This is a genomic window from Vibrio nigripulchritudo ATCC 27043, assembly GCF_000222685.1.
GTDB classification, from domain to species: Bacteria; Pseudomonadota; Gammaproteobacteria; order Enterobacterales; family Vibrionaceae; genus Vibrio; species Vibrio nigripulchritudo.
In genome coordinates, this window is the sequence record NZ_AFWJ01000168.1 from 1 (window position 1) to 46,916 (window position 46,916).

Genomic DNA, 46,916 nt, shown 5'->3' on the forward strand with positions numbered 1-46,916 from the left:
TGCCTATTTCGTGCAAGTCAATCGACACGGCAACACGTGGATCGTTCTCTATCTTATCCCAAGCGTTTCGCATCCCCGGTGACCAGTTGATGTCATCAAACACCACCATGGCTTCATCAGAAAGATAGGGGACCGCAATATTGAAGTACCGAATCACAGCGTCGTGGTCGTGGTGCCCGTCATTAAAAAGAAAATCTACCTGTTTGGCATCACCCAGAACGGCTTCAAGCGTTGTGTGAAAAGGTCCAGTGATAACCGAGGTATTATCGAGTTCCATCTGGTTTAAAGTCTGGCGGGCTATGTCAGCCACTTCCGGTGAGCCTTCAAGCGTTACTAACATGCCTTGGTTGTTTAACCTAAGGGCTGTGGCTTGATAGCTGGCGGATATGCCGACACAGGAGCCCAGTTCAACACATCGGATAGGGTGCAGGTTTTGAATCAACTTGAACAAGAAAGAACACCAGAACTCAGGTTTACTTGAACGGCAGACTTTATTGATGGTCGATGAGGACTTCACCCCCTTGTCCATTTCTTCGAGGCTACGTCGATCTGAGGGGCGACCCGCGCCATAGTCAACGACTACGATTTCTGAATGCATATTGAGCAGAGTGTTTCTCCTCTGTTCAATTCTACCCATCAATTCACACTCCTGTTCTGAAGCAACATCGTGTAATGCATCGTGAAGAGCATTTCCAACGGCTTGGACAGAAGTCAGTTTGTGAGACGTGAGGTACTGGAGCGACGATTTTGCACGATAGCGCTTCACCTGATGAACTGGGTATTTCATCCATTTTTTAACGGCTCTTGCCACTTGATTTGGCATATCTTACCTTTTTCTTTTTACAACAATGCCTACCCAAGGTTTGCAGCAAATGAGCAAGTGCAGTAGGCATAAAAAAATACAAGGTATGCGCAAGACAAGTAGAGGTAATAAACCCAGTTCCAACCTAATCTGGATTTACATTAAAATTGCAGCGCATACTTTCGGCAGATCTCCTCCCAACCATGTTCTAAACTTCACCATGCTTCCATTAGAAGTCAAACTGAGCCACGTCATAAAAATGCAAAATCTCATCCATCAGAAAAGCACATCGATTTTTCGTCTGATGATGTGGAAATGGTCGAAAAATTGAGCTGTTTTTTATATTCCATAAGTTTTGCAATACTCTAGTTTCATAGCAGCTTGTGATCATAAAATGTGCGACGGCAGACAGGAATACGTCTGAGCGACGTTTTCAGTTCTGCGACAACAAACCTGTATGCTAATCTAGGCACTAATATCCACACCGCCGACGGACTCTTTGTGTTTACTGTCTACCATTCCAACCAGATTGAATTGCTTAAATCCTTGCTGGTTGAGCTCATAAAACTGTCTCCATTAGAAAACCCATTTGAAGCAGAACAAATCCTGGTACAAAGCCCGGGTATGTCCCAATGGCTGAAAATGGAACTGGCTAAAGAGTTTGGTGTAGCAGCAAACATCGATTTTCCTCTGCCAGCGACTTTCATTTGGGAATGCTTCACGCATGTGTTGCCAGACGTGCCTTCGCGCAGTGCGTTTAACAAAGAGGCCATGACGTGGAAATTGATGGACATTCTTCCAACCTTGCTCGATAAGCCCGATTTCTCGGCGCTGAACCGTTATCTGGAAGGGGATGAAGACCACGCTAAGCTTTTCCAGCTTTCGGAAAAGATTGCCGACATTTTTGACGGCTATTTAGTGTATCGACCAGAGTGGATTGCCACATGGGAGTCCGGTGAAGCGGTAGCCGAGATTGGCGAAGAACATCCGTGGCAGCCGATTTTATGGCAAGCGCTGTACGATAAAACCGTGTCACTGGGTCAGTCGCCGTATCACAGAGCAAACCTCTACGAGCACTTTATCGACGCTCTGGCACATACAACACCAAATTTGGAGGAGCTGCCAAAGCGCCTGTTTGTATTTGGCATTTCATCACTGCCGCCGCGCTATATGGACGCACTCAAAGCACTTGGCGAACACATTGATGTCCACCTGATGTTCACTAACCCATGCCGATACTACTGGGGAGAAGTGCGAGACAGAAAGTACCTCGCCAAGCTGGCGGCTCGCCATCGTAAGCACGTGGAGTGGAAACAAGACCACTCAGAAGCACACGGAGTATCCGATCAGCTCAAAGGCGACCTGGAAGATAATGTGATTGATGAACTGCACACCGATGTGGTGGGCAACAGTTTACTGGCCTCGATGGGTAAGCTAGGTCGAGACAACATGTATTTGCTGTCTCAGCTAGAAGCCCATGAAGTGGAAGCCTTTGTCGATGTAGACCGCGACAGCATTCTGCATCAGCTTCAGGCAGACATTCTGAACCTAGAAGAACATCAGAAAGACGACGAGTTAGAGACCAGCAAGCACAAGCAAGTGGTTCAGCTAGGGGATAAATCTCTGTCTGTACACGCCTGCCATAGCCCGATGCGCGAAGTGGAAGTGTTACACGACCAACTGCTCGCGATGTTTGATGCCGATACTAACCTCAAACCTCGCGACATTATTGTCATGGTGGCGGACATCAATGCGTACAGCCCAGCCATTCAGGCGGTATTTGGTAATGCGCCGGGTGAACGTTTCATTCCCTATTCGATTTCCGACCGAACCGCGCAGGAAGAAAGCCCAGTACTCAATGCATTCATGCAATTGATGTTGCTGCCAGACAGCCGATTTCAAGCCTCTGAAATGCTGGAACTGCTTGAAGTACCAGCAATTATGGCGCGTTTCGGGTTAAACGAAGACCAGTTTGAGCGTGCCAAAATCTGGATTGAAGAAATTGGTGTTCGCTGGGGGCTGGACGAGCAAACCGCTGGGCAGTTTGAGCTGCCTCAACTGAATCAAAACACTTGGCTGTTTGGGATTCAGAGAATGCTCTTGGGTTACGCCATGCCAGAGAGTGCGGGTCTGTTCGAAGGGGAGCGTTCTATCGCTGCCTACAACGAGGTTCAGGGGATGGATGCCGAACTGGCTGGGAAGCTGGCGCATTACGTCGATACCCTGAATCAATTCCAGCGTCAGCTTAATGCCACACAAAGCGCGCAGGACTGGCATCGCATCATTAACGACATGTTAGACGCCTTCTTTAGCGTAGAGCTGGAAGGGGAAATGGCGCTGAAATCGATTCGGGATACGATGTCCCAGTTGCTTGAACAATTGAGCGATGCTGGCTACCAAGAGACGCTGTCACATACGGTATTGCAGCAATACCTGCACAACAAACTGTCGGGCACCCGAGTCAGCCAGCGTTTTCTTGCTGGGCAAGTGAACTTCTGTACCCTGATGCCGATGCGTTCTATTCCGTTTAAGTTGGTGTGTCTGCTTGGCATGAATGACGGGGCTTACCCGCGCTCTATGCCGCCGGAAGGTTTCGACTTGATGAACAACCGAGCGAGACCGGGTGACCGTTCCCGCCGTGACGACGATCGTTATCTGTTCCTCGAAGCCTTACTGTCTGCGCAGCAGTCTTTGTACATCAGCTATGTTGGGCGATCCATTCAGGACAACACAGAAAAAGTGCCTTCTGTGCTGGTTTCTGAACTGCTCGAATACTGCCACCAGAACTACTGTCTTGAAGACGATCTGTCTCTTGGGGTGGATGCCTCAGGCGACAAACTTTTAGACTCTCTCATTCATATTCACCCCATGGTGCCGTTCAGTCCAGACGCATTTAGCGGAGAAGATAAAAGTTACGCCAGAGAGTGGCTGCCCAGCGTAAATCGCCTCGGCGCAAGATCAGGGGCATTTGAGCAGCCATTGGACGACTATCTCACTGAAATGACGACGCCTTATCAGTTGGATCTCGTTGAGCTCCAACGTTTCTGGCGTCTGCCTGTTCAGTACTTCTTTAATCGTCGCCTGAAAGTTTTCTTTGAACCACCAATGGCAACAATGGAAAACGACGAACCGTTTACCTTGGGGGGATTGCAGAGCTACAAGATGCGCGACGAGCTGGTCGATACTTTGCTCCAATGCCGTTTAAACGGTGAGCCAGAAGAGCCCGTATTGCATCGCTATATGGAGCAGCAACGCGCCAAAGGTTTATTGCCAGTGGGTGCGTTTGGCGAGCTCGAGTTTGCTGCCAATCGGGAACAAACTGACGCCATGGTCAATGTGCTTTACCCGTTAACCGGAAAGCCGTTAGAAGACAGCGAAGTTCGCCTTGAACTGAGTGTAGAGGGAGAACCTTGTGAACTTACAGGCTGGCTAACTCAGCGCTATCAGTCTGGCTTACTTCGTTATCGTAGCGGAAAAATTCGTGCACAGGACTGGTTAGCTGCCTGGATTGATCACCTTTGTTTGGCAGCCATGGGGCAAAGCAGTCGAACTCATCTCATTGGCTATGACAAAAAAGAAGGTGTGGTGCATTGGGTTATTTCACCACTGGCAGGTTCAATTGAAGACAATGCCAGCCAAGCCAAAATGATGCTTCAAGAGTTGGTGAGGCTGTTTTATCAAGGAATGAATCAGCCGTTGGCATACTTCCCCAAAGCCGCATTGGCGGGTGTCCAAGCATGCATCAACAAAGCGGGTGAGTGGGTTGATGATGAAGAAGCTGCGTTCAAGAAAATGGCTGATGCTTTTAATGATGGTTATTTGTTCCCAGGTGAAGGTTCAGACCGATACATACAACGTATCTGGTCTTCATGGGATGACGATCTAGGAAAAGCGATCCGGTTAAATGCGAGTTTAGTATTACAAGCTGCAGTGTTAGCCACTCATGATGCGGAAGAAGGGTAAAACAGAAAAGAGAAAGTGTAGGGTGGTCGCCAGCAAATCGTTGTAATTTGTAGGGTGTTCGCTGTGCGACCACAGGGTCAGAGGTGACCACTAATTCTGTGGAGGGGATAGTACCCATGCGCTCTAGGCTTATCCGTGAGGAAGATCTCACCCTGTTTTATTTTGATCTTTAAAGGCAACTTATTGCTACAAAACAAGTGTTCGATCACAAATTATTAGGCGGAATCGACGAATTATGACTCATCAATCTGATACCCACTTGCAGCAAGCGATGGTTTTATCACCGATGGACTTCCCATTGCACGGGGCTAGGCTCATTGAGGCCTCTGCGGGAACCGGTAAAACTTTCACCATTGCAGGTTTGTATCTTCGTTTACTTCTTGGTCATGGCAATGGTGCCACTTCACACCCTTGTCCGTTAACCGTCGATCAAATTCTGGTAGTGACTTTTACCGAAGCGGCGACTGCTGAGCTTCGAGATCGTATTCGTGCGCGTATCCATGATGCACGTCTGGCGTTTTCCCGAGCGGATGCATCACCAGAAAATCGCAGTAGTGATCCGGTGATCGCCCCTTTGTTGGATGCCATTTCTGATCACAAAGAAGCCGCCAAGATCCTGCTTCAAGCCGAACGCCAGATGGACGAAGCCGCCATCTATACGATTCATGGCTTTTGCCAACGCATGCTGACTCAAAATGCCTTTGAATCTGGCAGTCGTTTTAATAACGAGTTTGTGACCGATGAAACCCAACTGAAATCGCAGGTGGTAGCGGATTATTGGCGAAGACAGTTCTACCCATTGCCAATTCAACTGGCAGCGGAAATCTGCAAAATCTGGGCATCCCCTGCTGCGCTGCTTGCCGATGTTTCTCGATATCTGACTGGTGCGAACATTGAGCTTACAGTTGCCCCTTTGTCGACCAACATTGCCGATCTCCATCAGCAGAATCTGGTCAGAATTGATGAGCTCAAAGCTAAGTGGATTGAATCCCAAGCGGATTTCCATGACCTGATCGCCAATTCCGACATCAACAAACGCAGCTACACCAAAAAGTCACTGCCCACCTGGCTTGAGCAGGTGAATGCCTGGGCAGCGAGCCCAACGGTTGATTACGCCTTTCCAGACAAGTTGGAGCGATTTAGCCAAGCAGCGTTGAACGAGAAAACTCCGAAAGGAACGCCACCCTGTCATCCCGTTTTTGACGCTGTAGAGGCGTTTCTTACTAATTCGGTTTCGCTGCGAGACCCTATTCTGGCGCATGCGATTTCAGAATGCCGCGTATTACTCGCCAAGGCTAAGCAAAGAAAGAATTGGCTCTCTTTCGATGACTTACTGACTCAACTTTCTGCCGCATTGGATTTAGACGAAGAGGATCTATTGGCTGAGCGCATTCGGTCGCTGTATCCCGTTGCCATGATCGACGAGTTTCAGGATACCGATCCACTGCAATACAAGATCTTTAGCCGGATTTATGTCGGGCAGCCAGAGAAAGGGCTCTTTATGATTGGAGACCCGAAGCAGGCGATCTACGGGTTTCGCGGTGCAGACATTTTCACTTACATCAAAGCCCGAAATGAAGTGACCGACCACTACACCTTGGACACCAACTGGCGTTCGAGCGCCGATGTGGTGACGTCGGTCAACCGTCTGTTTGAGTTTTGTGATGCCCCGTTTTTGTATGACGACGACATCCCTTTCAGACCAGTAAGGTTCAGCCCCAAAGCGCAAAGCAGTCACTGGGTTTTACATGGCAACCAACAAAAAGCGGTCACGTTCTGGCTTCATGAAGATGAAGCCGGCAAACCAGTGACCAAAGGGGATTACCTGTCGGTCATGTCGGAGGCAACCGCCAGCCAGATTCAGACGGTGTTAACCGCATCCGATAACCAGCAAGCGTGGTTTGAAAAAGACGGACAGGCGCATCCCGTGCAGGCAGGCGATATTGCCGTCTTGGTGAGAACGGGCGCGGAAGGTCGGCGAATCAAAGAGGCTCTGGCAAAACAAGGCATTGCCAGTGTGTATCTGTCGAACCGTGACAGCGTGTTTGACAGCCATGTCGCCGCCGATGTTCAGCGGCTACTGCAAGCCGTTCTAACCCCAGAGCAGGACAAAGCGCTGCGAGCGTGTTTGGCGTCGGCGTTGTTTGCGATGAATGCCCGAGAGTTGGACGCGCTGAATAACGACGAAATGCTGTGGGAAAACACGGTGAACGAGTTTCGGGAGTACCGCAAGCTGTGGCAACAGCGCGGTGTCATGCCCATGATTCGCTCCGTGATGGCAAAGCGAGCCATTGCCGAGAGGTTACTGGAAGAAGACGAAGGCGAGCGAGTGATCACCGATTTGTTGCACATTGGTGAGTTGTTGCAGCAGGCGAGTTTGTCTTTGGAAAGTGATCATGGATTGCTGCGCTGGCTATCAGAAACCATCAGCGATGTGCAATCTGGTTTGGCGGGTGGTAGCGATGAGCAGATTCAACGTCTCGAATCCGAAAGAAATCTGGTGCAAATCGTCACCATTCATAAATCCAAAGGTCTGGAATACGACTTGGTTTTCCTGCCATTTGTGAGCAGCTATCGCGAAGCCAGTGAAGGCAAGTATTACGATGCAGAGCAGGATAAAACAGTCCTCGATATTACCAATAATTCAGACGCCATTGCTCTGGCAGACAAAGAGCGTTTAGCTGAAGATCTTCGTCTTATCTACGTAGCCCTGACCCGCGCCGTCTATGGCTGCTTTATTGGTATGACACCGATACGCAAAGGGCGAGCCACCAAAGGACCATCGGGGTTACATTTAAGTGCGATGGGGCATTTAGTGCAAAATGGCGAGGCTAAATTACCCGAAGAGCTGGCATCTTGCCTGTCACAAGTGGTGACGGGGTTTGACTGCATGGATATAGTGACGCCGCCTGAACTTCCAGATTCTGGCTATTCAGCAGCAGCTAAGGAAACGCAAGCTCTCACCGCGAATGAACTGCAACAGCAGATTGACCGATTCTGGCGTATCAGCAGTTATTCTGGGTTAGTGAAGCAATCCGGTCACGGTTCACACGATGCGAGTTTCGAAGTGGCGGGCTTTGATATTGACTCATTTGCGGAAGAAGACGAACACCTGTTAGAAGAGCAGGAGCGCAGTATTTTTAATTTCCCACGTGGTGCCAAGCCCGGTACGTTTTTACACACTCTGTTTGAAGAGGTGGTATTTAGCGAGCCAGCAGGCAGTGACACCAACCGAGAAACCATTTCGAAGCTAATAGAAATAGAGCAACTGGAGCCGGAATGGCAGCCCGTGTTGGAGCACTTGGTGGATACAGTGCTGAATACGCCTCTGGATGGGGAATCGCTTCGCCTTTCCAGCAAGCTGCCAAGTCAACTTCTGGTGGAAATGGAATTTCTGTTGCCGATTGATGTATTGATCGCTCCTTCATTTAACCAGTTGGCGCACCAACATGATGCTCTGTCCAAACAAGCAGGAGAGTTGGGCTTTCATACCTTAAAAGGCATGCTAAAAGGCTTTATTGACTTGGTGTTTGAGCATCAGGGTAAATACTACGTATTGGACTGGAAATCGAACCACCTTGGGGATTCCGTCGGTGATTATCACGGTGAAAACCTCAATAATGCCATGGCTGATCATCGCTACGATTTGCAGTACCAGATCTACGCACTGGCTCTGCACCGCTTCTTGAAAAGCCGCCTTGCCAACTACGACTACGATCAGCATTTTGGTGGGGTCTATTACCTGTTCCTCCGCGGTGTTGACGGGCAATCCGATCACGGCATATTTTCTGCCAAGCCAACTCAAACCTTCTTAGAACAATTCGACAAGCTTATTGACGGAGAAGCGATAGATGCAGATGCTTAAACTATTACAACAACTGACCGATCAAGGCATCGTAAGGCAATTGGATTATCAGTTTGCTCAGTTTATTGCGTCTCAGCAGCCAGAAAACGGTGAGAACATCCCCTTTCTGGCGGGGCTGGTCAGCGCCGAGTTAGGCAAAGGGCACATCTGTATCCCAATGGACAAAGTCGATTTGGTGACCTGCTTGGGGCTGTATGGTGAGCAAGCGGAAGCCATTCGCAACCAGTTTTCGGGTATTGACTGGCAGTCTGAATTGCACGCTTCTTCTTTGGTGGGAAAACCGGGTGACGCGAAACCGTTAATCCTTGATGGCGCGAATCTGTATTTGCATCGCTATTGGCACTATGAGACCTCACTTAGCCAGACATTAAAAAACCTGATGAGCCCGATCTCGCTTTCTAATGATCAAATCAATCGCTTGAAAACCACTTTAGATCATCTGTTTGCGCGCAGTTACCACTACCTATTCAGTGCCGTGACAAAAGCCGATCAAAGTTCGCAGGTACAGAGGCAACAATGGGTGTGCGATCATCTGGATGTAGTGGATTCCAATTCCTTAAATTGGGAGGCGATAGATAAGGTAATTACCCAGGCGAATAAGGTTACCGACTTAGAGGCTCTGAATGATTTGGTGCCTCAGTCGGCGTGCTTGAACTGGCAGAAAGTGGCAGCAGCGGTGGCATTGACCCGTCGCTTTGCGGTGATTTCAGGTGGACCGGGTACTGGTAAAACTACAACAGTGACTAAACTTTTGGCGGCGTTGGTTCAGCAAGGTTCAGATATTGGTGAAGTGCCCACCATAAAACTGGTTGCGCCAACCGGAAAGGCGGCGGCTCGTTTGACTGAATCGATTGGTAAAGCGGTTGATGCCCTGCCGGTCGAACCAGAAATCCGAGCCCGAATTCCTACCGAGTCCAGCACCATTCACCGCTTGCTGGGGGCAGTCCCCGGGCGTGCAGAATTTCGTCATCACAGCGAGAACCCTCTTCATTTGGATATTCTGGTGGTCGATGAAGCCTCGATGGTCGACCTATCCATGATGCATAAATTGGTGCAAGCTTTGCCACCGCAGGCAAGATTGATTCTGCTAGGCGATAAAGACCAGCTCGCCTCGGTAGAGGCAGGGGCAGTTCTGGGCGACATCTGTGATTTCAGTGATCAACATATGAGCGCGAATCAAAGCCAGCAGATATCTGCACTGACTGGTTTTTCGGCGATAGCACAATATGTATCCACTCAAGCCCCAGCCATTGTCGACTGCTTGTGTATGCTGCAAAAAAGCTATCGATTCGATGCTCGTTCGGGCATTGGGCAATTGGCGAAAGCCATAAATTCGGGGCAGCCGATCCAAGTTGAAAAAGTGTGGAACCAAGGGTTTGAAGACATTGCGCATCATGACTTGGATAAAGCCGTCTACCAAACGATGCTAAATATGGCTGCCAAGGGTTATGACAGTTATCTCCAAGCTGTCACAAGACCGTTGAACCACGATGAAACGCCTTCGTTGAAAGCCAGAGAGGTTTTGAAGCTGTTTTCCCAATGTCGATTGCTTTGCGCGATACGTGAAGGGGATTTTGGTGTAACAGGGTTAAATACACGAATTGAGCAACTCTTGAGAAAGAAGGGAAAATTGCCCGCCACTGATGAGCTTTGGTATCCCGGACGCCCAGTTATGGTGACTCGGAATGATCACAGCTTAGGGTTGTATAACGGTGACATTGGCGTGTGTATGTTGGACGAGTCGGAAGAAACGCCAAGACTAAGGGTATATTTTGAGTTACCGGATGGCACGGTTAAAGGCGTACTTCCAAGCCGAGTTCCCGAACACGAAACCGCCTATGCGATGACGATTCACAAATCTCAGGGAAGTGAGTTCGAGCATACGATCATGGTGTTGCCACCCAATTACAGCCCAATTCTTACCCGCGAGTTGATTTATACCGGAATTACGCGTGCCAAGAAGCAGTTAGATCTGTTTGGTGATCGCGCGGTAATGAGTCGTGGGGTGAAAGTAAAAACGTTGAGAGCGAGTGGGTTAGCGAGTCGATTGGGTTAGGTATGTGGGATAGAGAAAGGCACCGTCCGTGGTAAGCATTTTAATTCTTAACGCGATTAGGCTTCATTCAGAGCCAGAAAGCGGAACAAATCTTTGGTGCTAACATCTTCTTCAATTTTGGTGCTAAAGACATCAGAAAAAGAAATGTTCTTAATATTACAGCGGTTTTGATACGACATAATGTAACGCTTCATACTGCTGTTTACTGGAAACACGCAGTGAACGTCTCTGCCGTCTAAAAATTGGTTATCAGCCATATCCCAAAAGCTTTGGGCTGAGTTGCAAATTATGGTTCTCATTGAGTTTATGCTCGCAAGTTGTGGACTCTCGCTTCCTAGCATTTGACCCTAAATTAGAGGGAACCTCCGTGTGGCAGTGAATGTTTCTCAATGATCTGACGTTGTACTCGTAAAGAAACACTCATCTGAATTTGAACGCTGGAAAAGGTGACCCTCTCCAGCGGCGGTGATTGTACCAGCAGTTTTGCAGATGAAAAGTCAAAATTTAACCAATTTCATCGTTAATTTAGCAACCTATTATAAATCAGTTGCTTATAAATGAAGTTTTTTAGTATGAGGTTCTATTAAACAACTCTGAGCTGTAAAATCTTCGATCTTCTTTGGTAGTTATATAAATCCTGTTTTTCACCCGGGAGCGCGTCAATGCCGACTTCGGTGAATCCTTGCTCTCTGAACCAATGGATACTTCTTGTAGTAAGCACAAATAAGTTCTCTAAGCCTAGGGTTTTAGCCTGATTATAGATGTGCTTGAGCAGATGAACTCCGCGGTTGCCATCCCGATAATCTGGGTGGATAGCAACACACGCCATTTCAGCCGTTTTAGCTTCAATATAAGGGTAAAGCGCGGCGCAACCGATGATCATTCCGTCTTTTTCTATGATAGTGAACTGGTGGATCTCTTGCTCAAGCTGTTCGCGAGAGCGACGAACCAGTATTCCCTGTTCCTCAAGTGGACGAATCAAATCCAAGATCCCGCCGATGTCATCAATGTCAGCGCTTCGAACCTGCTCCGCACTGGCCATTACGATTTGCGTTCCGATACCATCCAGCGAGAACAATTCCTGCAAAATGGCGCCATCAAGTTTATAACTGACTAAGTGGCTTCTTGGCACGCCAGCTCGGCAAGCGGCTATTGCAGCTTTCAGGAAGCGAATGGAACCACGACGCCCATTTTCGTCACCTTCTTTCGACAATCTTTGTTGAAGGATCTCTTGAGCACCTTTAGGAAACAGCTCAGCAATAACGTCGCCTTTGTCGTCGATGATGCCCTGTTCTGAGCTGAATCCGATAAGTTTGTCGGCGTTGAGTTTGATGGCAACTTGTGTGGCGACTTCTTCAGAAAGTAAGTTAAAACTTTCGCCAGTAACCGAGCAGCCGATAGGACCAAGAAGCACAATGGAACCTTGCTGCAAAGTCCGATAAATGCCTTCGGTATCGATTCGGCGAATTCGCCCGCTGTGGCAGTAATCAATACCGTCATCTACGCCAATAGGTTGAGCAACAATGAAATTTCCGCTCACAACATTAAGTTGCGTACCTGCCATTGGGGTATTGTTTAAACTCATAGAAAGTCGGGCGGTAATGGCAAGTTGAAGCTGACCTGCTGCTTGCATGGCGACACTGAGTGCATCTTCATCTGTCACCCGTATTCCTTTGTGGTATGGCGTGTGGTGATCTTGTTTGTCCAGCAAGCGGTTTATCTGAGGTCGTGCGCCATGAACCAGTACAATTTTTACCCCCAGACTATGCAGTAGGGCAATGTCACTAATTATGTTACCGAAGTTCTGATCTTCAAATGCCTCACCACCGATCATGACCACCATGATTTTGCCACGGTGGGCATTGACATAAGGCGCGGATTGCCTGAATCCTTTTACCAGTGCTGTGCTTCTTATTTTCACTATAAAATCTGTCCGTGACTAAATATGCTAATTTTATGAGTAATTATTTTTGTATATTGACTCCTATTTGAGATTTGTTCAATGAAAATTTTCGAACTGTGCCAAATAAAGTCCATATGTTGAGTAAAATATGTATGGTATGGTTTAGACTGACTAATATGTCGTCGTTGGTTGGTCTTTCTGTGAAAGTTTTTGGGCTCGCCGTGGTATCTGTACACACTGTTTAGGAAGTAGAAGTGATGAGTAGTGCAATGAGCAAGCTCTGGCAGGGAGGTCGTCAGGATATGTCTTATTATCTGAAGGCGGGATTACTCTTAGGTACGCTAGTTGTCGGGGTTGGGGTTGGCTTATATCACGTCCTTAACCAGTACAATGCGGAGCAAAAAGAGTTGCGAAAGCACATCTACGGACACTGGGTCGAACAGAATGTCGCACCCTATATGCGAGACTCATACACCATTAAACAAGAAGGGGTGTACAGAGACGGTCGCTTAATCGCATCGGACTTCAGTTTTAATGGCAATGAGCTCAAATTCAGCAGTGGCGGCTCTAAGCATGAGTTCATCATCATCTCAGAGACATTCAAAAAAATGCGCCGCATTAAACCGGAGCATTACGAGTCTATTTTCCTCAATACTAATCCGCAGCCAGTTGTGTTAAATCCAAGCAATTAGACAGAGAGTGTATTGCTGATGGCGATATATTTTGCCATGCTGATACAAACCTTTATGTCTGGATGTCTTTGTGTTTAAAAAATTTCTTTGTTTTGGTGCAGTAGCAACGTTAGTGGGTTGTGCCGCCCCAACCGAGCGAGGTCAACAATACCTCGACGGTGAATTCTCTTCTGCGCTCAATCAAACCGAGCAAATCGAATCCAACAAACCTCGAAATTATCTGGCATTTAACGCCCAGGCAGAGCAAGTTCTTGTGAAGTCGCCTTCGATGTCACGAACTTTCCAGCCTTTATACGAGCAGCTATCCGCGTGGACACTCAACAGTGGCGATCCAAAAGAACTGGCTAATTACGGTATTCAGGCAGCGCAGCTTGGTGGTGGTGACGACAAAGGTAACGTGTTGTTTACTGGATACTTCTCTCCAGTAATTGAATTGCGCCATCAGCCGAATGACACGTTCAAATACCCTGTCTACAAAATGCCTACCTGTGAAGAGCAATGCCCAACACGAGCCGAAATTAACAGTGGTGTGCTTGAAGGAATGGGGCTTGAACTTGGCTATGCGGCAAATATGATTGACCCGTTTATTATGGAAGTGCAGGGCAGTGGTTTCGTGCATTTTGAAGACGACGATACTCTGGAATACTTTGCCTATGGCGGGAAAAACGGGCATCCGTACGTCAGCATTGGTAAGGTTCTGATTGAGAGAAATCAGATTCCACGAGAAAAAATGTCGCTTAAAGCAATCAAAGAATGGGTTCTCGCGCAGGAAGAAGAAGTCGTTCGTGAACTGCTTGAGCAAAATACCTCTTATGTTTTCTTTGAACCGAGACAGGCAGCTCCAGTAACGGGTACGGCAGGCATCCCACTGCTTCCTATGGCTTCGGTCGCTGGTGACAGAAGACTCTTTCCAATGGGCACCCCCATTTTGGCAGAAGTTCCTTTGCTAAACGCCGATGGCACATTCAGTGGAGCGCATGAGTTGCGTCTTTTAATTGTTTTGGATACTGGCGGTGCAGTGAAACAAAACCACCTCGACCTTTATCACGGTATGGGGCCAAGAGCCGGAACTCAGGCAGGTCACTACAAGCATTTTGGTCGGGTTTGGAAATTAGGTTTAGAAGCATCCGCGACGCAATCACCTTGGGCACTGCCACCTGAAAAGCGCGATTAAACGTGTAGGCTAGACTTTTTGATGAAGAGTGCGTATAAATCGCACTCTTTCTTTTTGAACTCAATTTTGCACAAGGCGACATCATGCAAGACAACCTTCCTCCAGCATCCGAGCAGTACGATCAGCGATTTGGTGGTACAAGGCGTTTATATGGAAACTCCGAAGTGGAGATCCTCCGAGCGTCGCATGTGTGTGTCGTTGGAATTGGTGGTGTGGGTTCCTGGGCGGTAGAAGCATTAGCCAGAACGGGGATCGGAGAGCTGACCCTGATCGATATGGATGATGTGTGTGTCACCAATATTAATCGTCAGATCCATGCCTTGAATGGTACGGTTGGTCAAAGCAAGATTGAAGTGATGGCAGAGAGAGTAAAGCTGATTAACCCTGAATGTAAGGTTAATCTGATTGACGACTTTATCTCACCAGACAATTTGAAAGAATACATCAGCAAAGACTTTGACTATGTATTGGATGCCATCGACAGCGTCAAAGCAAAGGCTGCCTTGCTGGCGTTCTGCCGCAGCAATAAAATCAAAGTAGTAACGACAGGCGGTGCTGGTGGTCAGGTAGATCCGACGCAAATTCAGGTCGCGGACTTAACCAAAACCATTCAGGATCCGCTGGCAAAGAAAATCAAAGACACATTGCGTCGTCACCATAACTTCCCGAAGAACCCACAGCGAAAGTTTGGTATTGAATGTGTATTCTCTACTGAACAATTGAAGTACCCACAAGCAGACGGCAGTGTTTGTGCTACCAAATCGACAGCAGAAGGACCAAAACGTATGGACTGCGCCAGCGGTTTTGGTGCGGCAACGGTAGTGACCGCCACCTTTGGCTTTGTTGCCGTATCACGAGTCGTTGAGAAGCTGATTCAGCGCGGGCTGAAGAAGTCTTAAGATAATCCATCTGAAGTCGCCCGACACAAATGTTGGGCTTTTTTATGCCAGTAATCCGTGGGCAACTGGTGGTGAAAGTGGGTATAATCCCCGCCAGTTAATATTCAAAACCTAATCAGAATAATGAGCAATTTCCCTTCATCCCCATTTGGCACCGACATTTCTAGCGAGCAGATTGCTGAAACCATGCAAGGTTTTAAAAGCTGGGAAGACCGTTACCGACAGGTCATTCAGTGGGGTAAGAAACTGCCCGATATGCCGGAAGACCTGAAAGCCGATACTGTGACTATTTCTGGTTGTGAAAGCCAGGTTTGGTTTGTTGTAGAAAAGGTGGGTGAGCAGTGGCATTTTTGTGCCGACTCTGATGCCCGAATTGTACGTGGTTTGATAGCGATAGTGCTCGCTGCCTACGAAGGCAAAACCTCAGAGCAGATTCAGAGTTTTGATATCGACGCTTACTTCGAAGTGACAGGTTTGTTTACTCACCTGAGCCCCTCCCGAGGTAATGGTCTGAAAGCCATTGTTAAGCACATTCAAACCATTACTCGTTAAGCTTTTATTTTCTATCCTGAAATGGATTAGGCGTTACTTACCCATTTCGTGGAAATGAAGTTGTGGAACCGGAACCATAGGTTCAGCGACACTCCAGGCATGCGGTTTACCAGAAAGCCGAATGACGATTTCCATCGCAAATTCCAATGCGCTACCAGGTCCCTGGCTGGTAATGAGCTTGTGTATCACGTCTGTTACTACACGCTTAACTCGCCACTGTGCCTCTGGAATGTGTTTTTCAAAACTAGGGTGACAGGTCATGATGGCTTCTGGGTACAAGTCGTGTGTTTGAAGGACTAAAGCGGGAGCTGCACATATTGCCGCCATCCAACGTCTTTCATACATGTGCTGCTTGAGCATCTCGATCAGAAGCACGCTGTCGCGGAAAGTTTCTGAGCCGGGCACGCCTCCTGGTAAAGCGATCACATCAAACTGCTCATCCGCCACTTCGACTAATTTGCAGTCCGCCGTTAGAATAACACCTCGAGATGCTTTCATGGTGAGCGAGCCTTCAGGGTCGACGCTGGCAATCGTCACATCGTAGCCAGCGCGCACCATGATATCGATGATGGTAACCGCTTCCATTTCTTCGGTACCCGGTGCGATCGGGACCAGTACTTTAAAACTCATGATGAACTCCAGCTTTGTTCGATTCTTTGTATTTCATCCAGTAAAGATTGGTTTACTGGAGTCGGAATACCGTGCAGTCTGGCTTTGCTGACTACGTATCCCGTTATAAATTCTATCTCAGTCTTGCGTTGATAAAACACATCTTGTTGCATTGAAGAGTGATTTTTCGCTGTGGCATTTATGACTAAATCGACTTTGTTCCGAAGGTCGGAATAGTTCGCTTCTTGCTGCTCAGCCTTCATAACACGCGCCACTTCTTTGACTATGGCATCTAATGTTGAATGATATTTCTCCTGAGCCAGATCTCCGTTCAAACACTGCTCTATGGCGGTCAATGGATTGATGGCACAGTTGATGGCGAGCTTGTCCCACAAGGCTTGTTGAATATCAGGGTTCCAACTCACTTCTGGCATTGCGTGATTGAGGACTTCTGCTAAAAAGTCGCAGTGACAGCCTTTGGTATTAACACCACCAAGCTGGGTCATGCCGTGACCTGTGTGCTGAACCTGATTCGCTGATGGCTTGTAAGCGGCTTGCGTTGTCGTGCCAAGCACTACCGGGAAATCTTTAATACGCTCTGATATCGCGTCAACCGCCCCCATTCCATTGTGCATAAATAGCAGAATGGTGTCGGTGCTCAGTTTCGGCAGAATTGGGGCAATTGCTTCTTCTACCTGCCAGGCTTTGACAGTGATCAGGATGAGATCGGCGTTTGCCAGATCGTTATCGTCGTTGCTGCGAAACTCGATAGGAGCCTGTTTGTCTTTGGCAAGGTGCAGCGTTGAAGCAGTGCAACTGCGACTCCAAAGAGACACATTATGCCCAGCGTCGTGCAGGGACGTTGCCCACAACGCACCAACAGCCCCAGGACCAAGAATGGTAATGTTCAAACTGAAATGCCTTACAGAGAGAAAGTTGCAGCAAGGATAGCGAGAGCAGGAAAAGATGCAATATCTGGCGGGGTTTCTTTGAGTTCGAATATATATTCAAACAAAAATGGCGCTAAAAAGCGCCACTTATTAAATTACAGGACTTCGATTTAGAAGTTGTACTGTACGCGGTAGATTAGAGCATCACCGTAATCACGACCGTCGTTAAACTCGCTCTTCACGCCCAGTTTGTTCTGGAAGTAACGGTAAGTCAGAGCGGTAGAGAAGTTGTCTGTTACGTGCCAGAAAAGGATAGCTGCGCCGTTCAGACCGGTTTTGCTGCCTTGGTCTTCAGCGTAAGCTTCTGCGCGATCAAATTCGATTTCGTTCCAGTTGACCAAAGCAAAGTTCTGACCGAAAGCTTCAAAGTTGTAGCCTGCAGACCAGCCCGCCATGTAACCGTTGTTGCCGTTGTAACGGAACTCAGATCCAAAGTTAGACCAAGCGTTTACCTGATGAACACCTACCCAAGGTTTGAACCACCAGTCTTCGCCAGTCAGTTTTGTGTAACCAACACCCAGAACACGATTCTGCTCACTTTGTGCAGAGTTATCGTGGTTGTAAACTTGCGCGTAAAGACTCGCACCAGATTCACCTAGATAAACATGAGCCTGACCTTTTAGAGAGGCTTTGCGATCTTCTGCAGACTTTTCGATGCTCTCGTAATCGTAGAAACCGTATAGCTCACCCCAGCTAAAACCTGCACCACCTTCAATACCCAGAACAAACTGGTTGCGGTTTGCAGCACCTTCAATTGCCTGTGGTCCGTGATCCCAGCTTTGGTGATCAAGGTAAACGCCACCGAATCCGTATAGATATTCTGCTTGAGCTGGAACAGCAACCGCTGCTGTCGCGAGGCTAAGTGCTAAAAATGACTTGCGCATGGTTCTTCTCTCTTAGTTGAATTGAAACGATCTCAATCCATGATCTGTAAATCCGATGCAGCGCATTCTATATATTTACTTCTCATTTGGAAGTGCAAAGAAATGAAAATAGAAAACGATTGCGTGACTTTGATCACGTAATTGATCTTATTTGTTAACTTTGTCAATTAGGTGCAATATTAATCAGCGTTTTCTTAATGACAAAATTGTTAATTTGGGAAAAACGTTTTCGTTCTTACTTTCAACAGAGTTGGGAATGCAGATATTTCTTAGCTGAAACATCCGTGGTGCCTGCATTTGTGCGGTAAATGGAAAAGAGTGGTGATCGTGATATTGGAAGTTCTCGTAAACCCAAAACATAAAGATAAGGAAGCGAGCATGTCACTCATTACTAAAATATTTCCCTTGAGTTCGGTTGTTTTGCCAGAAGGCAAAATGAACTTGAGGATTTTTGAGCCCAGATATAAACGTCTGGTTAAAGAATGTTGTCAAAACGGAGAGGGGTTCGTGATTTGTTTGGTCTCAGACAGCAACGACACTTCTCCACATAACATCTCTCAGATAGGCACTCTGGTAGAAATCGTTGATTTCGAAACGCTGGACGATGGTTTACTGGGCATAACTGTGTACGGAAAGCAGCGTATCAGGGTTAAACGAGTGTGGTCAGAACATGATGGGTTGAGAGTGGGAGAAATTGAACACCTTCCAAACTGGCAGACTCACAGTTTCGGAGAGAGTTCAGAGCACGTAGCCAAGCAACTACAGGAAGTGTATCAGCAGTTTCCCCAAGTGAAAAAGCTCTACGAACAGTGCTTCTTTGATGATGCCACATGGGTGAGTCAACGCTGGCTCGAGTTGTTACCTATCAATCAATCCAAATTCGATCTGTTGGTGTCGCAAGATTCATGCATTGCCACGTTAGATTTTTTATCGGATGCCATAGACAGTAAATAAGTGATCTTTTTTTCCGCTGCATCGTATACTCACTTTAATAAGGGCAATATCCAATCAGGGATATACCCAGTTCGATGTAAGGAACGATCATGAGCAAGACGCTAGAAGCAGGCTCCGGAACACAAACCAAATCGTCAGGGTTAGATCGGGCACACTGGTCTGCCTGTATGGCTAAAATACAAAACGGCGACAAACAGGCTTACGCTGAAGTATTTCGGTTCTTTTCACCAAGACTGAAAACTTTTGTCATCAAACACGTGAGTAACGAGCACGTTGCTATCGAAATCATTCAGGATACGATGGCGATGGTTTGGCAGAAAAGCCACCTGTTTGATCCAGCAAAAAGCTCCTTGTCGACCTGGATCTACACTATCGCGAGAAACTTAAGTTTTGACCTGCTCAGAAAGCAAAAAGGCAAAGACTTACACGTTCACTCTGAAGATATTTGGGCGAGCGATTACTGTCCTCCGGATCTTGTTGACCATTACTCGCCGGAACAAAACATGTTGAAAGAACAGGTTGTCCGTTTTTTAGACGTGTTACCACAAAGCCAGAAAGACGTGGTTAAAGCTGTTTATTTAGACGAGCTGCCGCACCAGCAGGTGGCTGATATGTTTGATATACCGTTGGGGACCGTGAAGTCACGTTTGCGACTGGCGGTAGAGAAATTGCGCCATTCAATGAATGGGGAGTCGCTATGAGTTATCACCCGGATTTAGAAATGTTTAAAGCTTATGTCGATGGGACAATAGACCCATGCCACGGAATCATGGTGGCAGCTCATCTTGAAACATCCAGCGAATCCAGACAGACGGTTCAACGTCTGGAAGCGGAAGCGGCGCAAGAGATGTTCAGTGCTGACGTAGCTGAAACCGACACCGACCTTCCGGAAATGGAAGATATGTTGTCTTCAATTATGGATATGAAGCAACTTAAGCCAGACACTCAAGTTCATGAACAGCCTGCGAACCACCACATTGAGCTGAATGGTAAGAAATTTGTTCTTCCCAAAGCACTGCGAAACCACATCACTCGTATTGGTGAATGGCGAAGTTACGGTGGAAAGGTTTACAGCGCGGCTGTCGAACTGGAAGAAGAAGGTGCCAGAATGAACCTGCTTTATATAAAAGAAGGGGTTCAGGTGCCGCAACATACTCACAAAGGGATTGAAACGACTTTAGTGTTACACGGCGGATTTACAGACGAGCATGGTCACTATGATGAAGGTGACTTCATGACTCGGGATGCGTCTGTGAAACATTCACCACAGACTCCAGAAGGACAGGATTGTCTGTGCCTAACTGTGTTAACCGAGCCAATGATTTTCACACAAGGCGTAGCAAGAGTGTTCAACCTGTTTGGTCGTGGTGTATTTCCTTAATCTTTGTTTCCCTAAACATAAAAAAACAAAGTCCAAGAAAGAAAAAGAGGCTCATTCGAGCCTCTTTCTGTATCCATTGAACTGGGCGTTACTCCTGTCCTTTCGCTTTTAAGCTTTCTTCGTAGGCATCTTCTTTAGCCTTGTCCAAAAGTCTTGCGAAGTAATGCCTCAAGGAATAAAGCATTAACAGGCTTGGAATGACCATCAACGATGTAATGATAAAGAACGTCGTCCAGTCGTCCAGAAAGTCAACCAGCTCACCACTGAATGAAGCCAATGTTGTTCTGCCAAAGTTACCCAGAGACGCCAACAGCGCGTATTGAGTCGCCGAGAAGGCTTGCCCGGTCATTGCCGTCAGGAACGAAACAAAAGCGACAGTCGAAAAAGCCGTAGTGAAGTTATCTATCACGATAGTCGCAAAGAACAGCGTTTCGCTTGGACCTACTTTTGCAATCCAGGCAAACATCAGGTTACTTGCCGCCATCGCGATACCGCCGATCATCAGACCGCGGACAATACCAAACTTCACATTGACCATACTGCCCAAAATGGTGAACAGGATAGTGAAGCCCCATCCAATTAACTTGGAGTAGTAACCAATCTGCTCGTTACTAAAGCCTACCTCTTTATAGAAGGTGATGGACATGCGACCCAAGAAGGCTTCACCAATCTTGAATAGGAAAACAAACAACAGCAGGGTGACTGCAACCTGAACACCGTTACGACGGAAGAAGTCATAAAACGGCTCAACGACGGTTACAGTGAACCAGGCAGCCACAGGCGAGCCTACAAGCTGTGAATGACGCTCTTCGGCTTGTTTCTGGAGTTTTTCACGATCGGTTTTCGGTTCGCCAACCAAAATGGTAAAGAGCATAAGAATGCCGACAATCACCGCCATTCCATAAAACACACCATTCCAGCCAATACTGTCTGCATTAATAAAGGCGAGATAACCCGGTAATGAATACCCAGTCCACCAGCCAACAACTGCCATCGCAGAGGCTTGTGGAAGTTTGTTGGACTCGGATTTCGGGAAGGTATCAATACGATAAGCATCAACAGCGATATCTTGTGTCGCCGAGGCGATGGCAATACCAAAAGCGATCATTGAAGTGATCATCAGATTTTTAGCGGGGTCGACACCTGCTATGCCAAGCGTGCAGATTAAGATGACGACCTGACAAAGTAAGATCCAGCTTCGGCGCTGACCAAACAGCGCATTTAGAACGGGTAATTTTACGCGGTCGACTAAAGGTGCCCATAAAAAGTTAATTGCGTAGACAGCGAAAATAGAACCGAAGTAGCCAATGGCTGCGCGAGTTAATCCGGCATCTTTTAACCAGCCAGACATGTTGGAGCCGATAAGCACCCATGGAAAGCCGCTGGAGCAGCCTAACATAAATACCCAGAGCAAGCGTTTGTCGAAGTAACTACGGATAGTTTCAAGCCAGGTCATGTTGCTTGACATAGAACACTCCTTGTAAGAGAGAAAAGAAAACGCTGGCGAGGAGCCAGCGTTTTTTAATTATTATTTTTGTAGTGTGACTTTTTTCACCACGATTGGTTCTACAGGAATATCCTGCATGCGTCCCATGGATTTGGTTGGCTTAGTTGCCATTTTCTGAACCACTTCAAACCCTTTTGTGACCTTGCCAAAAACCGCGTAGCCAGGGTTAGCAGCAGAGTAGTTTAAGAAGTCGTTGTTTTGTAGGTTGATAAAGAACTGACGAGTTGCAGAGTCCGGATTGGATGTACGAGCCATTGCAATTGTTGCGGCGTCATTCTTAAGCCCGTTGCTTGCTTCATTCTTGATGGGAGCATAGGTTGGAAGACGCCCCATCTTGGCGTCAAAACCGCCTCCCTGAGCCATAAATCCTGCAATAACGCGATGGAACTGAGAACCTTCGTAGCTTCCATCTTCTACATAGCGAAGAAAGTTTTTCACCGTGGCAGGGGCTTTGGCTTCATCCAGCTCAACGGTAAAGGAACCCAAATTGGTTTCGAATACCACGCTTTGTGCCCAAACTGGTAATGAAAAAAGGCATACCAAAGATAAAATCAGGCTGCGCATTAGAATCTCTCCTTCATGTAATTAAGAAGTTCTTTATCGTTAGCAATTTCTGCCAGAACCAAGTCCACAACATCATTCAATACAAGTTCAATGTCTTCATTGGATGCCGATAAAGTGCCAGTCTTTTTCGCAGTGCCGTTGTAGGACTTAACCAGCTTACCGCGTGGTGTTTCAGCCGTAACCTGCAAGGTTACTTTGGCGTCCAGTTCGTTTTCCATCAGAGTATTGGATACATTGACCAGCGCTTCCTGAACTTCCAGACTTAATGTGTTGTTGCTGTTAGCGACCAGTTGAAAACCCTGAGACACCAACTGTTGATATACAGCGGTTTCAATAGCAATACGCAGGTTTTGCTTGGTATGGATTGGTTGTGTAGAGCGACGACCGCTATTCACCAGCGCAACATATTGAGAAGTACGAATGTCGCGGCTTTCTAAAGAGAAAGACTGACCATCGACCAATTTAACGCTGCTAAGGGTAGGGGTTGGCGTGAGGTTGATTTGCTCTTCTTTCTGAGGAGAAGCACATGCTGCCAACAAAATCACAGATGCAGCAAGTATCAATTTTCTCATGACTAATTCCTTTAATTAAACAATCTCGCAGGATGGTTTTCTAATTTTTAGTGGCTTGTAATATAACAAATTTACTGTTGGATGCGACGAGCTTCACCTGCGATTTTCCAAATAAACGTTCAAGTTTTATATCGTAGCCCAGGTGACGGTTGCCAATAACAAATAAATCCCCTCCGCTATTAAGAACATGCTTTGCATCACAGAACATCTGCCATGCGATGTGGTCAGTAATGGCTTGTTGTTGATGGAACGGAGGATTACATAACACTAAGTAAGTACTCTCTTTTTTAAAACCATCAAGGCAATTATTGGCGATACACTGGATATTGCGATCTTCTCCCAGGTTTTCTGTGAGATTGCGCTTGGCTGATTCCACCGCCATGTAACTTTCATCCACACAGGTAATGCGAGCCTGAGGATTAAGTTGACCCGCTTTTACAGCCAGAACGCCATTACCACATCCTAAATCGACAATATGGCGCAAATCCTTATCTTGAGGGATATGTTCCAGCATAAAGCGGGCACCCAAGTCGAGCCCTTCTCCAGAGTAAACGTTAGCAAGGTTCACCAGTTCAAAGTTCTCACCCTCGACTTTCCATCTTGTTTCTGGCTCTACCGTTGGCGGTTGCTCCGCATCTAACGTTGAAAACACCAGACGGTGCTTTTTCCATGCCAGTGATGTTGTCGTCGTCCCCAAATGCTTTTCAAATAGTTTGAGTGTCGAGGTATGAATCTCTTTTGCTTTATTGACGGCAATGACTTTGCAGTTTTTGGGAAGAGCTTCTTTTAACTGGCTAAGTTGCCACGTCAGAAACCGGTTGATTTTTGGAATCTGCATCAGAACCAGATCAACGTCGTTTGGGATGGATTCTAAGCTCGTTAAAAACTCAATCTTATTACACTGGTTACGTTGCAAGTTCTTCAAAGCACCACGGTGAGAGATGAACGAATCTGTCACCATGGTGACTTGGTATTTTTCTGAAAACCAACACGACAAAGCGCCAAAATGATCATTTAAGATCAGAATTTTACTGCCTTCTGCCAGTTGGATTTCATCCTCGACATGGTTGATTAGATATTCGTCGCCGGCATTCCATGCTTGTAGGGTTTCTTGAGCTTTTTTGGGGAAGCGATGTAAGGTCAGTTTTCGACCTCGAAGTTGTAACTCGGTGTTCATGGAATAAGGTAGGTAGTGGGCTAAGTGCGCATTGTCGCAGAAAGCGCAGTACGCGAGCAACCGGAAGTTAGCTGCTTGTCTTTGTAAGTTATTTTTCGGCTCTCTTTTATCGTGTTTTAAGAAAGCTTAATAAAAGATGTTCGGTCTGATCTAAGAGATAAGCTTGACGCCTTTAATTGCAAGAAAATCAGATCAAAGCCACTTTTTTATCGATTGCTGTGTCATATATCGCGTTTATTCCGTATACCCAAATGAATTAGATTTGAGTCAGGATCGTGGGAAAGAACATAGCGAGTAGAGTTAAGTCCGAATATAATCTTATCAATACACAATAAGGTGAACCGCTTACAGCAAGGAAAGGACATGATTCAAGAAATCATTGAGCAAAAACTGCAAAACGAATTTCAACCTAAGCATTTGGAAGTGTTGAATGAAAGCTATATGCACAATGTGCCTAAAGGTTCAGAAAGTCACTTTAAAGTGATTATTGTGAGTGAAGCATTTGAGGGGCTACGTTTAATCGGTCGTCACCGCAAAGTAAATGGTGTATTGACAGAAGAATTAGAAAATCACATACACGCTCTCTCTATTCATACCTATACTGAATCAGAATGGTTACAACAAACAGGTGGTGCTCCAGATAGCCCAATGTGTTTGGGTGGAAGCAAACTGGGATAACAAATAAAACAATAAGACTTTAGAAAACGGCTCATTTGAGTGTGTTTAAAGTGCTTTTGCGTTTTAAATGTCTGTTGAGTGAATATTTGTGAACGAAATGATTTGTTAAAAAAACTTATAAATAAAAATGAATGGGTTAGATCCAGTTATTTTTATGATTTATTAACATTTGTGCGACAGTTCAAACTTATTCACATTGACTAGCTAATCTGTAACCAACAAACGAAAAATTACAGATTAATCCGGTGCATGGTCATGGCATCACCTTCACAAAAGATGCTAGACTATCGCACCTGATAAAACTCGCATTTTTTTGTGACGAGTTATTTAAGAGGATGTTGCGATTTTGACCAGGGTGTCAGGTCAAAACCGGACACAAAATGTCGTGTCTAACTTTTACGCAATTAAAAGAATCTTTTTCCCGATAAAGTAGTGCAAGTGCGTATGATTACAATAAAGAAGGGTTTGGATATTCCAATTTCTGGAGTTCCATCCCAGGTGATAAGTGATGGCAAGTCCATCAATAAAGTCGCCTTGCTTGGCGAAGAGTACGTTGGAATGCGTCCTACGATGCATTGTCGCGTAGGCGATGTAGTGAAAAAAGGTCAAGTTCTTTTTGTCGACAAAAAGAATGAAGGCGTTAAATTCACTGCTCCAGCGAGTGGTAAAGTCATTGAAATTAACCGTGGCGCTAAGCGCGTACTTCAATCTGTAGTAATTGAAGTAGAAGGTGATGAGAAAGTGACTTTCGACAGTTACGCAGCCGATAAGCTAGTCAGTCTTGACCGTGAAACGATCAAAACTCAGCTAGTTGAATCAGGTATGTGGACTGCACTTCGTACTCGTCCGTTCAGCAAGGTTCCTGCGATCGAGTCTTCAACTCAAGCTATCTTCGTTACGGCAATGGATACCAATCCATTGGCAGCAGATGCTGGAGTTATCATCAATGAGCAAGCCGAAGCGTTTACCGCTGGTCTAGACATTATCTCTCGTCTGACTGAAGGCAAAGTTTACGTATGTAAAAATGGCAATAGTCTGCCTCGCTCATCTCAATCTAATGTTGAAGAACATGTATTTGATGGACCGCACCCTGCTGGGCTTGCTGGCACACACATGCACTTCTTATACCCTGTTAATGAAGCTGTATCTGCATGGAGCATCAACTACCAAGATGTGATTGCATTTGGTCAGCTATTCCTGACAGGTGAGCTATACACTGATCGTGTGGTTTCTCTGGCAGGTCCAGTTGTAAACAACCCACGTTTGGTTCGCACAACTGTAGGTGCAAGCCTGGAACAACTGGCTGATGGCGAGTTGATGCCTGGCGATGTACGCATTATTTCCGGTTCTGTGCTTGCTGGTACCCAAGCGAAAGGTCCTCATGCCTACCTTGGTCGTTACCACCTTCAAGTATCTGCAATTCGTGAAGGCTATGAGAAAGAGCTATTTGGCTGGGCAATGCCTGGTAAGAACAAATACTCGATTACTCGCGCATATCTTGGTCACCTGTTCTCAGGTCGTCTATTCAACATGACAACAACGACCAACGGTAGTGATCGTTCTATGGTGCCAATCGGTAACTATGAGAAGGTACTACCTCTGGATATGGAACCAACTTTGCTGCTTCGTGACCTGTGTGCCGGCGATACTGACAGTGCTCAAGCACTGGGTGCGCTAGAGCTGGACGAAGAAGATTTGGCATTGTGCACCTTTGTGTGCCCTGGCAAATATGAATACGGCGAGTTGCTTCGTGAATGTCTAGACAAGATCGAGAAGGAAGGTTAAGTCATGGCCCTGAAGAAGTTTCTTGAAGATATCGAGCACCATTTTGAGCCAGGTGGCAAACACGAGAAATGGTTTGCTCTGTACGAAGCTGTAGCAACAGTTTTCTACACACCAGGTTTGGTGACAAAACGTGGTTCTCACGTTCGTGATAGCGTTGATTTGAAACGTATCATGATCATGGTTTGGTTTGCGACTTTCCCAGCAATTTTCTGGGGTATGTACAACGCAGGTAACCAAGCAATTATGGGTCTGAATCATCTTTACCAAGGTGCAGAGCTTGCAGGCGTTGTTGCTGGCAACTGGCACTACTGGTTAACCGAGATGATTGCGGGACCACTCTCCCTGGAAGCGGGGTGGGGGACCAAGATGATTCTTGGTGCAACCTACTTCTTGCCGATCTACCTGACAGTCTTTGTTGTGGGTGGTTTCTGGGAAGTCCTTTTCTGTATGGTTCGTAAGCACGAAGTTAACGAAGGTTTCTTTGTTACCTCTATCCTGTTTGCGTTAATTGTTCCACCAACACTTCCTCTATGGCAGGCAGCGCTAGGTATTACCTTCGGTGTTGTTGTTGCGAAAGAGATCTTCGGTGGTACAGGTCGTAACTTCCTTAACCCAGCGCTTGCAGGTCGTGCTTTCCTATTCTTTGCTTACCCAGCACAAATCTCTGGTGACGTAGTTTGGACTGCGGCAGATGGTTTCTCTGGTGCAACTGCTCTAAGCCAGTGGGCTCAAGGCGGTAACGGTGCACTAGTGAACACAATCACTGGTGAAGCAATCACTTGGATGGATGCATTCCTAGGTAATATCCCTGGCTCTATTGGTGAAGTGTCAACTCTGGCACTGATGATTGGTGCCGCGTTTATTGTCTACATTGGTGTTGCCTCGTGGCGAATCATCGTTGGTGTTATGTTGGGTATGGTGGCAACGTCATTCCTGTTCAACATCATCGGTTCAGACACGAACCCACTGTTCAGCATGCCTTGGCACTGGCACCTTGTTTTGGGTGGCTTTGCATTTGGTATGTTCTTCATGGCAACCGACCCAGTATCAGCTTCCTTTACCAACAAAGGTAAATGGGCATACGGTGCATTGATTGGTGCTATGTGTGTGATGATTCGTGTAGTTAACCCAGCTTACCCTGAAGGTATGATGCTGGCGATTCTATTCGCGAACCTATTCGCACCTCTGTTCGACCACGTAGTGATCGAGAAGAACATCAAGCGGAGAAAAGCACGTTATGGCAAGTAATAACGATAGCATTAAAAAGACGCTGGGTGTTGTTGTCGGATTGAGTCTGGTTTGTTCAATCGTTGTATCAACAGCAGCCGTAGGTCTACGTAGTCAGCAGAAAGCTAATGCTGTACTCGACAAACAAAGCAAGATCGTTGAAGTTGCAGGCTATGAAGCAGGTAGTGCTGCAGAGGTTCGTTCACTGTTTGGTGAGAAAATAGAACCGCGTCTGGTTGATTTTAAATCAGGTGACTTCATTGAAAAAACAGAAGATGGCTTCACTGCGGCTGACTACGATCAGCGTAAAGCATCGAAAGATCCTTCTTCGTCAATCAAACTGACCGCTGACGACGACAAAGCGAAAATCATTCGTCGTGCCAACACGGGTATCGTTTATCTGGTTAAAGATGGCGACGCAATATCTAAAGTGATTATCCCTGTTCACGGTAATGGTCTATGGTCAATGATGTACGCTTTTGTTGCGGTTGAAACCGACGGCAACACAGTTTCGGGCATCACTTACTACGAGCAGGGTGAAACTCCTGGACTTGGTGGTGAGGTTGAAAACCCAAGCTGGCGTGCACAGTTCGTAGGCAAGAAATTGTTCGACGAAAACCATCAACCAGCAATCAAGGTTGTAAAAGGTGGAGCTCCTGAAGGTTCAGCGCACGGCGTTGACGGTCTATCAGGTGCAACACTGACTGGTAATGGTGTTCAAGGTACATTCGACTTCTGGTTAGGTGACAAGGGCTTTGGTCCGTTCCTAGCTAAAGTTCGTGACGGAGGTCTGAACTAATGTCTGGTGCACAAGATGTTAAAAAGAGCCTGTTAGCGCCTGTATTGGATAACAACCCAATCGCGCTTCAGGTACTGGGTGTGTGTTCTGCACTTGCAGTAACCACCAAACTTGAGACAGCATTCGTTATGACACTGGCGGTAGTATTCGTTACTGCATTGTCTAACTTCTTTGTTTCTCTTATTCGTAATCACATTCCTAACAGTGTGCGTATCATCGTTCAGATGGCAATCATCGCATCACTGGTAATCGTGGTAGACCAAATCCTGAAAGCATACTTGTACGACATCTCTAAGCAGTTGTCTGTATTCGTTGGCTTGATCATTACAAACTGTATTGTAATGGGTCGTGCTGAAGCATTCGCGATGAAATCGGCTCCACTGCCATCTCTAATAGATGGTATTGGTAACGGTCTGGGTTACGGCTTCGTTCTTATTACTGTTGGATTCTTCCGCGAATTGTTTGGCTCGGGCAAACTATTCAACATGGAAGTACTTCCTCTAGTGAGCAACGGTGGTTGGTATCAGCCTAACGGTCTGATGCTTCTTGCACCATCTGCATTCTTCCTGATCGGCTTCCTTATCTGGGCGATCCGTACGTTCAAACCAGAACAAGTAGAAGCGAAGGAGTAAGGGCGTCATGGAACATTATATTAGTCTGTTAGTTAAATCGATTTTCATCGAAAACTTAGCACTGTCGTTCTTCTTAGGTATGTGTACTTTCCTTGCGGTATCTAAGAAAGTTAAGACGTCATTCGGTCTTGGTGTAGCGGTTGTTTTCGTACTAACAGTTGCAGTACCAGTAAACAACCTGCTTTATAACCTGGTTCTTAAAGAGAACGCATTGGTTGAAGGTGTAGACCTAAGCTTCCTGAACTTCATTACGTTCATCGGTGTAATCGCAGCATTGGTTCAGATTCTGGAAATGATTCTAGACCGATTCTTCCCACCTCTATACAACGCACTGGGTATCTTCCTGCCGCTTATTACGGTGAACTGTGCGATCTTTGGTGGCGTATCATTCATGGTACAGCGTGATTACAACTTTGCTGAGTCTGTGGTTTACGGCTTCGGTTCTGGTGTGGGTTGGATGCTTGCAATCGTCGCATTGGCGGGTATTCGTGAGAAGATGAAGTACTCAGACGTCCCTCCGGGTCTACGTGGTCTAGGCATCACGTTTATCTCTGTTGGTCTTATGGCGCTGGGCTTCATGTCCTTCTCTGGTGTTCAACTGTAAGGTATAAGGAATAGTCAATGGACATTATTCTTGGTGTAGTGATGTTTACACTGATTGTTCTAGCCCTGGTTCTGGTAATTTTGTTTGCCAAATCCAAGCTAGTACCAACAGGTGACATTACAATTTCCGTAAACGACAACCCTGATCTGGCGATCGTGACTCAACCAGGTAGCAAGCTGCTTGGTGCTCTGGCTGGTGCAGGTGTATTCGTATCTTCTGCTTGTGGTGGCGGTGGCTCTTGTGGTCAGTGTCGCGTAAAAGTGAAATCTGGTGGTGGCGATATCCTACCTACCGAGCTTGACCACATTACTAAAGGTGAAGCGCGTGAAGGTGAGCGTCTGGCATGTCAGGTAGCAATGAAAACCGACATGGACATCGAGCTTCCAGAAGAAATCTTCGGTGTTAAAAAGTGGGAATGTACGGTTATCTCTAACGATAACAAAGCAACATTCATCAAAGAACTTAAGATTCAGATCCCTGATGGCGAATCAGTACCTTTCCGTGCTGGTGGTTACATTCAGATCGAAGCGCCAGTTCACCACGTGAAATACGCTGACTACGATATTCCTGAGGAATACCGTGAAGACTGGGACAAGTTCAACCTGTTCCGTTACGAGTCGAAAGTCAACGAAGAAACTATTCGTGCATACTCAATGGCGAACTACCCAGAAGAAGAAGGCATTATTATGCTGAACGTGCGTATCGCTACGCCGCCGCCTAATAATCCTGATGTACCACCTGGTATCATGTCTTCATACATCTGGTCTCTTAAAGAAGGCGACAAGTGTACGATTTCTGGTCCATTTGGTGAGTTCTTCGCGAAAGATACTGATGCTGAAATGGTATTCGTTGGTGGTGGTGCAGGTATGGCACCGATGCGTTCGCATATCTTCGATCAGCTTAAGCGTCTTAACTCTTCTCGTAAGATGTCGTTCTGGTACGGTGCACGTTCTAAGCGTGAAATGTTCTACGTGGAAGACTTCGACGGTCTGCAAGCTGAGAACGATAACTTCGTTTGGCACTGTGCTCTGTCTGACCCTATGCCAGAAGATAACTGGGAAGGTTACACAGGCTTCATCCACAACGTACTGTATGAAAACTATCTGAAGGATCATGATGCGCCTGAAGATTGTGAGTACTACATGTGTGGTCCACCAATGATGAACGCGGCTGTAATCGGCATGCTGAAAGATCTTGGTGTAGAAGACGAAAACATCCTATTGGATGACTTCGGTGGCTAATCTCACCTAAGTGATTGAATTATGGCTGACTCAATTGAGTCGGCCATTTATTTTTGCAGTCTCAAGTTGTTATAGAACAGCGCCTTCGGTGCAAGACTCTTTTCTTTATCAACTTTCATAATAATTATCAGGAGTGAGCAAGTGAAACTTTGGCTTGTTGCATTAACTTCCTTACTGGCACTGGTGGGATGTACCCAACCGAAAGAACAGATCCATTTATCCGGTCCTACTATGGGAACCACCTATAATATTAAATATATCGAGGTGGATGGTGCGCCAGCATCTGACGATATTCAGGTTGAAGTGGACAAATTGCTTGAATTGGTTAACGACCAGATGTCGACGTATCGTAAAGATTCTGAGCTGAGCCGTTTCAACCAGTACAAAGGTAGCGACGCATTTGAAGTCTCGCCTGAAACGGCAATTGTAGTGAAGGAAGCGATCAGGCTGAACCAGCTGACTCGTGGCGCTTTAGATGTGACTGTAGGTCCTCTTGTTAACTTGTGGGGATTTGGTCCTGAAGCTCGCCCTGAAGTGGTTCCATCAGACGAAGAGCTGAACGCTCGCAAAGCGATGACCGGTATTCAGCACCTGAGCGTTACGTCGAGTACGTTAACCAAAACGCTACCAGACTTGTATGTTGACTTGTCTACTATCGCAAAAGGCTGGGGCGTGGATGTGGTAGCGAACTACATTGAATCGCTGGGCATCAACAACTACATGGTTGAGATTGGTGGTGAGATTCGCTTAAAAGGCGTCAATCAGGAAGAGGTACCTTGGCGCATCGCGATTGAGAAGCCATCGACCACTGAGCGAGCGATTCAGGAAATCATTGAGCCGGGCAACATGGCGATTGCCACCTCAGGTGACTACCGAAACTACTTTGAAAAGGATGGTGTTCGTTATTCGCATATCATCAACCCGCAAACCGGGAAACCGATTAGCCATAAAGTGGTGTCGGTCACAGTACTTCACCCATCCAGTATGACCGCAGATGGTCTATCTACTGGTATTATGGTGTTAGGTGAAGATGCTGGTCTGGAGATCGCGAACGAAAATAACCTTGCCGTTATGATTATTGTAAAAACAGAGCAAGGGTTCGAAGAAATCTACTCAGACACTTTTAAGCAGTATTTAAATAAATAATAGGAGTCGTGAGCAATGACTGAGTTTATCGTTACATTCGGGTTTTTCTTGACGATTGTTACCGCTATGTCTGTTGGTTACATCTTCCAGAAAAAAGTGGTTAAGGGCAGTTGTGGCGGCTTGGATGCTGTAGGTATTGATAAGGTATGTAATTGCCCAGAGCCTTGCGATGCGCGTAAGAAGCGTGAAGCACGAGAAGCGATGCGTGCTGAAAAGATTGCCTCTTGGGAAAAAGACAAAATTCTTTGATTTTTCTGCTGCCAGAATGAACAAAGCTCAGCAAATTGCTGAGCTTTTTTGATCTTTGGCTTTTTGGATGTATGTGGTGTTGAAGTCAGGCGCTTGTACCAAGTTCAGACTATTTGGGACTGGTCAGAGCCACAGCGTAGCGCCACGATTCGCCCTGCTCCCCCTGAAAAGCCATGTTTGCCTCTCCACCGCGCTTGTCCAGCGAGTAGACGGGCAACTCAGTTGTCACTGGTTGTCCGTTATTTTGGCAAGTCAGGTTACTCTCTATTATTACCTGCCCGTCCGACTTAGGGGTGATTCGCCCTAAGTATTTGCATTCACCTGAAACTGCAGCTCCCCACTCATTAGACTCCAGAAACGCCTCGAAATAGTGATTCCGTGCCCCTTCATCTAAAGTGATACATAGCTTGTAGTCGAAATTGGCAAATGCGGGAAAGCACATTGTAGACAGCACCACTGCTGCAAATAGTTTTCTCATTTTTAACCCTTACTGCTTAACTGCTATTCCGCGTGAAATCGCTTCACATACATGGCTACCGTCGCTTTGTAATGGTTTTTCTACCAGCCAGCGAATCGGCGAGATAACCGGGCTGGTGGTGAAGCGTACGGATGTTTCCAAAATTGCGGAAAGTGGGACATTGAAATCAAAGTCCTCAAAACTGCCAGACACTTCTACTGGTGTCTGTAAGCTAAATATCTGCGCTGACTTAGGTCTTGGTGTCAGGTACAGGTCAAATGTGCGGTTTGGGTATGAAGCGTTAAACGAACCGTTTACCTGAATTCGTGTGGTATCGAGCAACACATCACGCTGGCTCATCTCACCATTTTGAACGTCAAACCCGCCCGCGACACAGTTAAGCACCGACTCTTGCTCTTCAGTAAAGCTTGGTAATATGGCATCCGTTAAATTCACTGCCCATAAGTCGATAAGATCGGCTTCAAATTCCTTTGGCCAAACCGAAAAACCAATAAAGCCATTTGCGTTGTTCATTAGGCTGTCAGGGGTGTTGGCCAGACTGGTCAGATTAAAGTATGTACTGAGCTCTCCACCCATATTTGTTTTCTTGTCGATACGACGAGCAATTACCCCGTAATCGAAACGATGAACCTGGCCTTGCATGGCAATATCAAACAGCTTTTCTTGCGCGGCTATTTCTCCAGCCAGGGATACAGAGCCGCCCGGAATACGAACTTTTAAAGACGACACGGTCATCTTTCCGTTTGTCAGTTTTAGCCGGGCTTCTGTAGCGCCCAGCCAGTCGTTACCTGAACGTACGTTGTTGACGTCCAGAGAGAGCTCTAAATTCGCCCACGATAGCCCTTCTGGGCTGAGTACCAACGGCTGCTTTTGTTCGGTCGGTTTCGTTTCTTCTGGCTCTTTTGTTTTGTTGTCATCATTTGGTAGCCATGCTCTCCAGTTGCCGACTTTGAAGTCGTCCATCTGAATCAGATCAGAGGAAAGGGATAGAGCAATGTCTGGTCGATTAAATCGACCAAGCGGGCGAAGATGACCGCTACCTTCAAGTTCACTACTGCCAACATTAAGAATCAGATGTTTTAGCTGATATTGGACTTCATCGAGAGAAAGCTCCGCACTTAACTTGATGGGACCGTAGGGAGGAAGCGCAACCCCAGTGAATTCGTTAAGGCGATCAAGGTTAGGAATGTCGGCATTTAGCTTTAACGATAGCTTGGTGAAATCAAGGGGTAAGGAGAGCTGAGTTTGAGCTTTAAACGCGATGTCACCGATATTGAATATGAGGTCGGCAGGCAGACTTTCAGTCAGTTGATTAGCTTCTTTCAAAGACACCGATGTGATTTGTAATTGCGTGTCTTTCCCCGAAACGTCGCCGTTTATAAGCAACTCTGTTGAACGCTCTGGTCCGGTATGAAAGCGTCCTTCCGCAATGCGGATTGCCATTGCCTTGCCTGTGTAGATATCGGGAATTTCTAGGTATCCACCCTGGAGCAGGGCATCGACCTCGGTCATCTCCATAAATTCAAGCAAGGTTTTGCCCGAGAGTGCCAATCTGATCTTTGCACTGTCCAGCGACATCTTCATGTCATCAGCCACACCAAATGTCTTTGCCATTTCTGAAATGTCAGGTTTGCTGGCACTAAGATTCAACTCTGAATGGATTTTTGCTGCATCTACGCTGAGGGACAAATCTCCTTTGAGAAGACTGTTAGCAAAGCGCATGGAAAACGGCGCTGAGCTCATCATCCCGTTTCTGATTTTCCCACTAAAAGATAAACGTTCCAGTCGCTGCTGAGCCCAGAGTACTTGGTTCACTTTTAATGAGAGGTTGGCATCAAGAATATGGATGTCATTACTAAGTAGCGGAACGGAAAGGTTGACCCCTTTAGTTGGAACTGCCTGTTCAACTTCTGGCAGAGACTCTTCTTTCGCTAGCAGCGCCAACTGGTTGAAATCCAGTTTGTCGAATTGAGCATCAATGTTGACTAGACCCTGTTCAGACCCTTCCTGCCATTTGAGATTGAACTTCCCTTTGCTGTCCATTAACTGAAGATTTTGGGATTCAAAGGTTATCCAACGACCCTGATGGACAAGGTTGGCTCCAAACTTAAGGGGACCTGTCGCCTGTGCTTGAGTTCCCAGCCAAGGGCTAAGCTTGGCGATGTCCGGGCTGTGGATTTGAAGCGCAAACTGACTGCCAACGCCCCACTTGGTTTGTGGCAGTGTTCCAGATGCGGACAATTGCAACACTGGGCTAGCTAAGGTAAGGGTGGTTTGCCAGTCACGGCGATTGACAATATCAGATAGTGCACCAGCGTCTGCCGTAATAGTCGCAGGCACGCCTTGCAGTTTTCCGTGAATATCAATGTCGACGGGAATGTTCATTCCTGCTCTGAATCTTGCTTTATCAATGGCGAAGCTGGCATCTTGTGCCCATTCAACATGAGCATTGTCGACGTCAAAAGAGAGATCGCTGTTGCTGATCCATTCCTTGAGCTTGGTTCCTTCCGTTGATACGGTCAGCAATGCATTGTCTAAATGCCCACGTGCGTTATCCATACCTGCAAGCCAGCTTGCCAGCTCTCCCAATGAGGAGTCTTTCGCGCCCAGTTCTATGTTTAATCTTGATGACCACTCGGTGGCGTCGATTTCCGCATTCCCCTGAAAAGGAACCTGGGCAATATTGGCGGCGAGGGGAGCACTCAGCTTGCCTTCTTTGCCTACAACAGACAGCGAGAGGCTGTTGATGTCCGTTCCCAGCCCCAAGATCTCACCTATGGTCAAGTTAAGGTTGGTGTGGGTTGCAACCAACCATTGATCCAAAGCTCGCTGTAATGGTGATTTTTGTGGTGGGGCAGAAGCAAAGCCCATCGCGTGCTGTTCTGGTTCAGGCTGAAGCCAGGGTCTGAGGTCAATCACGGGCACATCGAGCTTGCCATCAATCGTGTTGATATCGCCAAGTGTGACTTCCAAATACCCGGATGCCTGAGTTGCCGGGCTGTCCAGAGTTAAGTCTTTCACACTTAAGTGACCTTGCTGAGCGGCTAAATTAGCTGAAATGTGTAACGGAGCTATGTGGTATACATCCCATCCTAGCAGCGCTTCAATGGGACCAGTATCCTGCCAGTCAAGTTGAAGGCTGGCGGTAGATAGTCCTTTATCGAGAGGATGAATTTCCGAGCTTAGGGATAAAGCCGCGCCCGCAAAGCTGCCTTGGATATCCAGCTTACCCGACTGGTGATTAAGGATGCTCTCCAGCTCACCGGTGATAGCCAGATCGTAAGCCTGACCTAAGGTTGCTCCTTGAGTCTTTAACTTCCAGAGTTTGCCGTCTTTGGTTAAATCAAAAGTGTCTAGAAACCAGTCTAGATAAACGCTTTCCTGTTGGTCGTCGTACACGACACTCAGGTTCTCTGCATGAATGCGTTCCCCGAGGTTGAGTGACCAAGCTTGATGAGGCTGAACTGAAAGGGTTTGTGGTTGCTCTGAGTTTGCCTGAAAAGACTCCCAGTTTGAATGACCATCAAAATCCTTAGCCAGATACAAATGAATGTCTTTCAGATCGATAAAGTCGATGTAAACCTGATTGTCGAGTAAAGGAAGTACCGCCACTTTTGCCGATGCATGACCTACTTTTAGGGTAGGCTGCCACTCGATACTCGGAATATTGGCAATTTCAATCTGATTGACTTCAATTTCAGGGCGAAACGAAAGGCGCAGTCGGATGTCACCTTCGATGGATACCGGGTGGGAGATTTGTTGTTGAATCAGGTCAGCCAGTTTTCCTTTATAGGGTGTGAGGTTAATGTTCACACCAACGGCTAACGCGATGGCGACCCCAGTCACCAGTCCAAAAATAGCCAAACCTAAGAACATCAATATTTTTCGAAAGATCGATGGTTTGGTTACAGGTGTTTCATTTTCCGTGGTCATGGCTTTTCAGGGTTGGGAGCTGGTTTCATAAATATAGCGGTGGACGATACCACAAGCAGGACGAAAACTGTAAAGCAATCACCGAAGAAATATACATACGGTTACACCCATACTTGGATTATTCTTCGGTGAAGGGAACAGGTAAGTATCTAGGCTATTAATACCTCGAACATCAATGCCTCGAACTACGACGAATATAGATACTTACCCGGCGGTTCTGCTTTCTTTGTTCTTCAATTGAGTCAGTCTCTGTACTTTGTGGGTAAGTGTCTGCAAAGGCAACGGCGCTGACTTTGTTTCTGTCGACAGACAGCGAAATCAGATGCCGTGCTACCCCTATGGCTCTTGCCCCGGAAAGCTCCCAGTTACTGTCAAACTTTTCATTTTGAATAGGCACGTCGTCAGTATGGCCCTCTACAACCACTTCTTTGCCAGAGATGTCCACCTGTTTGAGAGAATTTGCAAAAATGCCAAGCAATCTTATTCCTTCTTCACTCAAATCGGCGGAGCCTTGCTGATACAGCGCCTCGGTATCGAAGTCCACCTTAATGCCGTCTGGCACCTGAGTCAGGGTGATGGGCTCTTGTTCCGTGGCAGACTCTAGTGATTTCAGCAGATCATTCATGGGTAAGGGCACATCGCGTTGAGTCAGTGCATTCCAGCCTGCTTTGAAGTCTTCAAACTTACCCTGATCGATTTGTGAAGTAGCCAGAATGACGATGAAGAACGTCATCAGCAAAGTGATGAAATCACTGTAGGTGACAAGCCAGTCGTTGTCTTCACGTACATCAGCATCGTTGTGGCGTCTTCGAGGCATATTAAGACTCCAGACGCTTTTTAGGAGGAAGATAGCAGTTCATGGAGTCTTTGATGTGCAGATCAGGCTGCTTTTCTGTCATCATCACAAACGCTTTAATCTGCATTTCTCTTCGGTGGTAGTTTTCATCGGATTTCCGACGCACATTAATGGCCGAAGGCTTAAAGAACACTTGTGCCATCAATGTGCCGTAGAGAGTCGTCAACAATGCGATAGCCAGCCCTTTGCCCATGGTCGCCATATCGCCATCCAGGCTATCAAGCATGACAATCAGACCCACCAATGTCCCTATCATGCCAAATGCGGGTGAAAAGTTTGCCATGGTGCTCAGCACATTGGCTGGTTGAGCTTCGCGGGCGCGCTGGCTTTCGTTACTTTCCATCAGCAGTGCATGCAACTCTTTCCCTTTGTACCCTGTGCCTAAAAGCTCAATAGCCATTGAGAGAAAAGGATCTTTTTGCTCTTTCTCTGATAGAGAGTTTTCCAATCCGGCAATGCCATCCGTACGGTATACCTTGTTCCACTCGATAGAACGGAGAATAGATGAGTGTTTGAGCTTGGTTTCATTCTTGCCATCAAACAGACTTTTTAGTACAGCTTGAATTGCACGGAAGAACAGCGGGTATGAGTAGCTGATCAACGTGGCGGTAGATGTGCCACCCAATACGATGAGAAAACTCGATAAACTGACGAATAGCCAGTAATTATCGGTGCTGGTGACCACTGCGGTGACCAGTACCGCGGCTGCAAAAATCCAGCCTGTAATGGTGCTAATCGACATTAGGCAGTGACCTCCAGATCGCTCATTTTAAATTTTTTCTCTTCCAGCGCTTGTCGCATCACTTGCACGACTTCAAGCTTGGCAGCATTTCTGGTTTCTTCATCCACATCGGATTGCATTTCAACCTCACTGGACACCATGGTGATGTAACGTTCCGGGCACTCGGAGATCAGGCTGCATACTTTTTCCTCAGGTACATCAGAAAGCGCAGTTGCCAGAGTTTGAGGCGGGATACTTCGAATGTGGTTGCTGATGACTTTGGCAGGTGTGCGCCAGATGTCATCGAAGGTGAAATAGCTTTGCTTAAGCTGTACGTAAGCCCCTGGAGAGGTGTCTTTTAGCTGGTTCAGCAGCTCAGTTTGCTTACTGATGTTCAGCCCGTCCAGAATATTAGAAAGCACCTGAGGACCGTCAGTTGGCAGAGTACGGAAATCCGGAACAGACTGCGCTTTTGCCGCCAGAGAGGAAGCAACATCATTAAATGCGGTCATGGGTAATGCCTCTAGTCGTGCAATCTCCATCGCAAGATGCGCCTGCCTTTCTGTTGGATAAGCCGCCAACAATTCTGATGAACGTGAAGGTGAAAGCTGAGAGATCACCATTGCCTGAATTCGGTCAGATTCGTTTTCCAGAAGCCATCTAAGCTGGTTGGTCGTCAGGTTTTCCAAGAAATCAAATGGCTGGTTTTTCCTTGCGGAATCGGTTGTTGGGTTGGAATCCACCAGAAGTTGTTTAAACGATTTTAAGTGAGCCATTACCTGCTCTTTATCGGCTGGCGATTCTTCAAGGTACTTGATGTAACTCGGTATTTTTGCCGTCAGACTTGGGTACATGGTAGTAAACAGCGCGCGTCCCAGTTCTTGATACACACAGGCGAACATAGGCAGGTTCTGCTCATTCAGACCCAGCTTTCGGATAACGCTATCGACTTTCTGAGGTTCGCTCAGGCTGTATTTAACCAGCTCCTGACGGCAAGCTTCATGCTCGTAGCATTGCTGAGAAAGCAGCGGTTCTGCTTGTAATGCTTTTACGCCTGTAGTTGGTTCTGCGTTAGTGACTGGAGTTTGGTTGTTTGCTCTCGCTTTTCTCCACAGCATGACCAGCAGCAGCAAAATGAGTGCGGCAACGATCCAGGCTACCCACAGGTACTCCTGCCACAAAGGCTGAGCTTCAACCGGAGGTGTACCCTCAGGTACGGGCACCGAGAATTCTGTACGAATGATATCAATGGTGTCTCCCCGTAACGGGTTGTAATCCACTTTTTGAATCAGCAGTTTTTTAATTAGCTGAGCATTTTCATTCGTTACCTGATTTTCAAGCAATAAAGTGACGGCTATTTTGTTGATCTCCGTTGAACTCTCTGGCTTTGTTGGCGCTACTGATGCTTTAGGTGCAGGTAGCTTTGGCTTAGGTGATGAAACAGGCTCAACAGCAGGTGCTGCAGGAGCAGGTACGTCTATCGTGTCTTGAGCGGGGATGCCACTCAATCCAGGCAATTCAGGGACAGGTTGCGCAGGTATGGTCACTGGAACGGCGACAGTTTGTGGCGCTTCTGGTCTTTCAGATATTTCAGGTGCAGAAGACTCCTGATTTTGAGGTTCAGCTTGAAGTTTCTTGGTAACCAGCTCCGACTGAATAGTCAGAACATGCTTATTGGCACCAATAATACGTTCAATGTCGCTGTTCAAACGCTGTTCCAGCTTTGCAGAAAACTCCAGTGCCTGAATTTCACTAGACGGCTGAGCGACCACGCCAAAAGCTGCAATTAATATGGCTGCGAAGGCAAGATGATGAAGTTTAATCATTTCTCTAGCCACTCCATCATACGTTTGACTTCACCGAGATTCGGGTCGAAATCCAGTGCCTGTTGCCAAGCGACAATCGCGCCTTCAACATTTCCCAGTTTGTATAGAACACTGCCTTTTGTGGCTAATATTTTTGCTGGTTGGGCAGTAAGAGGTTGTGCCTCATTAAGAAGCTGTAAAGCCTGATCGAAATCTCCGCTAACCGCTCTTTTTTGAGCTTCTACTTTTAACGCTAGTGCCTTAGCTTCATTAAAGGGAGAGTCTTCTTCTGGAGCAGGGGTATTCTGGTGATTTTCCGGTTCACTTTCCAACTCATCATTTGTTGGTTCTGGTAATGGCTGGAGTGCCTGAGGCGCTGCACTTGGATCGGTTTCAATCGTAAGCACCATATCTGGGTCAGAGAGATCGAACTGAACCCCAGATTCATAGGCATGACCCTGTAAATGGATGGTGATCTTACCGTCCTTCATTTCGACTCTCTGATTGATAGCCGAAGTATCGGTTTCCTGCGCCATAGACTGAAATGCGACTAGCATTAATGACAGGTGAGTTAACTTGAGTTTCATCGTATTTAGAACCTCACGCCTAAGGTCAGATCAAACGCAGGATTACCACCCCAGGTGCCGTTTTCGTAGGTGTCTTTGGTAATGTACATCAGGCCAACATCGACGAAGATGTCGCCATGAGTAAAGAAAGCATTACGAGGTGGAGAAAGCTCAATACCGGTTCGAACCGAGATTTTTTGCTTGTTTTCTACAAACTGAAATCCAGAACCCGCATAAATGGAAAGCCAGTCATCAGTAATGGCGTAAAGAGCCCGTGCTTCCGCACCAAAACCCTGAATGGAGAAATCGCTGCTGCTGTCAAAATTGCGGAAGTAGTTACCAATAAATGCAAAGTGTGCTTTTTCTGACGGACTGTGCCCGCTGTAGTATCGGACAGAAATGTCAGTGACGTTTTGAATGTCTTCGCCTTTATTAGAAGTACCGCCGATACCAATGTAACCAAGAGCGACCCCGAACCCGCTCTCCTTGACATTCTTCTTTGCTATCTCTTCCGGCGACTCCTTCAGGTCGAAGTTTCCCGTCCACACCACTTCGTTATTTTTGGTGCTCACCAGTGACATGGTAATGCTGTGTGTGTCTTGATTCAGCGGGGCGCGCCATGAAAGAAACGCATCTACCCGAATTTGCTTACCGAGCTTTCTCAGTTCGTCGTTGCTGGCTAAACCGTGCTTATATCTTACGTTCGACGCAGACATCGCCACTTGAGTCTTGCCACACTCAATACAGCTTCGCACCTTCAGTCCATTGTCTTTCATCTTTTTAGTCAGGATGGAAGAGAGCTTAAGCAGTTCGGTTTTTTCTTTTTCAGTGACGGCTTTTCCTTCGAAATAAAGGGAAACGCTTTTGATTTCTGCCAGTGCTTTGTTATCGAGTATTTCAAACCACAGGTCGTCTTGTTCTAGAAATTCTTCGACGGTTTGTGCTTCGTTATTATCGGAAGAAAAAAGCTCGTTAAATTGTTTCGCAGCAGTGAAAGGAGAGTGGATAAGCAGGAATGTACTTACAGCAAGAGAAGTCAGTTTCTTCCACACAATGAAGCTCCATTTGGTCGAATTTGAATTGAGCGACCCTGGAAGCTGATGTGGAAAAAGAGAGTCCCAATTTTCGCGGCTTCATAAGGTCACTGAGGGTGACTAAGGTATTGTGAAAACCCTTGGGGTTCGGTGCAATAAAGCCGCGGCTAGAAAATTAAACGTATGGTGTGCTTTGTTTAGTGTCTGGGTGAATTTTGGAGATTTATGGGGGAGGTCGGAGGTCGTTACCGCGCAATGAGGCGATTTCGACCTTCTTCTTTTGCTTGGTAAAGCAGATCGTCTGCGTCACGGATAATGTCTTCCAAAGACTTGCTCTGGTCACCGCAGCTCACCCCAATACTTACGGTGAGATTAATTCGCTGGTCTTCGTATTGAACCGCTGTTTTTTCAATGCGTTGACGCATGTTTTCTAATCGGGTTTGGAACTCTTCGTAATCACCACAATGCTGAATACAGAACTCTTCTCCCCCGAATCGGGCAGCAATTTCATTCTTAAAGTAAATAGAAATAATCTGAGCCACTGTGACCAGTGCGCGATCCCCGCCGTCATGTCCGTAGGTGTCGTTTACCTTCTTAAAGAAGTCGATGTCTATCATGGCAACATTGCGGTTGTCGCAGCATTTGGTGCCGTTTTCGCCAAACAGATAGCGGCGGTTCCATAATCCGGTGAGAGCATCTTGGTTAGCTATTCGATACAACTCGTCGGTGGCGTCTTTCATATCCAATATGTGCTGAACCCGACAGTAAAACTCTTCTTGGTTGAACGGCTTATACAAGAAGTCATTTGCGCCCGCTTTCAAAAATCGAGCGGTCATGGTTCTGTCGTTGTTTCCAGATAGCCCCAAAATAGCTAGATGGTTTCTGTCGTACTGGTTGCGGATCTCACGAGTCATGGTAATGCCGTCTTTATTTGGCATGTCATGATCGGTGATGATCATCGTAATATCAGGGTTTTTCGCCAGAACTTCCATGGCCTGCTCGCCATCTTTAGCTTGCAGTGTATCGATATACTGATGTTCCAGAAGGTAGACGACATGGTTGCGGACGGTCACTGAATCGTCAACCACCAAGGCTTTATGGGTGTGATTTGCCATCAGGCGTTTAAGTAGAGGGATAAGATAAGAAACGGAGGCACTGCTGTCTTTGGTGATGTAATCCAACACACCTTTTGCGATAACACTTTCACGAATGTTCTCGTTAAATTGCGCAGTCAGGACGATAGCACGGACTTTGTGCGATAAGACAAGATCGATCACTTCGCCGTCGGGACCATCCGGCAAGCAATAGTCCAATACAGCGCACAGAAAGTTAGTATCATGTTTTATTATGTTATTGGCTGCTTCCAGCGATTCTGCCAGAACGACCTCAAAACCAATTTGTCCAAGTTGTGAGTTGAGATAGTTGCGAAAAGCGCGGCTATCCTCGACAACCAAAATCCGATTTAACACCAGAGCTCCAACTTCTTCTTTTTGATATACGTTACCCGTTTGTTAAGTTTAATCACAAAAATGAGTACTTCCATTAAAAACTGGATTATTTCCACACTGGTAAAAAGGTTGAGACATATTCCAAATATGATTCAGCTTTATAATCAATCATTTTCAAAGGGCGGATTTCTTTCTGGATCACAATCAAAATTCTTAGGTTGATGACTACACGAATCTTGACTACTGACATGAGCTGTCAGCAGAGCGAACACTCAGCTCATCTTTGTACTGTGAAAAGAACATGAGTTTTATTATACTGACTTTATATACAGTGTTTTTTTGTGCTTTGAGTGATAGCCATGTCAGTAGATACGACGAGGAAAATCATCCATGTTGATATGGATTGTTTTTATGCCGCCGTAGAAATGCGCGATAACCCATCCTATCGTGGTCGCCCTCTGGCCGTTGGGGGAAGCGAAAAACAGCGCGGCGTGCTGAGTACCTGCAATTATGAAGCGCGAAAATTCGGAGTGCGTTCTGCCATGCCTACGGGGCAGGCACTTAAGTTATGCCCCAATTTGTTAGTGGTTCCCGGACGCATGCAAGTTTACGTAGAAACATCCCGCAAGATCCGCAGTATTTTCGAACGATACACTCAACTGATAGAGCCTCTGTCACTGGATGAAGCCTATCTGGATGTGTCGGAGTCCAACGTTCTTCACGGTAGCGCCACATTAATTGCCGAGGCAATCCGATACGATATTTGGCATGAGCTGAAGCTAACGGCTTCGGCTGGTGTTGCTCCCATCAAGTTCCTGGCAAAAGTAGCGTCAGACATCAATAAACCGAATGGTCTGTGTGTCATTCCTCCTGAAAACGTGCAAGAGACCATAGATACGCTGACGCTAGATAAGATCCCTGGGGTTGGAAAAGTGACCCTGGAAAAACTTAATAATGCTGGCTTTTACACTTGCCTGGACATTCGTGAATCGGATTATCGTGACCTTCTGACTCGTTTTGGCAGGTTAGGGGCGTCGCTTTGGAAACGAAGCCATGGTATTGATAACCGGAGTGTTGAAACAGAGCGCGAACGGAAATCAGTTGGGGTAGAGCGAACCTTTTCACAAAATATCAGTACCTTTGATGAATGCTGGCAGGTGATCTCTGAAAAGTTGTATCCGGAACTGGAGCAGCGACTGGTAAAAGCATCCCCGGATAAATCCATCATCAAGCAAGGCATTAAAATGAAGTTTGCCGATTTTCAGCAAACCACCATTGAACACATTCACGGTGAACTGGAGTTGGAAGATTTTCGGGGCTTATTAGAAAAAGTACTTCAACGCCAGAAAGGTCGTGAGATCCGGTTGCTCGGGTTAAACGTGATGCTTAAACCCGAGCAGGAGGCGCGTCAGCTCAGCTTCTTCTAGAGAGACTGTTTTACGTGATTAAGCACTTCACTAAATGGCGTACTTTCTAATTTCGCGAAGCCTTCCATTTGCCTTGCTTTGACGCTGGTGGACTCTGGGGTGGCAATGCCACAAAGAAACCTAGCCAGAGCTTGAGGAGTTGCCGAGCCTCTCGTTGCCTTTAAATAGGGTGCGATCCAATGCTCAATGTTCGTGGAATCAACAGGAACTGGTTCTGCTCCGGGCAATTGAGCCACTCTTCCTTCACAGACCGAACAATGGCCACATTCCGTTGGCGCGTTTTCATCAGCAAAGTAGGAGGCAAGTTGATAGCTCAAGCAGCGCGATTCTTCGAAAAACGCCACCATGGTTCGTATGCGTTCTACCTCACTTAGCTCTTTTTGCTCAAACAGGCTGTGCATCTGATGAGCGAGCTCATTTGGAGCAGATTGCGTATTCAGCACTCGGTACACATCGGTGGCTTGTTTGCTTTCCAACTCAATCCATCCGTTTTCATGGAAGTAGTCCAACGCAGACACTACTCGGCTGCGCTCGGCGGAGTACCCTTGCCAAAGCGCATCAAAGTCCAAGGTGTGCCACGTTTTGGCTTTTGGTGAACACTGGAAAATCGCTTCTACAAATTGTTTTCTTTCCCCCTGAAAACGAGCACAAATCTGTTGCTGTTCCATATTCAGCTTAAATCGATAGTCCGCAAAGTAACTGAACCTTGGTTCAATCACGCCTTGCAGTTCCAGATACACCAACAGAGTCTTGAGCGGTAGCTGACGAATATTGGATTCTTTAGATAAACGGTTGAGCATAATGCTCCACTCACTTCCGCTCTGGTAGATCTGCTCTATCACTAACTGAATGGAATTGGCGTCGGGAGTGTCGCCGTAAACGAAATTCTCCAGAACGGTCAGCCCAGATTTGTCTCCAAGTAAAATGCAGTCAGAGTGTTGCCCATCCCGACCTGCACGACCAATTTCCTGCGAGTAATTCTCTATCGATTTAGGCAAATCAAAATGAATCACTCGTCGAATGTCGGATTTATCTACGCCCATACCAAAAGCGATGGTTGCCACAATGCAAGGAACGGCGCCAGTCATAAAGTCGTGCTGGATGTGTTCTCTGTCTTCACTTTTTAAACCCGCATGGTACGCCAGCGCGTTAATGCCATACTCGCGCAGATAACTGGCGACTTGCTCAGCGGAGTTTTGCAGTGTGACGTAAACAATCGTCGGGCTATCAGGCTGGCTGCGAAGAATACTCGTCAGCTTGTCCAAACGCTCAGACTGAAGGCAGGGTTGAATGTCCAGTCGCAGGTTGGAACGGTAGAACCCGGTCACCGTGATGTGCTCTCGTTGGATATTGAACTTAGATTGCATATCCTCGATGACTTTTGGCGTCGCGGTCGCGGTCAGCAAAAGTACCTGTGGGATATTCAGGGATTTTTGATATTGCGGCAGTTTAAGGTAATCAGGGCGGAAGTTGTGTCCCCATTCCGAAATACAGTGCGCTTCGTCCACCACCAACATGGAAATAGGCACTTGCGAAATGAATTGTCTGAAACGTTCATTTTTCAGTCTTTCTACAGAAATCATCAGGATTTTGGTGGCCCCGTTTCTTACCGACTGCATAATACGTTGTGAGGTTTCTCGGTCTTGCGTTGAATCGATAGACTCGGCGGCTAAGCCTTTGCTTTTGAGAAACTGAAGCTGGTCTTTAATCAGGGCAAGCAGTGGAGATATAACCAATGTCAGGTGAGGTAAATGCAGGGCAGGTAATTGATAACAAAGTGATT

General features: G+C 46.7%; 39 protein-coding genes. 20 read left to right on the plus strand and 19 right to left on the minus strand.

The features are described from left to right. On the minus strand, positions 1-823 hold an 823-nt coding region (locus RH89_RS13935), incomplete at its 3' end, for an O-methyltransferase (protein ID WP_004402985.1). Positions 824-1,303: 480 nt separating this feature from the next. Here RH89_RS13935 and recC point away from each other — a divergent pair. From recC to recD, 3 genes are all read left to right on the plus strand, one after another. After that, positions 1,304-4,765: an exodeoxyribonuclease V subunit gamma gene (gene recC, locus RH89_RS13945; protein WP_004402989.1), complete on the plus strand. Its 3,462-nt coding sequence runs from the start codon at positions 1,304-1,306 to the stop codon at positions 4,763-4,765. Positions 4,766-5,000: 235 nt separating this feature from the next. Further along, entirely contained in the window at positions 5,001-8,630 is a 3,630-nt protein-coding gene (recB, locus tag RH89_RS13950; protein ID WP_004402992.1) for an exodeoxyribonuclease V subunit beta, read from the plus strand. Then, positions 8,617-10,686 (plus strand): exodeoxyribonuclease V subunit alpha, encoded by a 2,070-nt coding sequence (recD, locus tag RH89_RS13955; RefSeq protein ID WP_004402994.1) that lies wholly within the window; start codon positions 8,617-8,619, stop codon positions 10,684-10,686. Before recB ends, recD begins: the two co-directional genes overlap by 14 nt. A gap of 56 nt (positions 10,687-10,742) precedes the next feature. Here recD and RH89_RS29920 read toward each other — a convergent pair whose 3' ends face one another. Continuing rightward, positions 10,743-10,943 carry an exonuclease V subunit gamma gene (locus RH89_RS29920; RefSeq protein ID WP_153286226.1) on the minus strand — a complete coding sequence of 67 codons (201 nt, stop codon included), beginning with the start codon at positions 10,941-10,943 and terminating at the stop codon, positions 10,743-10,745. Between the two features lie 326 nt (positions 10,944-11,269). Then, positions 11,270-12,607 (minus strand): amino-acid N-acetyltransferase, encoded by a 1,338-nt coding sequence (argA, locus tag RH89_RS13965; RefSeq protein ID WP_004402996.1) that lies wholly within the window; start codon positions 12,605-12,607, stop codon positions 11,270-11,272. A gap of 239 nt (positions 12,608-12,846) precedes the next feature. Between argA and RH89_RS28725 the strand changes: the two genes are divergently transcribed. The 4 genes from RH89_RS28725 to csdE all read left to right on the plus strand — a co-directional run bounded on the left by RH89_RS28725 (position 12,847) and on the right by csdE (position 15,906). Further along, positions 12,847-13,281, plus strand: a complete 435-nt coding sequence (locus tag RH89_RS28725) for a DUF2850 domain-containing protein (RefSeq protein ID WP_004402997.1) — start codon at positions 12,847-12,849, stop codon at positions 13,279-13,281. 70 nt (positions 13,282-13,351) lie between these two features. Then, positions 13,352-14,455, plus strand: a complete 1,104-nt coding sequence (gene mltA, locus RH89_RS13975) for a murein transglycosylase A (RefSeq protein WP_004402998.1) — start codon at positions 13,352-13,354, stop codon at positions 14,453-14,455. A gap of 83 nt (positions 14,456-14,538) precedes the next feature. Beyond that, positions 14,539-15,354 carry a tRNA cyclic N6-threonylcarbamoyladenosine(37) synthase TcdA gene (gene tcdA, locus RH89_RS13980; RefSeq protein WP_004402999.1) on the plus strand — a complete coding sequence of 272 codons (816 nt, stop codon included), beginning with the start codon at positions 14,539-14,541 and terminating at the stop codon, positions 15,352-15,354. A 123-nt stretch (positions 15,355-15,477) separates the two neighbouring features. Beyond that, entirely contained in the window at positions 15,478-15,906 is a 429-nt protein-coding gene (gene csdE / locus RH89_RS13985; protein ID WP_004403000.1) for a cysteine desulfurase sulfur acceptor subunit CsdE, read from the plus strand. Positions 15,907-15,939: 33 nt separating this feature from the next. On the opposite strand, the gene RH89_RS13990 is transcribed toward csdE, so the two are convergent. The 3 genes from RH89_RS13990 to RH89_RS14000 form a co-directional block, all read right to left on the minus strand. Continuing rightward, positions 15,940-16,536: a DJ-1 family glyoxalase III gene (locus RH89_RS13990; protein ID WP_004403002.1), complete on the minus strand. Its 597-nt coding sequence runs from the start codon at positions 16,534-16,536 to the stop codon at positions 15,940-15,942. Next, positions 16,533-17,426 carry a 2-dehydropantoate 2-reductase gene (gene panE, locus RH89_RS13995; protein ID WP_004403004.1) on the minus strand — a complete coding sequence of 298 codons (894 nt, stop codon included), beginning with the start codon at positions 17,424-17,426 and terminating at the stop codon, positions 16,533-16,535. The genes RH89_RS13990 and panE overlap by 4 nt, the downstream gene beginning before the upstream one ends. 149 nt (positions 17,427-17,575) lie before the next feature. After that, positions 17,576-18,349 carry an outer membrane protein OmpK gene (locus tag RH89_RS14000; RefSeq protein WP_004403006.1) on the minus strand — a complete coding sequence of 258 codons (774 nt, stop codon included), beginning with the start codon at positions 18,347-18,349 and terminating at the stop codon, positions 17,576-17,578. 378 nt (positions 18,350-18,727) lie between these two features. Here RH89_RS14000 and RH89_RS14005 point away from each other — a divergent pair, with 378 nt between their 5' ends. The 3 genes from RH89_RS14005 to RH89_RS14015 all read left to right on the plus strand — a co-directional run bounded on the left by RH89_RS14005 (position 18,728) and on the right by RH89_RS14015 (position 20,684). Then, positions 18,728-19,303, plus strand: a complete 576-nt coding sequence (locus tag RH89_RS14005; protein WP_022591699.1) for an LON peptidase substrate-binding domain-containing protein — start codon at positions 18,728-18,730, stop codon at positions 19,301-19,303. A 167-nt stretch (positions 19,304-19,470) separates the two neighbouring features. Beyond that, complete coding sequence (locus tag RH89_RS14010) at positions 19,471-20,004, plus strand: sigma-70 family RNA polymerase sigma factor (RefSeq protein ID WP_045961902.1); 534 nt, start codon at positions 19,471-19,473, stop codon at positions 20,002-20,004. Further along, positions 20,001-20,684, plus strand: coding sequence for a ChrR family anti-sigma-E factor (locus RH89_RS14015; RefSeq protein ID WP_004403009.1), 684 nt, complete (start codon positions 20,001-20,003; stop codon positions 20,682-20,684). The genes RH89_RS14010 and RH89_RS14015 overlap by 4 nt, the downstream gene beginning before the upstream one ends. 88 nt (positions 20,685-20,772) lie before the next feature. On the opposite strand, the gene RH89_RS14020 is transcribed toward RH89_RS14015, so the two are convergent. Genes RH89_RS14020 through RH89_RS14035 form a run of 4 tightly spaced genes read right to left on the minus strand, consistent with a single transcriptional unit; the run spans position 20,773 to position 24,504 of the window. Further along, on the minus strand, positions 20,773-22,152 hold the full coding sequence (locus RH89_RS14020; RefSeq protein ID WP_004403010.1) for an AmpG family muropeptide MFS transporter: 1,380 nt from the start codon (positions 22,150-22,152) through the stop codon (positions 20,773-20,775). 60 nt (positions 22,153-22,212) lie between these two features. After that, positions 22,213-22,755, minus strand: a complete 543-nt coding sequence (locus tag RH89_RS14025) for a peptidylprolyl isomerase (RefSeq protein WP_004403011.1) — start codon at positions 22,753-22,755, stop codon at positions 22,213-22,215. Then, positions 22,755-23,327, minus strand: coding sequence for a YajG family lipoprotein (locus RH89_RS14030; protein ID WP_004403012.1), 573 nt, complete (start codon positions 23,325-23,327; stop codon positions 22,755-22,757). The genes RH89_RS14025 and RH89_RS14030 overlap by 1 nt, the downstream gene beginning before the upstream one ends. Before the next feature lie 40 nt (positions 23,328-23,367). Beyond that, a complete protein-coding gene (locus RH89_RS14035; protein WP_038146022.1) occupies positions 23,368-24,504 on the minus strand; it encodes a methyltransferase in 1,137 nt (378 codons plus the stop codon). A gap of 363 nt (positions 24,505-24,867) precedes the next feature. Here RH89_RS14035 and RH89_RS14040 point away from each other — a divergent pair, with 363 nt between their 5' ends. The 9 genes from RH89_RS14040 (at position 24,868) to nqrM (ending at position 32,865) form a co-directional block, all read left to right on the plus strand. Beyond that, positions 24,868-25,182 carry a BolA family protein gene (locus RH89_RS14040; protein ID WP_004403014.1) on the plus strand — a complete coding sequence of 105 codons (315 nt, stop codon included), beginning with the start codon at positions 24,868-24,870 and terminating at the stop codon, positions 25,180-25,182. A 444-nt stretch (positions 25,183-25,626) separates the two neighbouring features. Beyond that, positions 25,627-26,967, plus strand: coding sequence for a Na(+)-translocating NADH-quinone reductase subunit A (locus RH89_RS14045; RefSeq protein ID WP_004403016.1), 1,341 nt, complete (start codon positions 25,627-25,629; stop codon positions 26,965-26,967). A gap of 3 nt (positions 26,968-26,970) precedes the next feature. Then, positions 26,971-28,215, plus strand: coding sequence for an NADH:ubiquinone reductase (Na(+)-transporting) subunit B (locus RH89_RS14050; RefSeq protein WP_004403018.1), 1,245 nt, complete (start codon positions 26,971-26,973; stop codon positions 28,213-28,215). Further along, positions 28,205-28,993, plus strand: coding sequence for a Na(+)-translocating NADH-quinone reductase subunit C (locus RH89_RS14055; protein ID WP_004403025.1), 789 nt, complete (start codon positions 28,205-28,207; stop codon positions 28,991-28,993). The genes RH89_RS14050 and RH89_RS14055 overlap by 11 nt, the downstream gene beginning before the upstream one ends. Further along, positions 28,993-29,625: an NADH:ubiquinone reductase (Na(+)-transporting) subunit D gene (locus tag RH89_RS14060; RefSeq protein WP_004403027.1), complete on the plus strand. Its 633-nt coding sequence runs from the start codon at positions 28,993-28,995 to the stop codon at positions 29,623-29,625. Before RH89_RS14055 ends, RH89_RS14060 begins: the two co-directional genes overlap by 1 nt. Before the next feature lie 7 nt (positions 29,626-29,632). Beyond that, positions 29,633-30,229 carry an NADH:ubiquinone reductase (Na(+)-transporting) subunit E gene (gene nqrE / locus RH89_RS14065; RefSeq protein ID WP_004403029.1) on the plus strand — a complete coding sequence of 199 codons (597 nt, stop codon included), beginning with the start codon at positions 29,633-29,635 and terminating at the stop codon, positions 30,227-30,229. Positions 30,230-30,246: 17 nt separating this feature from the next. Next, the gene (nqrF, locus tag RH89_RS14070) at positions 30,247-31,470 is read left to right on the plus strand and encodes an NADH:ubiquinone reductase (Na(+)-transporting) subunit F (RefSeq protein ID WP_004403031.1); all 1,224 of its coding nucleotides are present in this window, start codon (positions 30,247-30,249) and stop codon (positions 31,468-31,470) included. 141 nt (positions 31,471-31,611) lie between these two features. Next, positions 31,612-32,616: an FAD:protein FMN transferase gene (locus tag RH89_RS14075; RefSeq protein ID WP_004403033.1), complete on the plus strand. Its 1,005-nt coding sequence runs from the start codon at positions 31,612-31,614 to the stop codon at positions 32,614-32,616. Positions 32,617-32,631: 15 nt separating this feature from the next. Continuing rightward, positions 32,632-32,865 carry a (Na+)-NQR maturation NqrM gene (gene nqrM, locus RH89_RS14080; protein WP_004403034.1) on the plus strand — a complete coding sequence of 78 codons (234 nt, stop codon included), beginning with the start codon at positions 32,632-32,634 and terminating at the stop codon, positions 32,863-32,865. A 109-nt stretch (positions 32,866-32,974) separates the two neighbouring features. Here the strand turns inward: nqrM and RH89_RS14085 are convergent, their stop codons facing one another. The 8 genes from RH89_RS14085 to RH89_RS14120 form a co-directional block, all read right to left on the minus strand. Then, a complete protein-coding gene (locus tag RH89_RS14085; RefSeq protein ID WP_004403049.1) occupies positions 32,975-33,343 on the minus strand; it encodes a hypothetical protein in 369 nt (122 codons plus the stop codon). Between the two features lie 9 nt (positions 33,344-33,352). Next, complete coding sequence (locus RH89_RS14090) at positions 33,353-37,276, minus strand: AsmA family protein (RefSeq protein ID WP_004403051.1); 3,924 nt, start codon at positions 37,274-37,276, stop codon at positions 33,353-33,355. Positions 37,277-37,448: 172 nt separating this feature from the next. Next, positions 37,449-38,093 (minus strand): OmpA/MotB family protein, encoded by a 645-nt coding sequence (locus RH89_RS14095; protein WP_004403054.1) that lies wholly within the window; start codon positions 38,091-38,093, stop codon positions 37,449-37,451. Position 38,094: 1 nt separating this feature from the next. Beyond that, positions 38,095-38,874: a motility protein A gene (locus tag RH89_RS14100; RefSeq protein ID WP_004403056.1), complete on the minus strand. Its 780-nt coding sequence runs from the start codon at positions 38,872-38,874 to the stop codon at positions 38,095-38,097. Next, on the minus strand, positions 38,874-40,679 hold the full coding sequence (locus RH89_RS14105; RefSeq protein WP_004403057.1) for a FliG C-terminal domain-containing protein: 1,806 nt from the start codon (positions 40,677-40,679) through the stop codon (positions 38,874-38,876). The genes RH89_RS14100 and RH89_RS14105 overlap by 1 nt, the downstream gene beginning before the upstream one ends. Further along, positions 40,676-41,245, minus strand: coding sequence for a tetratricopeptide repeat protein (locus RH89_RS14110; RefSeq protein ID WP_004403060.1), 570 nt, complete (start codon positions 41,243-41,245; stop codon positions 40,676-40,678). Before RH89_RS14110 ends, RH89_RS14105 begins: the two co-directional genes overlap by 4 nt. A gap of 5 nt (positions 41,246-41,250) precedes the next feature. Further along, positions 41,251-42,276: a hypothetical protein gene (locus RH89_RS14115; RefSeq protein ID WP_004403062.1), complete on the minus strand. Its 1,026-nt coding sequence runs from the start codon at positions 42,274-42,276 to the stop codon at positions 41,251-41,253. 227 nt (positions 42,277-42,503) lie between these two features. Further along, positions 42,504-43,727, minus strand: a complete 1,224-nt coding sequence (locus RH89_RS14120; RefSeq protein WP_004403064.1) for a diguanylate cyclase — start codon at positions 43,725-43,727, stop codon at positions 42,504-42,506. Positions 43,728-44,065: 338 nt separating this feature from the next. On the opposite strand from RH89_RS14120, the gene dinB reads away from it, so the two are divergent. Further along, positions 44,066-45,133, plus strand: a complete 1,068-nt coding sequence (gene dinB, locus RH89_RS14125; RefSeq protein ID WP_038146025.1) for a DNA polymerase IV — start codon at positions 44,066-44,068, stop codon at positions 45,131-45,133. On the opposite strand, the gene RH89_RS14130 is transcribed toward dinB, so the two are convergent. Then, the coding region (locus RH89_RS14130) for a RecQ family ATP-dependent DNA helicase (RefSeq protein ID WP_004403066.1) at positions 45,130-46,916 on the minus strand (1,787 nt) is incomplete at its 5' end. The two genes, dinB and RH89_RS14130, sit on opposite strands and share 4 nt — an antisense overlap.

Excerpts from the sequence above, each read along its gene's own strand:
- RH89_RS29920 (WP_153286226.1), bottom strand. The coding sequence starts at position 10,943 with ATGGCTGATAACCAATTTTTAGACGGCAGAGACGTTCACTGCGTGTTT.
- RH89_RS14105 (WP_004403057.1), bottom strand. The coding sequence starts at position 40,679 with ATGATTAAACTTCATCATCTTGCCTTCGCAGCCATATTAATTGCAGCT.
- RH89_RS14020 (WP_004403010.1), bottom strand. The coding sequence starts at position 22,152 with ATGTCAAGCAACATGACCTGGCTTGAAACTATCCGTAGTTACTTCGAC.
- RH89_RS14035 (WP_038146022.1), bottom strand. The coding sequence starts at position 24,504 with ATGAACACCGAGTTACAACTTCGAGGTCGAAAACTGACCTTACATCGC.
- RH89_RS14085 (WP_004403049.1), bottom strand. The coding sequence starts at position 33,343 with ATGAGAAAACTATTTGCAGCAGTGGTGCTGTCTACAATGTGCTTTCCC.
- RH89_RS14010 (WP_045961902.1), top strand. The coding sequence starts at position 19,471 with ATGGCTAAAATACAAAACGGCGACAAACAGGCTTACGCTGAAGTATTT.
- RH89_RS14055 (WP_004403025.1), top strand. The coding sequence starts at position 28,205 with ATGGCAAGTAATAACGATAGCATTAAAAAGACGCTGGGTGTTGTTGTC.
- dinB (WP_038146025.1), top strand. The coding sequence starts at position 44,066 with ATGTCAGTAGATACGACGAGGAAAATCATCCATGTTGATATGGATTGT.
- recB (WP_004402992.1), top strand. The coding sequence starts at position 5,001 with ATGACTCATCAATCTGATACCCACTTGCAGCAAGCGATGGTTTTATCA.
- RH89_RS13990 (WP_004403002.1), bottom strand. The coding sequence starts at position 16,536 with ATGAGTTTTAAAGTACTGGTCCCGATCGCACCGGGTACCGAAGAAATG.
- RH89_RS14090 (WP_004403051.1), bottom strand. The coding sequence starts at position 37,276 with ATGACCACGGAAAATGAAACACCTGTAACCAAACCATCGATCTTTCGA.
- recD (WP_004402994.1), top strand. The coding sequence starts at position 8,617 with ATGCAGATGCTTAAACTATTACAACAACTGACCGATCAAGGCATCGTA.
- RH89_RS14095 (WP_004403054.1), bottom strand. The coding sequence starts at position 38,093 with ATGCCTCGAAGACGCCACAACGATGCTGATGTACGTGAAGACAACGAC.
- nqrF (WP_004403031.1), top strand. The coding sequence starts at position 30,247 with ATGGACATTATTCTTGGTGTAGTGATGTTTACACTGATTGTTCTAGCC.
- csdE (WP_004403000.1), top strand. The coding sequence starts at position 15,478 with ATGAGCAATTTCCCTTCATCCCCATTTGGCACCGACATTTCTAGCGAG.
- RH89_RS14005 (WP_022591699.1), top strand. The coding sequence starts at position 18,728 with ATGTCACTCATTACTAAAATATTTCCCTTGAGTTCGGTTGTTTTGCCA.
- nqrE (WP_004403029.1), top strand. The coding sequence starts at position 29,633 with ATGGAACATTATATTAGTCTGTTAGTTAAATCGATTTTCATCGAAAAC.
- RH89_RS14050 (WP_004403018.1), top strand. The coding sequence starts at position 26,971 with ATGGCCCTGAAGAAGTTTCTTGAAGATATCGAGCACCATTTTGAGCCA.
- RH89_RS14060 (WP_004403027.1), top strand. The coding sequence starts at position 28,993 with ATGTCTGGTGCACAAGATGTTAAAAAGAGCCTGTTAGCGCCTGTATTG.
- RH89_RS14015 (WP_004403009.1), top strand. The coding sequence starts at position 20,001 with ATGAGTTATCACCCGGATTTAGAAATGTTTAAAGCTTATGTCGATGGG.
- RH89_RS14110 (WP_004403060.1), bottom strand. The coding sequence starts at position 41,245 with ATGAAACTCAAGTTAACTCACCTGTCATTAATGCTAGTCGCATTTCAG.
- RH89_RS14025 (WP_004403011.1), bottom strand. The coding sequence starts at position 22,755 with ATGCGCAGCCTGATTTTATCTTTGGTATGCCTTTTTTCATTACCAGTT.
- RH89_RS28725 (WP_004402997.1), top strand. The coding sequence starts at position 12,847 with ATGAGTAGTGCAATGAGCAAGCTCTGGCAGGGAGGTCGTCAGGATATG.
- RH89_RS14000 (WP_004403006.1), bottom strand. The coding sequence starts at position 18,349 with ATGCGCAAGTCATTTTTAGCACTTAGCCTCGCGACAGCAGCGGTTGCT.
- RH89_RS14100 (WP_004403056.1), bottom strand. The coding sequence starts at position 38,874 with ATGTCGATTAGCACCATTACAGGCTGGATTTTTGCAGCCGCGGTACTG.
- tcdA (WP_004402999.1), top strand. The coding sequence starts at position 14,539 with ATGCAAGACAACCTTCCTCCAGCATCCGAGCAGTACGATCAGCGATTT.
- RH89_RS14030 (WP_004403012.1), bottom strand. The coding sequence starts at position 23,327 with ATGAGAAAATTGATACTTGCTGCATCTGTGATTTTGTTGGCAGCATGT.
- nqrM (WP_004403034.1), top strand. The coding sequence starts at position 32,632 with ATGACTGAGTTTATCGTTACATTCGGGTTTTTCTTGACGATTGTTACC.
- RH89_RS14045 (WP_004403016.1), top strand. The coding sequence starts at position 25,627 with ATGATTACAATAAAGAAGGGTTTGGATATTCCAATTTCTGGAGTTCCA.
- RH89_RS14040 (WP_004403014.1), top strand. The coding sequence starts at position 24,868 with ATGATTCAAGAAATCATTGAGCAAAAACTGCAAAACGAATTTCAACCT.